Annotated in this window: 45 protein-coding genes and 1 pseudogene (2 of these 46 only partly in view); 13 read left to right on the forward strand and 33 right to left on the reverse strand. The window is 63.7% G+C overall.

Annotated features, from left to right (window positions below):
• The 7 genes from ASF84_RS23455 to ASF84_RS23490 form a co-directional block, all read left to right on the forward strand.
• Positions 1–797: the 3' portion of an ABC transporter permease gene (locus ASF84_RS23455; protein WP_056841262.1), read on the forward strand. Its footprint begins 70 nt before the window's first position; the window shows 797 of its 867 coding nt (coding positions 71–867); its start codon lies off the left edge, out of view; the stop codon is at positions 795–797.
• A gap of 39 nt (positions 798–836) precedes the next feature.
• On the forward strand, positions 837–1,853 hold the full coding sequence (locus ASF84_RS23460; protein WP_056841263.1) for an ABC transporter substrate-binding protein: 1,017 nt from the start codon (positions 837–839) through the stop codon (positions 1,851–1,853).
• 276 nt (positions 1,854–2,129) lie between these two features.
• On the forward strand, positions 2,130–2,948 hold the full coding sequence (locus tag ASF84_RS29830; protein ID WP_056841264.1) for an RHS repeat-associated core domain-containing protein: 819 nt from the start codon (positions 2,130–2,132) through the stop codon (positions 2,946–2,948).
• A gap of 721 nt (positions 2,949–3,669) precedes the next feature.
• Positions 3,670–4,506: an RHS repeat-associated core domain-containing protein gene (locus tag ASF84_RS23475; RefSeq protein WP_082481820.1), complete on the forward strand. Its 837-nt coding sequence runs from the start codon at positions 3,670–3,672 to the stop codon at positions 4,504–4,506.
• Positions 4,507–4,619: 113 nt separating this feature from the next.
• On the forward strand, positions 4,620–5,732 hold the full coding sequence (locus ASF84_RS23480; RefSeq protein ID WP_056841267.1) for an efflux RND transporter periplasmic adaptor subunit: 1,113 nt from the start codon (positions 4,620–4,622) through the stop codon (positions 5,730–5,732).
• Entirely contained in the window at positions 5,729–6,799 is a 1,071-nt protein-coding gene (locus tag ASF84_RS23485) for an efflux RND transporter periplasmic adaptor subunit (RefSeq protein WP_056841268.1), read from the forward strand. Before ASF84_RS23480 ends, ASF84_RS23485 begins: the two co-directional genes overlap by 4 nt.
• A complete protein-coding gene (locus tag ASF84_RS23490; protein WP_056841269.1) occupies positions 6,796–9,873 on the forward strand; it encodes an efflux RND transporter permease subunit in 3,078 nt (1,025 codons plus the stop codon). Before ASF84_RS23485 ends, ASF84_RS23490 begins: the two co-directional genes overlap by 4 nt.
• Here ASF84_RS23490 and ASF84_RS23495 read toward each other — a convergent pair.
• From ASF84_RS23495 to cadR, 6 genes are all read right to left on the reverse strand, one after another.
• Positions 9,821–10,351, reverse strand: a complete 531-nt coding sequence (locus ASF84_RS23495) for a hypothetical protein (RefSeq protein WP_056841270.1) — start codon at positions 10,349–10,351, stop codon at positions 9,821–9,823. The two genes, ASF84_RS23490 and ASF84_RS23495, sit on opposite strands and share 53 nt — an antisense overlap.
• A gap of 179 nt (positions 10,352–10,530) precedes the next feature.
• Positions 10,531–11,163, reverse strand: coding sequence for a class I SAM-dependent DNA methyltransferase (locus ASF84_RS23500; RefSeq protein ID WP_056841271.1), 633 nt, complete (start codon positions 11,161–11,163; stop codon positions 10,531–10,533).
• Between the two features lie 228 nt (positions 11,164–11,391).
• The gene (locus ASF84_RS23505; RefSeq protein ID WP_056841272.1) at positions 11,392–12,552 is read right to left on the reverse strand and encodes an L-talarate/galactarate dehydratase; all 1,161 of its coding nucleotides are present in this window, start codon (positions 12,550–12,552) and stop codon (positions 11,392–11,394) included.
• A gap of 27 nt (positions 12,553–12,579) precedes the next feature.
• Positions 12,580–13,872, reverse strand: coding sequence for an MFS transporter (locus ASF84_RS23510; RefSeq protein WP_056841514.1), 1,293 nt, complete (start codon positions 13,870–13,872; stop codon positions 12,580–12,582).
• Positions 13,873–14,081: 209 nt separating this feature from the next.
• Positions 14,082–15,125, reverse strand: coding sequence for a LacI family DNA-binding transcriptional regulator (locus ASF84_RS23515; protein ID WP_056841273.1), 1,044 nt, complete (start codon positions 15,123–15,125; stop codon positions 14,082–14,084).
• Positions 15,126–15,188: 63 nt separating this feature from the next.
• Positions 15,189–15,635 carry a Cd(II)/Pb(II)-responsive transcriptional regulator gene (gene cadR / locus ASF84_RS23520; protein WP_056841274.1) on the reverse strand — a complete coding sequence of 149 codons (447 nt, stop codon included), beginning with the start codon at positions 15,633–15,635 and terminating at the stop codon, positions 15,189–15,191.
• An 83-nt stretch (positions 15,636–15,718) separates the two neighbouring features.
• On the opposite strand from cadR, the gene ASF84_RS23525 reads away from it, so the two are divergent.
• Entirely contained in the window at positions 15,719–17,971 is a 2,253-nt protein-coding gene (locus ASF84_RS23525; RefSeq protein ID WP_056841275.1) for a heavy metal translocating P-type ATPase, read from the forward strand.
• Between the two features lie 116 nt (positions 17,972–18,087).
• Here ASF84_RS23525 and hutG read toward each other — a convergent pair whose 3' ends face one another.
• The 14 genes from hutG to hutC form a co-directional block, all read right to left on the reverse strand.
• Positions 18,088–18,894 carry an N-formylglutamate deformylase gene (gene hutG, locus ASF84_RS23530; RefSeq protein ID WP_056841276.1) on the reverse strand — a complete coding sequence of 269 codons (807 nt, stop codon included), beginning with the start codon at positions 18,892–18,894 and terminating at the stop codon, positions 18,088–18,090.
• A 15-nt stretch (positions 18,895–18,909) separates the two neighbouring features.
• The gene (hutI, locus tag ASF84_RS23535; RefSeq protein WP_056841277.1) at positions 18,910–20,115 is read right to left on the reverse strand and encodes an imidazolonepropionase; all 1,206 of its coding nucleotides are present in this window, start codon (positions 20,113–20,115) and stop codon (positions 18,910–18,912) included.
• 12 nt (positions 20,116–20,127) lie between these two features.
• Positions 20,128–21,504: an amino acid permease gene (locus ASF84_RS23540; protein WP_056841278.1), complete on the reverse strand. Its 1,377-nt coding sequence runs from the start codon at positions 21,502–21,504 to the stop codon at positions 20,128–20,130.
• A gap of 95 nt (positions 21,505–21,599) precedes the next feature.
• A complete protein-coding gene (hutH, locus tag ASF84_RS23545; protein ID WP_056841279.1) occupies positions 21,600–23,147 on the reverse strand; it encodes a histidine ammonia-lyase in 1,548 nt (515 codons plus the stop codon).
• Entirely contained in the window at positions 23,144–24,721 is a 1,578-nt protein-coding gene (locus ASF84_RS23550; RefSeq protein WP_056841280.1) for an HAL/PAL/TAL family ammonia-lyase, read from the reverse strand. Before ASF84_RS23550 ends, hutH begins: the two co-directional genes overlap by 4 nt.
• Positions 24,722–24,733: 12 nt before the next feature.
• Positions 24,734–25,564: a quaternary amine ABC transporter ATP-binding protein gene (locus ASF84_RS23555; RefSeq protein WP_056841281.1), complete on the reverse strand. Its 831-nt coding sequence runs from the start codon at positions 25,562–25,564 to the stop codon at positions 24,734–24,736.
• A complete protein-coding gene (locus tag ASF84_RS23560) occupies positions 25,561–26,412 on the reverse strand; it encodes an ABC transporter permease (protein WP_056841282.1) in 852 nt (283 codons plus the stop codon). The genes ASF84_RS23555 and ASF84_RS23560 overlap by 4 nt, the downstream gene beginning before the upstream one ends.
• A 61-nt stretch (positions 26,413–26,473) precedes the next feature.
• On the reverse strand, positions 26,474–27,442 hold the full coding sequence (locus tag ASF84_RS23565) for an ABC transporter substrate-binding protein (RefSeq protein WP_056841283.1): 969 nt from the start codon (positions 27,440–27,442) through the stop codon (positions 26,474–26,476).
• Between the two features lie 96 nt (positions 27,443–27,538).
• Positions 27,539–29,230 (reverse strand): urocanate hydratase, encoded by a 1,692-nt coding sequence (gene hutU, locus ASF84_RS23570; protein ID WP_056841515.1) that lies wholly within the window; start codon positions 29,228–29,230, stop codon positions 27,539–27,541.
• A gap of 770 nt (positions 29,231–30,000) precedes the next feature.
• A complete protein-coding gene (locus ASF84_RS23575; RefSeq protein WP_056841284.1) occupies positions 30,001–30,699 on the reverse strand; it encodes an anti-sigma factor in 699 nt (232 codons plus the stop codon).
• Complete coding sequence (locus ASF84_RS23580; RefSeq protein WP_056841285.1) at positions 30,696–31,253, reverse strand: sigma-70 family RNA polymerase sigma factor; 558 nt, start codon at positions 31,251–31,253, stop codon at positions 30,696–30,698. The genes ASF84_RS23575 and ASF84_RS23580 overlap by 4 nt, the downstream gene beginning before the upstream one ends.
• A 95-nt stretch (positions 31,254–31,348) precedes the next feature.
• Entirely contained in the window at positions 31,349–31,876 is a 528-nt protein-coding gene (locus ASF84_RS23585; RefSeq protein ID WP_056841286.1) for a DUF3455 domain-containing protein, read from the reverse strand.
• A 103-nt stretch (positions 31,877–31,979) separates the two neighbouring features.
• Positions 31,980–32,585, reverse strand: a complete 606-nt coding sequence (locus tag ASF84_RS23590; protein WP_056841287.1) for a HutD/Ves family protein — start codon at positions 32,583–32,585, stop codon at positions 31,980–31,982.
• A complete protein-coding gene (gene hutC, locus ASF84_RS23595) occupies positions 32,582–33,331 on the reverse strand; it encodes a histidine utilization repressor (RefSeq protein WP_056841288.1) in 750 nt (249 codons plus the stop codon). The genes ASF84_RS23590 and hutC overlap by 4 nt, the downstream gene beginning before the upstream one ends.
• A gap of 140 nt (positions 33,332–33,471) precedes the next feature.
• Between hutC and ASF84_RS23600 the strand changes: the two genes are divergently transcribed.
• A complete protein-coding gene (locus ASF84_RS23600) occupies positions 33,472–34,833 on the forward strand; it encodes a formimidoylglutamate deiminase (protein WP_056841289.1) in 1,362 nt (453 codons plus the stop codon).
• A 188-nt stretch (positions 34,834–35,021) separates the two neighbouring features.
• Here ASF84_RS23600 and ASF84_RS23605 read toward each other — a convergent pair whose 3' ends face one another.
• From ASF84_RS23605 to ASF84_RS23635, 7 genes are all read right to left on the reverse strand, one after another.
• Positions 35,022–35,606, reverse strand: a complete 585-nt coding sequence (locus ASF84_RS23605) for a lipocalin family protein (protein ID WP_056841290.1) — start codon at positions 35,604–35,606, stop codon at positions 35,022–35,024.
• A 2-nt stretch (positions 35,607–35,608) separates the two neighbouring features.
• A complete protein-coding gene (bamE, locus tag ASF84_RS23610) occupies positions 35,609–35,863 on the reverse strand; it encodes an outer membrane protein assembly factor BamE domain-containing protein (RefSeq protein ID WP_056841291.1) in 255 nt (84 codons plus the stop codon).
• 108 nt (positions 35,864–35,971) lie between these two features.
• Positions 35,972–36,574, reverse strand: coding sequence for a DUF924 family protein (locus tag ASF84_RS23615; RefSeq protein WP_056841292.1), 603 nt, complete (start codon positions 36,572–36,574; stop codon positions 35,972–35,974).
• Positions 36,575–36,577: 3 nt separating this feature from the next.
• Positions 36,578–37,588: a class 1 fructose-bisphosphatase gene (locus ASF84_RS23620; protein ID WP_056841293.1), complete on the reverse strand. Its 1,011-nt coding sequence runs from the start codon at positions 37,586–37,588 to the stop codon at positions 36,578–36,580.
• A 147-nt stretch (positions 37,589–37,735) separates the two neighbouring features.
• Positions 37,736–39,091: a DUF3999 domain-containing protein gene (locus tag ASF84_RS23625; protein WP_056841516.1), complete on the reverse strand. Its 1,356-nt coding sequence runs from the start codon at positions 39,089–39,091 to the stop codon at positions 37,736–37,738.
• A 28-nt stretch (positions 39,092–39,119) separates the two neighbouring features.
• The gene (locus tag ASF84_RS23630) at positions 39,120–41,984 is read right to left on the reverse strand and encodes a DUF2339 domain-containing protein (RefSeq protein ID WP_056841294.1); all 2,865 of its coding nucleotides are present in this window, start codon (positions 41,982–41,984) and stop codon (positions 39,120–39,122) included.
• Positions 41,985–42,389: 405 nt separating this feature from the next.
• Positions 42,390–44,840, reverse strand: coding sequence for a glycogen/starch/alpha-glucan phosphorylase (locus ASF84_RS23635; protein WP_056841295.1), 2,451 nt, complete (start codon positions 44,838–44,840; stop codon positions 42,390–42,392).
• A gap of 263 nt (positions 44,841–45,103) precedes the next feature.
• Here ASF84_RS23635 and pip point away from each other — a divergent pair, with 263 nt between their 5' ends.
• The 4 genes from pip (at position 45,104) to mdoH (ending at position 51,583) form a co-directional block, all read left to right on the forward strand.
• A complete protein-coding gene (gene pip, locus ASF84_RS23640) occupies positions 45,104–46,075 on the forward strand; it encodes a prolyl aminopeptidase (protein WP_056841296.1) in 972 nt (323 codons plus the stop codon).
• A gap of 284 nt (positions 46,076–46,359) precedes the next feature.
• Positions 46,360–46,797 (forward strand): D-aminoacyl-tRNA deacylase, encoded by a 438-nt coding sequence (gene dtd, locus ASF84_RS23645; RefSeq protein WP_056841297.1) that lies wholly within the window; start codon positions 46,360–46,362, stop codon positions 46,795–46,797.
• 261 nt (positions 46,798–47,058) lie between these two features.
• Positions 47,059–49,011, forward strand: coding sequence for a glucan biosynthesis protein G (locus ASF84_RS23650; protein WP_056841517.1), 1,953 nt, complete (start codon positions 47,059–47,061; stop codon positions 49,009–49,011).
• Positions 49,004–51,583: a glucans biosynthesis glucosyltransferase MdoH gene (gene mdoH / locus ASF84_RS23655; RefSeq protein WP_056841298.1), complete on the forward strand. Its 2,580-nt coding sequence runs from the start codon at positions 49,004–49,006 to the stop codon at positions 51,581–51,583. Before ASF84_RS23650 ends, mdoH begins: the two co-directional genes overlap by 8 nt.
• A 146-nt stretch (positions 51,584–51,729) precedes the next feature.
• On the opposite strand, the gene ASF84_RS30340 is transcribed toward mdoH, so the two are convergent.
• The 6 genes and pseudogenes from ASF84_RS30340 to tatB form a co-directional block, all read right to left on the reverse strand.
• The gene (locus ASF84_RS30340; RefSeq protein ID WP_421957954.1) at positions 51,730–52,593 is read right to left on the reverse strand and encodes a methyl-accepting chemotaxis protein; all 864 of its coding nucleotides are present in this window, start codon (positions 52,591–52,593) and stop codon (positions 51,730–51,732) included.
• Positions 52,588–53,700: pseudogene (locus ASF84_RS30345) on the reverse strand (methyl-accepting chemotaxis protein); the annotation flags it as partial. The gene ASF84_RS30340 and the pseudogene ASF84_RS30345, both read right to left, overlap by 6 nt.
• Positions 53,701–54,119: 419 nt before the next feature.
• A complete protein-coding gene (locus ASF84_RS23665) occupies positions 54,120–55,955 on the reverse strand; it encodes a methyl-accepting chemotaxis protein (RefSeq protein WP_082481822.1) in 1,836 nt (611 codons plus the stop codon).
• Between the two features lie 164 nt (positions 55,956–56,119).
• A complete protein-coding gene (locus tag ASF84_RS23670; RefSeq protein WP_056841301.1) occupies positions 56,120–56,827 on the reverse strand; it encodes a 16S rRNA (uracil(1498)-N(3))-methyltransferase in 708 nt (235 codons plus the stop codon).
• Positions 56,824–57,609: a twin-arginine translocase subunit TatC gene (gene tatC / locus ASF84_RS23675; protein WP_056841302.1), complete on the reverse strand. Its 786-nt coding sequence runs from the start codon at positions 57,607–57,609 to the stop codon at positions 56,824–56,826. The genes ASF84_RS23670 and tatC overlap by 4 nt, the downstream gene beginning before the upstream one ends.
• Positions 57,606–57,671 carry the final stretch of a Sec-independent protein translocase protein TatB gene (gene tatB, locus ASF84_RS23680; RefSeq protein ID WP_056841303.1) on the reverse strand. It continues 393 nt past the right edge of the window, so 66 of the gene's 459 nt are visible here — the last part of the coding sequence; its start codon lies beyond the right edge, outside the window; its stop codon occupies positions 57,606–57,608. The genes tatC and tatB overlap by 4 nt, the downstream gene beginning before the upstream one ends.

Genomic DNA, 57,671 nt, shown 5'->3' on the forward strand with positions numbered 1-57,671 from the left:
CCCGCGACCTGCCGCTGGCCCAACGCATCTGGCAACAGGGCTGGGTGCGCAAGACGGTGATCATGATCGCGCTGGCCGTGATCTGGGAAATCGTCGCGCGTATCCAGGACAACGACCTGCTGCTGCCAAGCTTCTTGCAGACGGCTGCAGCGTTCTATGACGGCCTGCTCAGTGGCGAGTTGCTGAGCAAGGTGTGGATTTCCCTCACCGTGCTGATCCAGGGCTATGTGATCGGCATCGTTTTGGCGTTCGGCCTGACCACGTTGGCGGTGTCGACCCAACTGGGCCGTGACCTGCTCGGCACCCTGACCGCCATGTTCAACCCGCTGCCGGCCATTGCCCTGCTGCCGCTGGCCCTGCTGTGGTTCGGCCTGGGCCAGAACAGCCTGATTTTCGTGCTGGTGCACTCGGTGCTGTGGGCCCTGGCACTGAACACTTACGCCGGGTTTCTCGGGGTCTCGGAAACCCAGCGCATGGCCGGACGCAACTATGGCCTCAAGGGCCTGCGCTTTGTCTGGCACATCCTGATTCCGGCCGCGCTGCCGTCGATCCTGGCGGGCCTGAAGATCGGCTGGGCCTTTGCCTGGCGCACCCTGATCGCCGCCGAGCTGGTGTTCGGCGCCTCGTCGGGCAAGGGCGGCTTGGGCTGGTACATCTTCCAGAACCGTAACGAGCTGTACACCGACAAGGTGTTCGCCGGCCTGGCCGCCGTCATCCTGATCGGCCTGCTGGTGGAAAACCTGCTGTTCGCCAATATCGAGCGCCTGACCGTCAAGCGCTGGGGCATGCAGCGTTAAGCGTTTTTTGATCCTGACCTCCTTTTTGAGAGCATTCCCATGAGCCTTTCTTTCAACCGCCCGGCGCTTACCGCGCTGGCGGCCACCTTCGCGCTGGGCAGCCTGTTCAGCGGCGCCGCCCACGCCGAAGGCAAGATCAGCATCGCCCAGCAGTTCGGCATCGGTTACCTGATCCTGGACGTGGTGCGCGACCAGAAACTGATCGAAAAACACGGCCAGCAACAAGGCCTGGCCATCGAGGTCAACTGGAACAGCGTCTCTGGCGCCACGGCCATGAACGAGGCGCTGCTGGCCGGCGCCCTGGACGTGGTCTCGGCCGGCGTGCCGCCGATGCTCACCGTCTGGGACCGCACCAAGGGCAAGCAGAACGTCAAGGCCATCGCCGCGCTGGGCTCGATGCCTAACTATCTGCTGACCAACAACCCCCGGATCAAGACCCTCAAGGACTTCACCGACAAGGACCGCATCGCCGTGCCGGCCGCCGGCGTGGGCTTCCAGTCGCGCACCTTGCAGATCGAGACCGCCAAACAGTTCGGGAATGACCAGTTCAAGAAATTCGACACGATTTCCGTCAGCCTGGCCCACCCGGACGCCACCGCCGCGCTGCTGGCCGGCGGCTCGGAAATCAACTCGCACTTTTCCAGCCCGCCGTTCCAGTACCAGGCGCTGGAGAACCCCAGCGTGCACAAGGTGCTCAGCTCCTACGACGTGCTGGGCGGGCAGGCCACGTTCAACGTGCTCTACACCACGCAGAAATTCCACGACAACAACCCCAAGACCTACAAGGCGTTCTACGACGCCCTGGCCGAGGCCGAGCAGATCATCAAGGCCGACAAACCGGCCGCCGCACAGACCTACATTCGCGTGGAACAGTCGAAACTGCCGCTGGCGCTGGTCGAGAAAATCGTCGCCGACCCGGAAATCGACTTTACCGTCACCCCGCAACGCACCTTCATCTATGCCGAGAAACTGCATGAACTGGGCGTGCTCAAGAACAAGGCGGCGAGCTGGAAGGATTACTTCTTCGAAGAGGCGCACGGCACGCCGGGGAGTTGAGCCGCGATTGAAAATGGCCCCATGCTGGCAGAGCACCTTCCCACCGGATTTGCAGCCAGTCTCAAATCTGACAGACCCCACCGCCCCTGTGGGAGGCGGCTTGCCGGCGATGGCGGTGGCGGTGGCGGTGGCGCAGTCTACGCATCTGTTGCGCCAGGCCCAGGCCGCTTCACTCCCGCCGCCAGGCCAAAACCTCGCAGTTCTGCCAGTATCGCGCCGCCCACCCCCGGTTCAGACTGAGCGCATCTTTGCCCAGCGCCTGACCGGAGCCTGTCCATGAAGCATTCTCAACAACGCCGCACAACCCTGTACGCCACCGATCGCCCAGGCAGCCTGCTGGCGCAGTTACAGGCCGGGCAGCCTGACCGGTTCGCCTACACCCCCTTCGGTCATCGCTCGCCGGCCGCAGGCATTGGCTTCAATGGCGAACTGCCCGACCCGCTGACCGGCCACTACCTGCTGGGCAACGGCCACCGCGCCTACAACCCGGTGCTGATGCGCTTCAACAGCCCTGACAGGTTGAGTCCGTTTGGAAAAGGCGGCGTGAATGCCTATGCATACTGCGGCAACGACCCGGTCAACCGGAGCGACCCGAGCGGGCAGTTTGCGGCGTTCAATGCAATCACCCGTAGTTTGATGAAGATGGGTAAAAGTGCGGCTGTCCCGGTAATGGTCGGCTCAGTTGCCGCGAGCGGCGGCGGCCTCGCGATGTTGCTCTCTAGCGATGTGCCTGAAGGCGAACGTAATGTCCTGGTTGCAATGACGGTGGTAACAGCAGTCATTGCCTTGGGGGTAGCTATGAAATATACCCACAGCATTCGTGCCTCCAAGCGCCGTAAATATGCTGAGGGCTTTGGAAGAGGTCATGATGTTGGCATTGAAAATGGTCGTCTTTATGAGCGTTGGTTAGCGGATAACCCGAACGGTCTTCGATCGCTCAGGGAGATCGAGCCCCCTAGTGTTGGCCTGGATAGTGGTCGTCTTCTTGAGCGTCGGTTAGCGGATAACCCGCACGGTTTTCGATTGCTCAGGGAGATCAGGCCCCTTGACAGAGTGCCCCTCGGCACTTCCAGCATCCGCAGATCAAGTGCCTGACTCGCTATAGGGCGTGTTACGCGCCCTTCCTCTGACGCAGGACCTGCAGCGGGTATCAAGTCAGTGCACAGGGGCGTAAGCGCTGCGACAGATTCAAAGCCCATGCCAGACGAAAAATCTCATGGCGCTACCTGTTTGGCTCAATTCTTTACCGGGGCAGATCAAGCATGACGTTGCCCGGCGCCTGACCGGAGCCTGCCCATGAAGCGCATCGCCCCCAGCCTCAACCAGGCCGCACAATCCTGTGCGCCACCGACCACCAGGGTAGCCTGCTGACACAGTTGCAGACGGGACAGCTTGATCGCATCGCTTATATCGCCTTCGGTCATCGTTCGCCGGCTGCAGGCATCGGCTTCAACAGCCCGGACAGTTTGAGTCCGTTTGGCAAGGGTGGGATCAATGCGTATGCCTACTGCGCAGGTGACCCGATCAATCGTCATGACTGCCAGCCTCCGATCTGACAGGCACAGCCGGACCTGTGGGAGGCGGCCCCCTCCCACCGAATTGGCGGCCAGCCTCCGGTCCGACAGGCACCAGCGGACCCTGTGGGAGGCGGCTCTGCCGGCGATAGCGATGGCGCAGCCGATACCGCTGTTGCGCCAGGCCCAGGCAGCGTCCATCGGTCGACGCCAGGCGAAACCTCACACTTCTGCCAGTGTTGCGCAGCCTGCCCCCGGTTCAGACTGAGCGCACCTTTGCCCAGCGCCTGTGGAGCCTGTCCATGAAGCGTCCTCAACAACGCCAAACAACCCTGTACGCCACCGACCGCCAGGGCAGCCTGCTGGCACAGTTGCAGGCCCGTCGATCTCAGCGCTTCGCCTACACCCCCTTCGGTCATCGCCCGCAGGCTGAGGGCATCGGCTTCAACGGCGAGTTGCCAGACCCGCTGACCGGCCACTACCTGCTGGGCAACGGCTACCGCGCCTACAACCCGGTATTGATGCGTTTCAACAGCCCGGACAGTCTGAGTCCGTTTGGTGAGGCAGGACCCAATACCTATACGTACTGCCGGAACGACCCGGTCAATCGTCACGACCCTACAGGGCATCTGGATCTGAATTGGGACGTCGCTCTAGGGTATGCATGGAGCATGCTGGCATTTTCGCGAGGCATTTACGCATTCCACAAAGCCTGGCCAAAGACCAGGAACGTGTTGCAAGGAAAATGGCCAAAGGCGACAGCAATCGATCTTCCTGCTGTCGCCGCGAAGCAAAAAGCCGAAGCGGCGCTGGATGTCACTTCTACGGTGGTGGCCATGACACAACTGGCCAGCGCTACGCTGGCCTTTGCCGGCTCAACGGCAAGGTTGCTCGGTGCAGACGCTCGTGTCTATCAAGGATTTATGGGGGCCGCTTTGCTGACAGGCATTCCGGCTTTTGCAGTACAGGCATTGACGCCCCGAATCGGCACCCGTTTGCACGCTGTTTTTACCCGGCAATATGAAAAGAAACGCATGCCTGTATCGATCCAGACCTTGAGTGGATGTGTCACGTCTCAAGAGATGGCAACAAGAACATTAAGGCTGAGCGCTCAGCAAATCCGGGAAAGTACAGTCTGATCATCCTCGGATATCAGATCGCTCTCAAGGAACCCTCCCGCCCGCCAACAGTCGCATATTCACATCACCACCCCGCGACCCTCGTTCGCCTCGGCAGCCGTCAAGGAGTCTGCATGCCTTTTTCCCCTGTGCGACTGCTTGCCCTTGGCCTGGCAGGTGCCTTGCTGTTGGCCGGTTGCAGCGACAAACAGCCTGAAGCCCCCGAACTGCCGAGGGTCTATGTGCAGGATGTGCAGCCGGCCGGTTTTGCCGCCAGCGTGGCCTTGACCGGTGACATCCAGGCGCGGGTGCAGACGCCGTTGTCGTTTCGCGTCAATGGCAAGATCACCCAGCGCCTGGTCGAGGTCGGTGACCGGGTCACGGCCCGGCAGGTACTGGCCCGCCTCGATCCCAAGGACCTGCAGATCAATGTCGACTCGGCGCAGGCGGCCGTGACTGCCGAGCAGGCGCGGGTGGCGCAAGCGAAAACCGCATTCTGGCGCCAGGAACAACTGCTGCCCAAGGGCTACACCAGCCGCAGCGAGTACGATTCGGCCCAGGCCGCCTTGCGCGGCAGCCAGAGCGCCCTGGCAGCCGCCCAGGCGCAACTGGCCAATGCCCGCGAGCAGTTGAGCTACACCGCGTTGATGGCCGACGCACCGGGCGTGATCACCGCCCGCCAGGCCGAAGTAGGGCAGGTGGTGCAGGCCACCCAGCCGATCTTCGACCTGGCCCGCGACGGCGAGCGCGATGCAGTGTTCGATGTGTACGAATCGTTGTTCGTCGAACCGCCGCTGGACGAGCCGGTGCAGGTCAGCCTGCTGGATAATCCGACCATCAAGGTGACCGGCAAGGTGCGCGAAGTCACGCCTGCGGTGTCGGCGCAAACCGGCACCCTGCAGGTCAAGGTCGCCCTCGGCCCGTTGCCGGCCGGCATGGACCTGGGCTCGGTGGTCAGCGTGGCGCTCAGCGGCCCGGCCCGGCCACGGGTCGAATTGCCCTGGGCGGCCCTGACCAAGAACATCGGCCAGGACCTCGGCCAGCCGGCGGTGTGGGTGGTCGACGCGCAGGGCAAGGCGCAATTGCGCACCGTCAAGGTGGCCCGTTACCTCACCGGCAAGGTGATCATCGACCAGGGCCTGGCGTCAGGCGAGCGGGTGGTCACCGCCGGCGGGCAACTGCTGCACCCCGACATGCAGGTCGAAATCGCCCAGCCCCAACCTGCCACCGCCGAGGCCCGCCCATGAAGCACCGTGCATGCATCGTATTGACGGCCGCCTTGCTGGCGGCCTGTGGCCAGGACGAGCCGGCCCCGGAGCCGGTGCGCCCGGTGCTGTCGGTGGTGGCCCAGACCGAATCGATGGCCGATCTTGGCCGCTTTGCCGGCAACATCCAGGCGCGCTACCAGAGCGTGCTGGGCTTTCGCGTGCCGGGGCGTATTGCCCGGCGCGCGGTGGATGTCGGCGATGAAGTGAGCCAGGGCCAGTTGCTGGCGACCCTGGACCCCACCGACCAGCAGAACACCTTGCGCAGCCGTGAAGGCGACCAGGCGCAGGTCGAGGCCCAGTGGATCAACGCCCAGGCCAATGCCCGCCGCCAGCAGACCCTGTTTGACCGGGGCGTCGGCGCCCAGGCGCAACTGGACATCGCCCTGACCGACCTCAAGACTACCCGTTCGTCGCTGGACCAGGCGCGCGCCGCCGTTGCCCAGGCCCGCGACCAACTGACCTACAGTCAGTTGCGCAGCGACCACGACGGGGTGATCACTGAATGGAAGGTCGAGGCTGGGCAGGTGGTCACCGCCGGGCAAGAGGTGGTGACCCTGGCGCAGCCCGACATCAAGGAGGCGGTGATCGACCTGCCGGCCGCCTTGCTCGACCAGTTGCCTGAAGATGTACAGTTCACTGTCGCCAGCCAACTGGACCCCAGCGTCAGCACCGTCGCCACCTTGCGTGAGGTCGAGCCCCAGCCGGACCGCTCGACCCGCACCCGCCGCGCGCGCCTGACCCTGGCCGAACAACCGCCGGCGCTGCGCCTGGGCACGGCGATCAGCGTCAGCCTGACCTCGACCATTGCCCCGCGCCTGCGCCTGCCCATCAGTGCACTGCAAGAGGTCGATGGCCGCACGCAAGTCTGGGTAGTCGACCCGGCCGGCCAGACCGTCAACCCAAGAGCCGTACAACCGCTCAGCCGCTCGGCCGACAGCTTCTGGCTGACCGGGGGCGTGCAGCCCGGCGAGCGCGTAGTGACTGCCGGGGTCAACAGCCTCAAGCCCGGACAGAATGTCAAAATCGATAAGGAAGGCCCGCGATGAAAGGTGGCTTCAATCTGTCCGAGTGGGCCATCAAGCACCAGTCGTTCGTCTGGTACCTGATGTTCGTCGCGCTGCTGATGGGCGTGTTCTCCTACATGAACCTGGGGCGTGAGGAAGACCCCTCGTTCACCATCAAGACCATGGTCATCCAGACCCGCTGGCCGGGCGCGACGGTGGACGAGACGATCGAGCAGGTCACTGACCGCATTGAGAAAAAGCTCGAAGAGCTCGACTCGCTGGACTACGTCAAGAGCTACACCCTGCCGGGCGAGTCGACCATCATGGTGTTCCTGCGTGACACCACCGATGCGGCGGCGATTCCGGAAATCTGGTACCAGGTGCGCAAGAAGATCGACGACATCCGTGGCCAGTTCCCGCAGGGCTTGCAGGGGCCGGCATTCAACGATGAATTCGGTGATGTCTACGGCTCGATCTACGCCTTTACCGCCGACGGCTTTTCGATGCGCCAGTTGCGCGACCATGTCGAGCAGGTGCGCGCCGAGATCCGCAGTGTCGAAGGGCTGGGCAAGGTCGAGATGATCGGCCAGCAGGACGAAGTGATCTACCTGAACTTCTCGACCCGCAAACTGGCGGCCCTGGGCCTGGACCAGCGCCAGGTGCTGCAAAGCCTGCAGGCGCAGAATTCGGTGACCCCCGCCGGGGTGATCGAGGCGGGGCCTGAGCGTATCTCGGTGCGCACCTCCGGTTCGTTCGCTTCGGAAAAAGACCTGGCGGCGGTCAACCTGCGGCTCAATGACCGCTTCTATCGACTGAGCGACATCGCCGAGATCGAACGCGGCTACACCGACCCGCCGGCGCCGCTGTTTCGCTACAACGGCCAGCCGGCCATCGGCCTGGCCATCGCCATGAAGGATGGCGGCAATATCCAGAGTTTCGGCAAGGCCCTGCATGCGCGCATGGACCAGGCCACCGCCAACCTGCCGGTGGGCGTGGGCGTGCACAAGGTCTCGGACCAGGCTGAGGTGGTCGACAAGGCCGTGGGCGGCTTTACCGGCGCGCTGTTCGAGGCGGTGATCATCGTCATGGTGGTCAGCTTTGTCAGCCTCGGCATCCGCGCCGGGCTGGTGGTCGCCTGTTCGATCCCGCTGGTGCTGGCCATGGTCTTTGTGTTCATGGAGTACAGCGGCATCACCATGCAGCGTATTTCCCTTGGCGCATTGATCATCGCCCTGGGGCTGCTGGTGGACGATGCGATGATCACCGTCGAAATGATGGTCACGCGCCTGGAGCAGGGCAAGAGCAAGGAGGAGGCGGCCACCTATGCCTACACGTCCACGGCTTTCCCGATGCTCACCGGCACGCTGGTGACGGTGGCCGGCTTTGTGCCCATCGGCCTGAACAACAGCTCGGCGGGCGAGTACACCTTTACCCTGTTTGCGGTGATTGCCGTGGCCATGCTGGTGTCCTGGGTGGTCGCGGTGCTGTTTGCGCCGGTGATCGGCGTGCATATCCTCAGCAGCAAGATCAAGAAAAAGTCCGAAGAGCCCGGACGCATCGGCCGTGCCTTCAATGGCAGCATGCTCTGGGCCATGCGCAATCGCTGGTGGGCCATCGGCATCACCCTGCTGCTGTTTGCCGGGGCGCTGTTCTCGATGCGCTACGTGCAGAACCAGTTCTTCCCGGCCTCGGACCGCCCCGAGATTCTGGTGGACCTCAAGCTGCCGCAAAGTGCCTCGATCAACGAGACCCGTAAGGTGGTCGACCGCCTGGAGGCAACCCTCAAGGACGACCCGGACATCGTGCGCTGGAGCACCTACATCGGCCAGGGCGCGCTGCGCTTCTACCTGCCGCTGGACCAGCAACTGCAGAACCCGTTCTATGCCCAGCTGGTGATCGTCAGCAAGGACCTGGAGGCCCGCGGCGCCCTGACCACGCGCCTGCAGGAGCGCTTGCGGCAAGACTTCGTCGGTGTCGGCTCCTTCGTGCAGGCGCTGGAAATGGGCCCGCCGGTGGGCCGGCCGCTGCAATACCGCATCAGTGGGCCGGACATCGACAAGGTGCGCCAGCACGCCATCGAACTGGCCGCCTTGCTGGATAAAAACACCCATGTCGGCGAAGTGGTCTACGACTGGAACGAGCCGGGCAAGGTGCTGCGCATCGACATCAATCAGGACAAGGCGCGGCAGCTGGGGCTGTCATCCGAGGATGTGGCGTCGGTCATGAATAGCGTGGTCAGCGGCTCGACCGTGACCCAGGTGCGCGATGACATTTATCTGGTGAACGTGGTGGGGCGCGCCGTGGATTCAGAGCGCGGCAGCCCGGAAACCCTGCAGAACCTGCAGATCGTCACCCCGTCGGGCAGCTCGATCCCGCTGCTGGCCTTTGCCACCGTGGGTTATGAACTGGAGCAGCCGCTGGTCTGGCGCCGCGACCGGCAGCCGACCATCACCGTGAAAAGCTCGGTGCGCGACCAGATGCAACCGACCGATCTGGTGGCCGAGCTCAAGCCGGAAATCGACACCTTCACTCAGGGCCTGCCCAGCGGCTACAAAGTGGCCACGGGCGGTACGGTAGAAGAAAGCGGCAAGGCTCAAGGCCCGATTGCCCAAGTGCTGCCGCTGATGCTGTTTCTGATGGCGACCTTCCTGATGATCCAGCTGCACAGCGTGCAGAAGATGTTCCTGGTGGTCAGCGTCGCGCCGCTGGGCCTGATCGGTGTGGTATTGGCGCTGGTACCCACCGGTACGCCGCTGGGCTTCGTGGCCATCCTCGGGGTGCTGGCGCTGATTGGCATCATCATCCGCAACTCGGTGATCCTGGTGACCCAGATCGACGCCTATGAACGTGACGGTTACCTGCCTTGGGATGCGGTGGTCGAAGCCACAGAGCATCGCCGCCGGCCCATCTTGCTGACGGCGGCGGCGGCGAGCCTGGGCATGATCCCCATTGCCCGTGAGGTGTTCTGGGGGCCGATGGCCTACGCCATGATCGGCGGCATCGTGGTGGCCACCTTGCTGACGCTGTTGTTCCTGCCAGCGCTGTATGTGGCCTGGTACCGGATCAAGGAGCCTTCCGACGTTCAGCGAAAGCAGGACCGGAACGCTGAGGCTTAGCGTCGGTGCCCTTTTGCTGAGCCTCATCGGTCAGCCGTAGGTTACTTACCCTGACCGGGCTGAACGGAATCGGCCTTGGTTCTTGTTCGGTGCCTTGTGGATAGGCGGGGCTTGGCGTCGAAATATTCAGGAAGCAGTAGGTGAGCGGTTCGACAAAGTACAGGCGTACTGAAAAACGCTGCCATTCGCCGGTCGCATAGATTGCGACCGGTGAGACCTGAGCAAAACCTTCACTGTTGAAGCCACCTACGCTCACCGTCAACATGCCTGGGTGTGTCTCGCTCTCCTTGGAGCGTGCATCAAATGCCAGGCGCAGGGTGTGGCCAGGCAGGTCTGGCAGGCTCTGTGAGACAAAGCTGGAAATGGGCATCAGCAGGCTTTGACCGTGTGCTTCGAAATGGGGTTCGAAGCCGGGATTGCCTTTCCAGTATTTGAAGTCATCGCTGAAGTTGCCGTTTTTGATGTAGTCGCTGCTCATGATCGTTTCCTTGATCGTCAATAAGTCCAGTGAGCAAGCATGAACGCTGTACTCAACGCCTATCGTGATCAAAGGTTAATTCCGACGGTACTGTCAGAAGTGACAGCTTGCGCATCGCGCAATCGAAGCCTGTGCTGTCAGCCAGCGCAGGCAGCCGTCATCATGCGCCGGCTAAAGCATCAGTTCTGATTGCGCCGCCACACACTCGCCAGCCACGGCTGCTGCTCTCGCGGCAGGCCGGCGGGGCGGTAGTAATGTTCCAGCTCGGTAAAGCCGGCCGCCGCAAGGCGTTCGCGCCAGGCTTCAAGGTCGTGGTAGGCGCCGTAGCGCGGGCCGTTCCAGCCTTCCTGGTTCTCGCCCCTGGGGTTGGAGCTGAACAGCACGCCACCGGGCTTGAGGCTGGCGTGCAGTTTGCGCAGTACGTCGGGCAGCGCCTGGGTCGGCACATGAAACAGCACGGCGTTGGCGAAGATGCCGTCGAAGCGACCGGCCGGCAGGTCCAGCTCGAGAAAGTTCTGGTGCAGCACCTCGCAGCCACTGTCGGCGCGGGCCATCTCGGCAAAGCGCTCTGAGCCATCCAGGCCCGTGGCCATGTGGCCCATGGCCGTGAACACCTTCAGGTCGCGCCCCGGCCCGCAGCCAAAATCCAGGATGTGCCAGGGCTTGGGGCCTTCGATATGCCGCAGCAGGGCCTCGATGTTCTGGCTGACATCGTGGTCGCGGGTGCCGTCGCGAAACTGCTCGGCCACCTCGTTGTAGTGGGAAAGGGTGGTTTCGGTGATCCGGGCAAGGGCAGGCGGGTCGAGTTTCACAGGCGGTGGTCCGTCGGGGGCGAGGTGCCAATATACGCCTTACTGGCCTTGTCGTCGGCTCGTCGCCGGCAGCAGAGCGCACGCCCACAAGATTGTTCAGGCACTGCACATGGCCCAGGTGCTGCACGAACCTGTGGGAGGGGCGCTGCCCGCGACGGCGGTGTAACAGGCGCAATGGACATCAGGTCCCGTCGCGGCAATCGGGGCGCTGACCGGCGTCAGCCAGCCTCAGGGACGTTTGCCGACCTCGACCGTCTGCGCGGTCCAGGCCTTGACCTGCTCGCTCAGCGACAGGCCCAGTCCCGGACGGGTCGGCACCAGCATGCGCCCGTCGCGGGTTTCCAGGCGTTCATTGAACAGCGGCTCCAGCCACTCGAAATGCTCCACCCAAGGTTCGGTCGGGTAGGTGGCCGCCAAATGCACATGCAGCTCCATAGCAAAGTGCGGCGCCATCATCACGCCGGCCTGTTCAGCCATGGCCGCGACTTTCAGGAATGGCGTGATGCCGCCGACCCGTGGCGCATCCGGCATCAGGTAATCGGCCCCGCGCAGGCGGATGAACTCGGCGTGCTCGGCCACGCTGGTGAGCATTTCGCCGGTGGCGATCGGCGTGTCGAACTGCCGGGCCAGGTCGGCGTGGCCTTCGGCGTCATAGCAGTCCAGCGGTTCTTCGATCCACACCAGGTTGTAGGCCTCGAACTGCCGGCACATGCGCTGGGCGGTAGGGCGGTCCCATTGCTGGTTGGCGTCGACCATCAACGGGAAGTCATCGCCCAGGTGTTTGCGCACGGTGCTGACCCGCTGGATGTCCACCGCGCAATCGGGCTGGCCGACCTTGAGCTTGATCCCGCCGATGCCCTTTTCCCGCGACAGGTCGGTGTTCTTCATCAGTTGATCCAGCGGCGTGTGCAAGAAGCCGCCCGAGGTGTTGTAGCAGCGCACCGAATCACGCTGCGCGCCCAGCAGGCGGGCCAGCGACAGGTTGGCGCGCTTGGCCTTGAGGTCCCACAACGCCACATCGAAGGCGCCGATGGCCTGGGTCGACAGGCCGCTGCGGCCCACCGAGGCACCGGCCCAGCACAGTTTTGTCCACAGCTTGGCAATGTCGCTGGGGTTTTCACCGAGCAGCGCCGGGGCGATTTCCTGGGCATGGGCAAACTGGCCGGGGCCGCCTGCGCGCTTGGAGTAGCTGAAGCCCAGCCCGCTGTGGCCATCGGCGGTCTGGATCTCGACGAACAGCATGGCAATTTCGGTCATCGGCTTTTGCCGGCCGGTCAGGACCTTGGCGTCGCTGATCGGATTGGCCAGGGGCAGAAACACCGACGAGACCTTGATCCAGGCAATACGGTCGTGGTCAGCGGATGGCGTGTTTTGTTGTTGTAGGGTCATGACGTTCTCCTTGAGGGGGGATGACTTTCAGTGCTTGAGGGCCGCGGATTCGGTCGACTGGCTGGCCATTCCCGTCGCTTCATCGAATTCCATGCGCTTGAGCGGGCCGACGATGAACAGGTAGGCGAAGGCGCCCAGCAGGCCCATGGCCGAGACGTAGATCAGAGCCCAATCAAACGAGCCCTGGCTGACCAGCACGCCGATGGCAATAGGGGTGACAATGCTGGCGATGTTGCCGCAGAAATTGAACATGGCGCCGCTGATGCCCATGGCCTGCCTGGGCGAGACATCGCCGACGATGCACCAGCCCAGGTTGCCGACGCCCTTGGCGAAGAAGGCGAGGGACATCACCGCAATCACCAGCACCACCGACTGCGTGTAGTTGGCCACCACAATCGAACTGGACAGCAGCAGGCCGCAGATAATCGGGGTTTTGCGTGCGGCGGTCAGGCTGAAGCCTTTCTTGAGCATCCAGTCGGACCACACGCCGCCGGCCATGCCGCCGATAAAACCGGCCAGCGGTGGAATCGCCGCGACCAGGCCAACCTTGAGCATGGTCATGCCCTTGGCCTCGACCAGATAGGTCGGGAACCAGGTGAGAAAGAACCAGGTGATCGAGGTCAGGCAGAACTGGCCCAGGTAGATACCCAGCATCATGCGGTTGCCGCCGATGGCACGGGCGCGCTGCCAACTGAACGGGGTCTTGGTGTCGCCAATGCTGGGCATGCCGCCACCGGCCTCGATGTACTCGATTTCGGCGGCATTGACGCGTTTGTCCTTGCGCGGCTCGTGGACCATCCTGAACCACAGCAGGCCGACCAGAATGCCCGCCGCACCGGTCCAGAAAAACACATGCTGCCAGCCAAAACTGTTGAGCAGCAGCACCATCAGCGGGGTGAACGCGGCCAGGGCGAAATACTGTGCCGACTGGAAAATCGCCGTGGCCAGGCCGCGCTCGTTGCGCGGAAACCACATGACCGTCAGGCGGTTGTTAGCCGGAAAGGCCGGCGACTCGGCCACGCCCATCAGGAAACGCAATACGAACAAGGCCACGAACGCCGAGCTGAACAGGTCGACGTAGCCTTGCAGGAAGGTCAACGTCGACCAGACGATCAGGCTGATGCCCAACACTGTGCGCGAGCCGTAACGGTCGAGGATGATACCGCCCGGAATCTGCATGCTGGTGTAGGCCCAGCCAAAGGCCGAGAAGGCGATGCCCATCGTCAGTGCATCGAAACCCAGGTCCGCGCGCATGGCGGGTGCCGCGATGGACAGCGTGGCGCGGTCGACATAGTTGAAGACGGTGACGATGAAAATCATGGCCAGGATAACGTAGCGCACGTTGGTCCTGGCGGCGGACGCAGTGGGTGAGGTCACGTTCTTGTTGTCCTTATTGTGGATTGATTGCGCAATCATTTCGAGCTGAAAAAAATCAGATCCCGGTATTCTGCCGATGGCTCTGATGGGCCGAGCATACTATGATTGCGCAATCATTCAAGTGGCCGTTGGTCGCTATAACAAGGCTCTACTTAAGTGGTCTGGCGGTCTATGATGCTGAAACCGCTGTCGATCCGCACTGGATCAAAGACGTTATCGACAGAATCGAAGCGATTTAGCAGGGCTTGGGCAATGTGTTCGCCAATCATCCGGCCATCCACGCGCACCGTGGAAAGTGCCGGGTACACCTGCGCCGCACTGCTCAAGTCACCAAAGCCCATCACTGCCAGATCCTGCGGCACGCGCAGGCCGCGGCTGGCCGCTTCGGCCAGGACACCTTGGGCTATGGTGTCGGAACTGCATACCACCACTTGCGGCGTGGCGCCCTGGCCGAGCAGTTGGCACAACCCGTCGCGGCCGGTCTTGAGCGTGGCCGGCGGCGTCATGATTTGCACCGGTACTTCATCGACGCCGTGATTGGCCAACTCGCCGATCAGGCTGTTGCAACGCCGCAAACCGCGTGGGTCGGCGAGGGTGATCACCGAAAAGCGTCGATAATCGCGGGCCAACAAGTGCCGGGCAACGGCCTGGCCGACCTGTTCGTGGGAAAAGCCGACCAGCATGTCCAGCGGGTCGTCGGTCAGGTCCCAGGACTCGACCACCGGAATCCCCGACTGGGCCAGGCGCAGGCGGCTGGCTTCGGTGTGCAGGGTGCCGGTCAGTACGATGCCATCGGGGCGGCGGCCGAGAATCGTCTCCAGCAGCTTTTCTTCCTGCTCGGGCGAATAGCCAGTCAGGCCCAGCAAGGTTTGATAACCGGCGTCGGTCAGGCGGTCCATTAGCGCCTGTACGGTGTCGGCAAAGATCGAGTTGGCGATGGTCGGCACAAAGATCGCCACCAGCCGGCTTTTGTTGCTCGCCAGGCTGCCGGCCATCATGTTCGACACATAACCGGTCTGGCGCACCGCTTCCATGACTCTTTGCCGGGTGCGCTCGGTCACCAGCTCCGGCCGGCTCAAGGCCCGCGACACCGTGATCGGCGAGACACCGGCGACCTTGGCGACATCGATCAGGGTCAGATGGGTGGCTTTCTGGCCAGGCTGTGACGAGTCAGCCCTGACAGGTTTTTTCGGCATGAAAGGTCCGGGGAGCATAGGCGGCGGGGCGCCAATGTAGCACGCGCCCATCGCTGGGTTCACTCAGTGCCCATGACTGCGGCCCACGTGCGAGGGTTCGCCTTCGGGGGCCGCCACCGCGCCGGTGACCTCCAGGCGCTCAAGAATGGCGCAATGTTCGGCGCCGTTGTCGCTGCAACGCCGGCGCAGGTCGCGTAACTGGCCTTGCAAGGCTTGCAGGCTGGCGACCCGGGCGTCGACGTGATCGATGTGCTCGTCGATCAGCGCGTTGACGCTTTCACACTGGTCCTGTGGGCTGTCGCGCAGGTTCAGCAGGCGACGGATTTCCTCCAGGGTCATGTCCAGGCTGCGGCAATTGCGGATGAACGTCAGGCGCTCGACATGCGCCTGGGTGTACAGCCGGTAGTTGCCGTCGCTGCGCGAAGGCGCCGGCAGCAATTTCTCGCGCTCGTAATAGCGCACGGTTTCGACTTGGGTGTCGGTCAGCCTGGCCAGTTCACCGATCTTCATGAAACGAACTCCTGTTTGAGTGCTTGACCCTATAGTGGCTACAGGGTGCTTACTTGGCAACATCTCGATCTGGAGGACTGCCCATGAGCCCGTCTACCCGGCCTGCGCCCCCGCAGGATGCTCACGACCACGACCACGACCACAATCATAATCATGACACCGCAAAGACCGGGCACTCTCACGGTTGCTGTGGCAGTCATGAGCAAGTCGCTCCGGCGGTGGTGAGCTTTGGTGGCGACGACAGCCAGGCGCGCCTGAGCGAGTTTCGTATCGAGCAGATGGATTGCCCCACCGAGCAGACCCTGATTCAGAATCGCCTGGGCAAGCTGGTCGGTGTGCAGCGCCTGGAATTCAATCTGCTGCAACGGCGCCTGGGCGTCTGGCATGACCTGCCTGACACCGCGCCGATTGTCGGGGCCATTGACTCGCTGGGCATGCAGGCGCAGCCGCTTCAGGAGGGTGACGAGGCGGCACCTGCGCCTGAGAAAAAAAGTGCCTGGAAGCTGCTGACCCTCTCCGGCCTGACCGCGCTGGGCGCGGAAGTAGTGCACTTCACGGCCGGCCCCGAATGGCTGGTGGTGGTGCTGGCGCTGGTGTCGATTCTCAGCTGTGGCCTGGGCACGTACAAAAAGGGCTGGATCGCCCTGAAGAACTTCAACCTCAATATCAATGCACTGATGAGCATCGCCGTGACCGGCGCGGTGCTGATCGGCCAGTGGCCGGAAGCGGCGATGGTGATGTTCCTGTTCACCGTGGCCGAGTTGATCGAAGCGCGCTCGCTGGACCGGGCACGCAACGCCATCAGCGGCCTGATGCAACTGACACCTGAAGTGGCCACGGTGCGTCAGGCCGACGGTAACTGGCTGGAGCAGCCGGTCAAGATGGTGGCACTGGAGGCGGTGGTGCGTGTACGGCCTGGCGAGCGGATTGCGCTGGACGGTGAAGTCATCAATGGGCAATCAAGCGTTGACCAGGCGCCGATCACTGGCGAAAGCCTGCCGGTGGAGAAGGGCATCGGCGACAAGGTGTTTGCCGGGACCATCAACCAGGCCGGGTCTTTTGAATACCGGGTCAGCGCTGCAGCCGGCCAGTCGACCCTGGCGCGCATCATTCATGCCGTAGAGCAGGCGCAAGGCGCGCGCGCGCCAACCCAGCGCTTCGTTGATCAATTTTCACGCTATTACACACCCGCCGTGTTCATCACCGCCCTGGTCGTGGCGGTGATTGCGCCGCTGTTCTTCGGCGGCGCCTGGTTCGACTGGATCTACCGGGCGCTGGTGCTGTTGGTGGTGGCGTGCCCGTGTGCACTGGTGATTTCCACGCCGGTCAGCATCGTCAGCGGCCTGGCGGCGGCGGCGCGCAAGGGCATTCTGATCAAGGGTGGCGTGTACCTGGAAATGGGTCGCCAGCTCGATTACCTCGCGCTGGACAAGACCGGCACCTTGACCCACGGCAAGCCGGTGCAGACCGATGTCGTGCTCTTGCAGGAAGGCGCCGTCAGTGCCCAGGCCATCGCTGTCAGCCTCGCGACGCGTTCCGACCATCCGGTTTCCCGGGCCATTGCCCAGGCTGCCGATCCGCAGCAGAGGGTGCTGGCGGTGGATAACTTCGAGGCGCTGGGCGGGCGTGGCGTGGCCGGCGATATCGACGGGCGTCGCTACCACCTGGGCAACCATCGGCTGGTCGAAGCGTTGGGCCTGTGTTCGGTTGAGCTTGAGGCCCGGCTCGAGGCTCTGGAAAGCCAGGGCAAGACCGTAGTGCTGTTGCTCGATGACAGCGGCCCGCTGGCGCTGTTTGCCGTGGCCGACACGGTCAAGGACAGCAGCCGCCAGGCCATCGCCGAGTTGCATGCGCTGGGCATCAAGACCGTGATGCTCACCGGTGACAACCCGCACACCGCGCGAGCGATTGCCGATCAGGTGGGCATCGATCAGGCGCAGGGCAATCTGTTGCCAACCGACAAGCTGCAGGCCATCGAGGCGTTGTATGCGCAAGGGCACCGGGTGGGCATGGTCGGCGATGGCATCAACGACGCCCCGGCGCTGGCCCGCTCGGAAATCGGCTTCGCCATGGCCGCCGCCGGCTCCGACACCGCCATCGAGACCGCCGATGTTGCCCTGATGGACGACGATCTGCGCAAGATCCCGGCCTTTATCCGCCTGTCACGCGACACCTCGGCGGTGCTGCGCCAGAACATCGCGCTGGCGCTGGTGACCAAGGTGTTCTTCCTGGGCCTGACCTTTGCGGGCATGGCGACCCTGTGGATGGCCGTGTTTGCCGACATGGGCGTCAGCCTGCTGGTGGTGTTCAACGGGCTGCGGTTATTGAAGAAGTGACACCCCCATTTGTAGGCGCGACCAACGGTCGCGATGCGATCGATCAATTATTGAAGATCGCGTGGCCTGGACAAGGGTTCGCGACCGTTGGTCGCTCCTACGGGGGCATGCAACTTTCAGCGCACGCCGTAATGTTGCTGGCCCCAGGCAATGAAGGTTTCCAGCAACTGCTTGATCACTACCTGCGTCGGCTCGGCCAGGTCCTGGCGGTAATGGAACGGCGCAAATTCTTCCATGTAGTTGCTCTGTGCCAGTTCCAGTTGCACGGCATGGATGTTGTTTGCCGGATCACCGTAGTGCCGGGTGATGTGCCCGCCCTTGAAGCGGCCGTTGAGCACATGGGTGTAGTTTTTCGCCTCGGCGCAGACCTGTTCCAGTTGCGCGGCCAGTTGCGCGTCGCAGCTGGCGTTGTCGTAGGTGCCGAGGTTGAAGTCCGGCAACTGGCCGTCGAACAGGTGCGGTACGTGGCCGCGAATCGAATGGGCGTCGAACAGCAGCGCATAGCCAAACTCATCACGCAGGCGCTGCAGTTCCTGGTGCAGGGTCTGGTGGTACGGCATCCACATCTGCTCCAGGTAGCGTGCGCGTTCGGCGGCATCCGGCGCCTGTCCGTCCTTGAACAGCGGTACGCCATCGAACAGGATCGAAGGGAACAGCCCGGTGGTGGCGCCGGCGTACAGCGGCTGGTCGTCGGACGGCCGGTTAAGGTCGATCACGAAGCGCGAATACTCGGCCGCCAGGGTGCTGGCCCCCAGATCCTGGGCAAAGGCATACAGGCGCGGCAGGTGCCAGTCGGTGTCGGGCAGGCTCAGGGCTTCGTCCACCAGCCCGGCTTCGACGGCCGGTGTCAGTTTCAGGCCCGCGTGCGGCATGCTGATCAGCAGCGGAATGCGACCTTGGCTGAATGTCAGGACCTTATCCACAATCTTGTTCTCCTTTCAGATCGACGATTCGACGCCGTGGCGAATGATGCGTTTGTCCAGGTCACCGCCCAGCCAGTAGGCCAGGTCGGCGGGGCGCTCAATGTCCCAGGCTACGAAATCCGCGACCTTGCCGACCTCCAGCGAACCATGGCTGGCGCCCAGCCCCAGCGCCCTGGCGGCGTTGAGGGTGACGCCGGCCAGGGCTTCTTCAGGGGTCATGCGAAAGATCGTGCAGGCCATGTTCAGCATCAGGCGCAGCGACAGCGCCGGCGAGGTGCCGGGGTTCAGGTCGGTGGCGATGGCGATGGGCACGCCGTGCCGGCGCAGGGCGTCCATTGGCGGCAATTGCGTTTCGCGCAGAAAGTAGTAGGCCCCCGGCAACAGCACCGCCACCGTGCCGGCCGCTGCCATGGCAATGGCGTCGTCCTCGGTCATGTATTCCAGGTGGTCGGCCGACAAGGCCTGGTAGCGCGCCGCCAGGCTGGAGCCGCCCAGTGACGACAACTGCTCGGCATGCAACTTGACCGGCAGGCCCAGTTGCTGCGCGGTGATGAACACCCGCTCGACCTGCGCCGGAGAAAACGCCAGGTATTCGCAGAAGGCATCGACCGCATCGACCAGGCCTTCACCGGCCAGGGCCGGCAGCATTTCTTGGCAGACATGGTCGATGTAGGCGTCGCTGCGGTCGGCGAATTCCGGCGGCAGGGCGTGGGCGGCCAGGCAGGTGCTGCGCACCGTGACCGGCAGGGTATTGCCCAGCCGGCGGATCACCTGCAGCAGCTTGCGCTCGGACTCAAGGTCCAGGCCGTAGCCGGACTTCATTTCCAGCGTGGTCACGCCCTCCTTGAGCAAATGCCGCACACGGCGCTCGGCGCTGGCATACAGCGACTCGAGGCTGGCGGCCCGGGTGGCGCGCACGGTGCTGGCAATGCCGCCACCGGCGGCGGCGATTTCGGCGTAGCTGACGCCTTGCAGGCGTTGCTCGAATTCGCCGCTGCGGTTGCCGCCGAATACCACGTGGGTGTGGCAGTCGATCAGCCCCGGCGTGACCCAGGCGCCGCCCAGGTCGACCACGCTGTCGAGGCCGGCCTGATCCAGTTGCGCCTGCGGCCCGATCCAGTGAATCCGCTCGCCAGAGGTCACGATGGCCGCATCTTCGATGATCGAGTAGGTGCCGTGTGCCATGGTTGCAATGTGACAGTTCTGCCAGAGCGTTTTCATTGGATCTCCAGGTTATTTGTGCGGGCTCGGGATCTTGGGTCTGACCCAGATGGAGTAGGCAATCACCAGCAGCACCACCCAGGCGGCGCCGACCAGCAAGGCGGTGCGGCTGGCCGGGAACCAGCCCAGCACACCGAAAATGAACAGCATGAAAACGATAGCCAGCGCCGGGCCCCACGGCCAGAACGGTACCGGAAATTGCAGCTGGCTGACCTCTTCAGCGCTCATCGAGCGGCGCATGGCCACTTGCGTGAGCAGGATCATCAGCCAGACCCAGACCGTGGCGAAGGTCGCCACCGAGGCGATCAGCAGGAACAGGTTGTCCGGGATCGCGTAGTTGAGCACCACGCCCACCAGCAGGGTCAGGCCCATGACCACGGCGGTCATCCACGGCACGCCCTGTTTCGACAGTGCGGCGAAGCCGGCCGGCGCCTGGCCGTCTTTTGCCATGCCGTACATGATGCGTCCGGCACCGAAGACGTCGCTGTTGATGGCCGACACGGCCGCCGAGATCACCACGATATTGAGAATGGTCGCCGCCTGCGACAGGCCCAGGTTGCTGAAAATCTGCACGAACGGGCTGCCCTGCGTACCGATCTGCGTCCAGGGGAACAGGCACATCACCACGAACAGGGTCAGCACATAGAACAGCAGGATGCGCAGCGGCACGGCGTTGATCGCCTGCGGCAGGCTGCGCTTGGGGTCCTTGGCTTCACCGGCGGTGATGCCGATGATTTCGATGCCGCCGAAGGCGAACATCACCACGGCCAGCGACGCGATCAGCCCGCCGATGCCGTTGGGCATGAAGCCGCCATGCGCCCACAGGTTGCTGATGCCGATCGGCGTGTCGCTGCTGACGCTGCCCAGGCCGAACAGCATGATCCCGGCACCGCCGAGGATCATCGCCACGATCGCGCTGACCTTGAGCAATGACAGCCAGAACTCGGCCTCGCCGAACACCTTGACGTTGCACAGGTTCAGCGCGGCGATGAAGAACACGATGCTCAGCACCCAGATCCAGCGCGGCACCTCGGGAAACCAGAAGCCCATGTACATGCCGAAGGCGGTGATGTCGGCCAGGCAGACGATGATCATCTCGAAGGCGTAGGTCCAGCCCAGCACAAAGCCCGACAACGGCCCCAGGTAACGGGTGGCGTAATGGCTGAACGAGCCGGACACCGGGTCGTGCACGGCCATCTCGCCCAGGGCGCGCATGACCATGAACACCGCCGCCCCACCGATCAGGTAGGCCAGCAGCACGGCGGGGCCGGCCTGCTGGATGGCGGCGGCCGAGCCGTAGAACAGCCCCGTGCCGATGGCCGAGCCCAAGGCCATGAAGCGGATGTGACGGGCGGACAGCCCACGTTTCAAACCATCTTGTGACGTCATTTCAGGTCCATTCATTACGGGTATGGCAAATGGCTGCAAGAACACCTTCCTGCAACCATCGACCATGACGGGCACTGTCAGACGCGTGAAAGGCGTTACAGGCTCGGCAACAGATGGGCAGGAACCAGCGGGTTCAGGCATGTCGAGGACAACAGCGCGATTGCAGCTTCGATGTCCGGTGCGAAAAAGCGGTCCTTCTCATAGGACGGCACCTTGCTGCGCAGGGTGGCGCGGGCTTGCTCCAGCACAGGCGAGGTTTTCAACCCGTTGCGCAAGTCCAGGCCCTGGCAGGCAGCCAGCCATTCTACGGCAAGAACGCCACGAACGTTTTCTGCCATTTCCCACAGCCGCTTGCCGGCTGCTGGCGCCATCGACACGTGGTCTTCCTGGTTGGCCGAGGTCGGCAGGCTGTCGACGCTGTGCGGGTGCGCCAGCGCCTTGTTTTCGCTGGCCAGCGCGGCGGCGGTGACCTGGGCGATCATGAAGCCGGAGTTGACCCCGCCGTTGGCCACCAGGAACGGCGGCAACTGCGACATGTGCTTGTCCATCATCAGCGAAATGCGCCGCTCGCTCAGCGAGCCGATCTCGGCAATCGCCAGGGCCAGGTTGTCGGCAGCCATGGCCACCGGCTCCGCATGGAAGTTGCCGCCGGAGATCACTTCGTTTTCGGCAGCGAATACCAGCGGGTTGTCGGACACCGCGTTGGCTTCGATCTGCAGCACTTCGGCGGCCTGGCGCATCTGCGTCAGGCAGGCGCCCATGACCTGCGGCTGGCAGCGCAGCGAGTAAGGGTCCTGGACCTTGTCGCAGTTGCGGTGCGACTCGGACACTTCACTGCTGGCGCCCAGCAGGGCACGGTAGCCGGCGGCTACGTCGATTTGCCCGCGCTGGCCGCGGGCGGCGTGGATGCGCGTGTCGAACGGCGAGCGTGAGCCCAGCACTGCCTCGACCGTCAGCGCGCCGCAGACCATGGCGCCGGCAAACAGGTCCTCGGCTTCGAACAGCCCGCGCAAGGCATAGGCGGTCGACACCTGGGTGCCGTTGAGCAGCGCCAGGCCTTCCTTGGCCGCCAGGGTCAGCGGTTGCAGGCCGGCCACAGCCAGGGCTTCGCGGGCTTCGAGCCACTGGCCCTTGTGCCGCGCCTTGCCTTCGCCCAGCAGCACCAGTGACATGTGCGCCAGCGGTGCGAGGTCGCCGGAGGCACCGACTGAACCCTTGAGCGGAATGTGCGGGTAGACCTCGGCGTTGATCAGCGCAATCAGCGCATCGATCACCACCCGGCGAATGCCGGAAAAGCCGCGCGCCAGGCTGTTGACCTTGAGCACCATGATCAGGCGCACCAGCGCGTCGTCCAGCGGCTGGCCGACGCCGGCGGCATGCGACAGCACCAGCGAACGCTGCAGGTTTTCCAGGTCTTCGCTGGCAATGCGGGTCGAGGCCAGCAGGCCGAAACCGGTGTTGATGCCGTAGGCGGTGCGGTTCTCGGCCAGGATCTTCTCGACGCAGGCCACGCTTTGCTCGATCGGCTGGTCGGCGCTGCTGTCCAGGGCCAGCCGCACCGGCTCGCGCAGGATATTGCGCAGGTGCACCAGCGAGAGTTGGCCGGGAATCAGCTCCAGGGTTTGGGCAGTGGGGGTGTTCACGATGCGGTTACTCCTGTTCGATCTTGTATTTTTGATATTTGATCGGATGTCGATTGGCAGTAGCGATAAATGCGTTGCAGCGCTTCAGGCTGCTTCAGCAAAGCGGCGCTGCTGGCGATATCCGGTGCCAGCCACCGGTCCTGATCATAAGGCTCGACCTGTTCGCGCAGCAGGCGCCAGGCAATGGCAGTGCCTGCGCCGAAACGTTGGGGTTTGAGAAATTCGAACGCCTGGGCGGCAAGCAGGTACTCGATCGCCAGGATCTGGGTCACGTTGGCCACTGCCTGGTGCAGCTTCAGGGCGGCGCTGGTGCCCAGGCTCAGGTGATCTTCCTGCAGGCCCGAGGTGACGTAGTTATCCACAACGGCCGGTTGCGCCAACCGACGGTTTTCGGCACACAGCGAGGCCGCCACGTACTGCACGATCATCATGCCGGAGTTGACGCCGGGGGCACTGACCAGGAACGCGGGCAGGCCGCTGACCAATGGGTTGATCAGTCGATCCAGACGGCGCTCTGCAATCGAGCCCAGTTCGGCAACAGCGATACTCAGCAGGTCAGCAGCCATCGCCACTGATTGTCCATGGGGATTGGCCTGGGACACCACCCGATAAGCCTGCGGCGTGCCCAGCACCAACGGGTTGTCGGTGGCCGAGTTGAGTTCGGTCTCTACCTGTACGATGGCATGAGCCAGTTGGTCGCGGCTGGCACCATGCACCTGGGGCATCGAGCGTATGCTCAAGGCATCCTGAGTGCGGGCTCCCTGGCTGTTTTGCAGGACTTCACTGCCGGCCAGCAAGGCGCGCAGATTATGACCCACGCGCTGCATTCCAGGGTGTGGCTTGAGGCTCAAGACAGTTTCATCGAAGGCGTCGAGCTGACCGCCCAGCGCTTCAAAGGTCATGGCTCCGATTACATCAGCCCATTGAGCCAGCTGCCCGGCGTCGGCAATCGCCAGGCAAGCCAGACCTGTCATGCACGGCGTGCCGTTGACCAGGCAGAGTCCGTCCTTGGCGCCCAGCGTCACAGGACTCAGGCCTTCGGTTTCCAGCGCCTGGCTGGCCGGGACTATCTGCCCGCGATGGCTGACCTGGCCTATACCCAGCAGAGCGATGCCGACATGGGCCATATGGGTCAGGTAGCCCACCGAACCCTGGGAGGGTACTTGCGGGGTAATGCCATGGTTAAGCAGCGCCAGCAGTCCTTCGACCACCTGGCGATGCACGCCTGAGCAGCCCTGGCTGTAGTTGATGATCGCGGCACAGATGATTGCCCGGGTCTGTTCGTCGGCCAGCGCCGGGCCCACCCCGCAGGCATGGCTGAGCAGGGTATTGCGTGAAAGCTGGCTCAGTTGTGCGCCTTGCAGCGACACATTGCACAGCGCGCCCAGCCCGGTGTTCACACCATAGGCTCGTTCGCCGCTGGCCACGATGCTCTGCACGATTGCCTGGGCATTGTCGATCCGCGCCCAGGCTGCGGCAGACAAGGCCAGTGGCGCAGCCTCACGGGCCACGGCCACCACCTCTTGCCAGGTGACAGCCGAGTCACCGATCAGAATCTGTTGTGCTCGCGACATCGACGCTCGTCCTTACAGGGTTGCCACGCGCCGCTGCACGAAACGATTAACGTAATCGTCGGCGGGCGTATGGAGGATTTCTTTCGGGGTGCCGACCTGGATCAACCGGCCGTCCTTGAGAATTGCAATGCGGTTACCAATGCGCACGGCTTCATCGAGGTCGTGGGTAATGAAAACGATGGTTTTGTGCAGGCTCGCTTGCAGCTCCAGCAGTTGATCCTGCATTTCGGTGCGGATCAGCGGGTCGAGGGCACTGAACGCCTCATCCATCAGAATGATGTCGGTGTCGGCCGCCAGTGCCCGTGCCAGGCCCACCCGTTGGCGCATGCCGCCAGAAAGTTGATGCGGGTACTTGCCCTCGTAGCCCTTCAGGCCGACGGTGGTGATCCAGTGCAAGGCACGCTCTTTGCTGAACGCCTTGTCTTCGCCCCGCACCTTCAAGCCGTAGGCAACGTTATCGAGTACGGTCTTGTGGGGCAGCAGGCCGAAGCTCTGGAACACCATGCTGATCTTGTTTCGCCGAAACTGGCGCAGCGCTTCGACGTCGTAGCGCAGGATGTCTTCGCCATCGACCAGGATCTCACCGCTGGTAGGGTCGATCAGTCGATTGAAATGACGCACCAGTGTCGACTTGCCCGAGCCGGACAAGCCCATGATGACAAAGATCTCGCCGCTGCCGATGCTCAGGGATAGATCGTTGACCCCCACGACGCAGCCGGTGTCGGCCAGCACCTGTTCCTTGGTACGGCCCTGGCGGATCATCGCCAGGGCGGTGTCCGGACGGTTACCGAACACCTTGAACACGTTCTTGATGACGATCTTGTTGGCAGGCTCGCTGATCATTTGTATGCCTCATGCCGTGGCCGGCCGTAAGCCTGCGTGATGCGGTCAATCACGACCGCGAGAATGACAATCGCCAGGCCTGCTTCCAGGCCGCGCCCCACATTGAGGGTCTGGATCCCGACCAGTACATCTTCACCCAGGCCACGGGCACCGATCATGGAGGCGATGACCACCATCGACAGGGCCATCATGGTGGTCTGGTTGATCCCGGCCATGATGCTTGGCAACGCCAAGGGCAATTGCACGCCGAACAGTTGCTGCCAACGGTTGGCACCAAAGGCGTTGATCGCTTCCATGACTTCGCCGTCAACCTGGCGGATACCCAGGTCGGTCAGGCGTATCAAGGGCGGTGCGGCGTAGATCACCGTGGCGAAAATGGCCGGCACCTTGCCCAGGCCGAACAGCATCAGCACCGGGATCAGGTACACGAAGCTGGGCATGGTCTGCATGATGTCCAGCAATGGCATCAGCACTGAGCGCAGACGATTACTGCGTGCCGACAGGATGCCCAGCGGAATGCCGATCAGCACGGCGATGAGCGTCGACACCAGCATCAGTGCCAGGGTCTGCATCAGCTTGTCCCATAGCCCGACGGCCCCGACCAAAAACAGCAGGCCGATGATCACGGCGGTGGTGATGACTTTGCGCGTGGCGTGCCAGGTGATCGCACCGACGATCAGCAGCATCAGCCACCATGGCGCCATGCGCAGCAGGCTTTCCAGGTTGACGATGGCCCACAGCAGGGTGTCGGAAATATGCCTGAACACATCGCCATATTCGGTTACCAGGGAATCGACCCCGGCATTGACCCAGTCGGCGATGGAGAACGTAAAGCTTTCAGGAAACATAAGCGGCTCTCAACGTAAGAGTGACCAGCCGCCCCGGCACAATGGCCGGGGCGGTCCGGAATTACAGCGAAGCGTCGATCTTCTTCGCCGCGTCTTCGCTGACCCATGAGTGCCAGACTTGCGGATGTTCCTTGAGGAATATCTTGGCCAGCTTCGGCGCTTCGATCCTCTCCTTGGCCATGCGACCCAGGTTTTCATTGAGCAGGTCGATCGGCAGGTTGACCTTCTCGAGTACTGCGATCAGTTCGGGTGCCTGTTCATGGAACGCCTTGGACACGCCGACCTTGATCTCGATGGTCTTGTTCACGCCGGCTTTTTCTTCCAGGCGTACCAGGTCCACTTGACCCATCAGCGGCGTCGGTGACCAGTAGTAGGTCAGGATCGGTTCCCCGCGCTTGTAGCTGGACAGAATGGCGGCATCCAGCGCAGGCCCCGTGCCAGGCCGGAAGTTGGTATAGCTGCTTTCCAGGCCGTAGCTCTTGAGCATTTCGCTGTTGTCCAGCTCGCAGGTCCATCCCGCCGGGCAATTATAAAAACGACCCTTGCCCGGTTCTTCCTGATCCTTGAACACACTGGCATAGCGTGGCAGGTCGCTAATGGCCTTGAGGTCGGGGGCCTTGGCTTGCAGTTTGCGTTTGGCATCACCCTCGATCACATAGCGAGGCACATACCAGCCTTCGATTGCATCGATCACCGGTGCACCGATACCGACGACCTTGCCGGCTGCCGCCGCCTTGTTCCAGACCTCGCTGCGGCCTACCCATTCTTCGGCGAACACCTGGATATCGTTGGTGCCCAACGCGTTTTCCATGGCAATCGAATTGCCGGGCAGGGTATCGACCTTGCAGTCGTAGCCCTTGTCCAGCACTACCTGCATGATTTCAGTCAGCAGCATGCCGCTTTCCCAGTTCAGCCCGGCAAATTTCACAGGCTTGCCCGACTCACACCAGCCTGCCGCCTGAGTTGCGCCTGCGCTGGCGAGCAAACCCGCCACAAACAGCGTGCACAATGCGTTTTTCTTGATCTTCATTGTCGATGCTCCTAAGCCTCAAAAGGAATGGCGGCAGTGCAAACAGGCATCCGGCCTGGGAACCTGGGGCGCCTTTCCCTGGCACCGGTGCTACCTTCAGATCATCGGCAGGTTCAGGCCCTGCTCTTTGGCGCAATCAATGGCAATCTGGTAGCCGGCATCGGCATGGCGCATGACGCCGGTGGCCGGGTCGTTATGCAGTACGCGGGCGATGCGTGCAGCGGCTTCGTCGGTGCCGTCGCAGACGATGACCATGCCCGAGTGCTGCGAAAAGCCCATGCCCACGCCGCCGCCGTGGTGCAGCGAGACCCAGGTCGCGCCGCTGGCAGTGTTGAGCAGGGCGTTGAGCAGCGGCCAGTCGGAGACGGCGTCGGAGCCGTCGCGCATGGCTTCGGTCTCGCGGTTGGGGCTGGACACCGAGCCCGAGTCCAGGTGGTCGCGGCCGATGACGACCGGGGCCGACAGCTCGCCGCTGCGCACCATTTCATTGAATGCCAGGCCCAGCCTGGCGCGCTGGCCCAAGCCGACCCAGCAGATGCGGGCCGGCAGGCCCTGGAAGCTGATGCGCTCGCGGGCCATGTCGAGCCAGTTGTGCAGGTGGGCGTCGTCGGGAATCAGTTCCTTGACCTTGGCGTCGGTCTTGTAGATGTCCTGCGGGTCACCGGACAGCGCCGCCCAGCGGAACGGGCCGATGCCGCGGCAGAACAGCGGACGGATATAAGCCGGTACGAAACCGGGGAAGTCGAAGGCGTCCTGGACGCCGACTTCCTTGGCCATCTGGCGAATGTTGTTGCCGTAGTCGAAGGTCGGGATGCCCTGCTTCTGGAACGCCAGCATCGCCTCGACGTGCACGGCCATCGACTGCTTGGCCGCCTTGATCACTTCGGCCGGCTCGGTCTTGGCCCGTGCGCGGTACTCGTCCCAGCTCCAGCCGGCCGGCAGGTAGCCGTTGAGCGGGTCGTGGGCGCTGGTCTGGTCGGTGACCATGTCCGGGCGCACGCCGCGACGGACCAGTTCCGGCAGGATTTCAGCGGCGTTGCCCAGCAGGGCGATGGAGATGGCCTTGCCTTCGGCGGTGTAGCGGGCGATACGGGCCAGGGCGTCGTCCAGGTCAGTGGCCTGCTCGTCAACGTAGCGGCTGTTGAGGCGGAAATCGATGCTGACCTGCTGGCATTCGATGTTCAGCGAGCAGGCGCCGGCCAGGGTGGCGGCCAGGGGTTGCGCGCCGCCCATGCCGCCCAGGCCTGCGGTCAGGACCCAGCGCCCCTTGAGGTCGTTGTTGTAATGCTGGCGACCGGCTTCGACGAAGGTTTCGTAGGTGCCCTGGACGATGCCCTGGCTGCCGATGTAGATCCAGCTGCCGGCGGTCATCTGGCCGTACATGGCCAGGCCCTTGGCGTCCAGCTCGTTGAAGTGCTCCCAACTGGCCCAGTGCGGCACCAGGTTGGAGTTGGCGATCAGTACGCGCGGTGCGTTACTGTGGGTCTTGAACACGCCCACCGGCTTTCCGGACTGCACCAGCAGGGTTTCATCGTCTTCGAGGTTTTGCAGGCTTTCGACGATCTTGTCGTAGCACTCCCAGTTGCGCGCGGCCCGGCCGATGCCACCGTAAACCACCAGTTCCTTGGGGTTTTCGGCCACTTCCGGGTCGAGGTTGTTCATCAGCATGCGCAGCGGGGCTTCGGTCAGCCAGCTTTTGGCGGTCAGTTGCGTGCCACGGGCGGCGCGCACTTCGACGTTGCGGTGGCGGGTCCAGTCTTGCTTGAGGTCTTGTTTGTCGGTGCTCACGAAAAAATCCTCGATGTTCAATCCAAACCAGCCTGCCGTGCAGACGGGGCCAGCGGCGCATGGGTGATGAGCGCTAGTTGAACATGTCTCTACTTGTACATACAAGTAGTCTCAGGCAAAAAAATCCACGTCCACAGATGCTGTCTTGGAGGTACTGGCCCTTTTCGCGAGTGCCACAGAACCCGGAGCGACCAACGGTCGCGAATGCAGATTGCCAGGCGCCGGCGATATTGAATGTACCGGCCCTTTCGCGACCGGTGGTCGCTCCCACAGGATCCATGTCAGACCTTGAATAGGGGCCACACGCAGACCCCGTAGGAGCGACCAACGGTCGCGAATACAGATTGCCAGGCGCCGGCGATATTGAATGTACCGGCCCTTTCGCGACCGGTGGTCGCTCCCACAGGATTCATGTCAGACCTTGAATAGGGGCCACACGCAAACCCCGTAGAGCGAACGGTCGCGAATGCAGATTGCCAGGCACCGGCGATATTGAATGCACCGACCCTTTCGCGACCGGTGGTCGCTCCCACAGGATCCGTGTCAGACCTTGAATAGGGTTCACACGCAAACCCCGTGGAGCGAACGGTCGCGAATGCAGATTGCCAGGCGCCGGCGATATTGAATGCACCGGTCCTTTCGCGACCAGTGGTCGCTCCCACAGGATCCATGTCAGACCTTGAATAGGGGCCACACGCAAACCCCGTAGGAGCGACCAACGGTCGCGAACGCGGCGGCACGGGCGCCGCGGGCCTGTCGATAGAGCCCCGTCAGATAACCTTCACCGCCCGGCCAATGAACTGGATCGGGCCGGTGGGCTTGCCGATCGGCGAGCCGGTGGCGTTTTCCAGGGTCAGCTCGAACAGCTGGTTGGGTTGCAGCGGCGGCAGTTTGTCCAGCGGCACTTGCAGGGTCTGGCCAGGCTTGACCAGGCCCAGCGAAACCGGGCCTTGCCAATCGTCGCCCTTGGTCCAGAACTCCAGCGCCTTGTCGCCCGGCACCTCGGTGGTGCCCAGCGGAATCAGCTGGATCTGGCGGGTGTCGCTGGTCTGGATGACCCAGCCCGGTGCCTTGTCCTGCGGTGCAACCAGTACCACCAGGTAGGACGGCGGCTGGACGGCCGGACGCATCAGCAGCAGGCTGCCCAGTACCAGCGAGGCGGCCAGCCCGGCCCCGGCCAGTCCGCGCCACAGGCCCAGGCTGTTGCGCCAGCGGCGGGTGTCTGCAATCGGGCGTACGGTAGCGGGCAGGCTGCGCTCGATACGCGGCCACAGGTTATCGGAGGGTTGCACCGGTTCGGCCAGGTCGGTCAGCGGCAGCAGGCGCGCTTCCCAGGCCTCTACGGCAGCTTGCAGCGCAGGCTCAAGCGGCAGGCGTCGCTCGACCTCGGCGCGCCCAGCGGCCGACAAGGTGCCCAGCACGTATTCGCCGGCCAGTTCATCGAGTTCGCGATCAGGTGTCGTATTCACCCCATGCACTCCCGCAAGGCCGTCAGGCTGCGTTTGATCCAGGCTTTGACCGTGCCCAGTGGCGCGCTCAATTGTTGTGCGATCTGCTGGTGCGTGTAGCCGTCGACATAAGCCTGGCAGACGCAGTGGCGGCGTACCGGTTCCAGCTGTTCCAGGCAATGCTGCAGGCGTCCGGGGTTCACTTGCCAGTCAAAGGCATCGGCCGCGTCCTGCCAGCCTTCCAGCGTCGCGGTGGCCGCAGGCTCGTCGTCTTCGGCCTGCACTTCGCGGGCCCCGTTGCGCACCTGGTTGAGCGCCAGGTGGCGGGTCAGGGTAAAGATCCAGCCGCGCGCCGAGCCGCGTTGCGCGTCAAAGCGGTGGGCCTGGGTCCAGACCTTGATAAAGGCGTCGTGCACGATGTCTTCGGCCCGTGCGCGGTCACGCACGATGCGCAGCACCACGCCCAGCAAGCGAGGACTTTCCTGCTGGTAGAGACGCTGCAGGGCCTGGCGCTCGCCGCGAGCGCAGGCGTGCAGCGCGGCTTCATAGTCAAAATGCGCTTCGTACGAGGTCAAGTCGATCCGCCATCCAGTGGATTACTGCGACCTCGAACGAGGCTGCCGGGCAGAGCATAGCCTACCGGCAGCGCGCCATCATCGCGTATGAATGATCAGTTGCTCGACCAGAACAGGTAGTCAGCCTGGTACTTGACCATTTCCTTGGCGCCCTTGTTGCTCTCGCCACAGGCGGTGGTCGGGGCGACGCCGCCCTTGAGCGCGGTGCGCTGGATATAGGTGACGCCCGTCATGGCGCCCTTGCCTTCGGCCGGGTTGGCCTTGACCAATTGGTAAGGCAGGTTGCCGGCGCTCGACGGGGCCACGGCGACCTGGGTGCCGGTCAGCTTCGAGCCGTCCTTGCTTTCCCAAGTGGCGGGTGGACCGTAGTAGCTGCCGACGGCCTTGCCGCTGCGGTCATTGAGCACGGCCTTGGGGCCGGCGAAGGTCCATTCCAGCTTGCCAGCAGCACTGGCCTTGCATTCGTAGGTGATTTCACCCACGCCGGTAGTTTCCATGCTGAGCTTGTGGCCAGCCGGCACCCGCACGCTTTCGGGCAGGTCGGCCTGGGCGAAGGCCGCAGGGGTCAGGCAGGTGAGTGCCAGGGTGGTTCCAGCCAGGCAGAGCAAGCGTTTTGCGTTCATGCAGGTATCTCCAGAAGTTGAACCGCGCTTAGCAACTCGGTAGCTGCTGTGAGGTACTACACGCGGCGCGACGATCTGGATGCAGTGAATCGAAAATTATTTTTCAGGCCGGGTTCACCGACACGGCGGTCAGTTCGATCAGGCAGCAGCGGCTGGCGGTGGGGGCCTGCAATTCAAGCGCCAGCAGGCGTCCTGGGTTGTCGATGCGCAGGCAGTCATGCAGGCCCAGGATGTCCCAGGCGCCGTCATCGAGGCTGCAGGCCATTTGCCGGGCCGCGCTGAACAGCAGCACGGTGGTGGCCGAGCTGAACACCCGCTGCGGTGCGCGCACATCCAGCCAGTGCAGGCGGGCGGCGAAGCGTCGCGGGTGGTAGATCAGGTTGAAGTCGCGGATCGGCCCGTCAAGCAGGGTGCAGGCAACCTGGCTATCGCCGCTGAAGGCAAACGGATCGGATACCTGCAGCGCCCGGCTGGTGTGGCCGTCGATGTCCAGAGTCATGCCGGCGCCTTGCAGCACGGTGATGATGCGCTGGTAGCCGGCAAACACCGAAAAGCCGCCGCTGGCCTCGATGTCGGCAATCGACACGCGCCAGCCGAACCCGTCCAGTGCGTCGCCGCCGTCACGGGTGATTTCTTCGGTGCTGCCACCGCCGTTTTTCCAGGGCATGCGCGGGTAGTCGTTGGCACGCAGTAGGGTGGTCTGGGTCATTTGCTGAACCGTCCTTCCAGGCGATGGCGGGAACCGGGGTGGATCAGCCGCGCGGCGGTGACCGGCTGGCGCCCGGACCAGGTGCGGCGGCGGATCAGCAGGCACGGCTCGCCGGCGTCGATCTGCAACAGCCGGCATTCTTCAGGGTTGGCCAGGATCGCCTCGACCACGTGCTCGCCTTCGGTCAATGGCGCAACCTGTGACAGGTAGGCATAAGGCGTCTGGCGGGTGAAGTCCTGGTGCAGGTAGTCAGGCGCGACCTGCGCGTTGACGAAGCGGTCTTCGATCTGCACCGCGATGTCGTTCTCGTAATGCACGATCAGCGAATGGAACACCTTCTGGCCTTCACGCATGTCCAGCGCCACGGCGCGGTCGGCACCGGCGGTTTCTTCCTGCAGCAGGACCACCCGGCAGCTATGGCGGTGGCCACGGGCGGCGATCTCGTCGGCGATGTTGTTGACCTCGAACAAGGCCGACTGGGTCTTGGGCTCGGCCACGAAGGTGCCCACGCCCTGCATGCGCACCAGCAGGCCCTCGGCGGTCAGCTCGCGCAGGGCGCGGTTGATGGTCATGCGGCTGAAGCCCAGCTCGGTGACCAGTTCGCTCTCGGACGGCACCCGGTGGTGCGGCGGCCAGGTGCCGCGCTGGATCTGCTGGACGATCATCTGTTTGACCCGGGCGTACAGCGGGGCCGGGCTCTCGTCCAGATGGGCGGCCAGAGATGAGGTGGCAGGCGGGGTCGGCAACGTGGAAGTCCTTGTATGAGGATCGAAACAGCCACCACGCTAACCATTAACCCGAAGCGCGGCAAGTACGCCGGAGTTTACCGTCTGATCGAACACCTGTATATGTATATACAAGTGATCCCCGATGAGGAGTTGAGTCGATGGCTGCCTATTTTGCCGAGCGTGTGCTGCTGCCTGAAGGCTGGGCCTGTGATGTCCGGCTGGAGGTCGATGCGCAGGGCCGGCTGGCGTCGGTGCAGGCCGGTGCGTCCCACGAAGGTGCCGAGCGCCTGGCAGGTCCTGTGCTGCCGGGCATGCCCAACCTGCACTCGCATGCGTTCCAGCGCGCAATGGCGGGGCTGGCCGAAGTGGCGGGGCGCCCGGACGACAGCTTCTGGACCTGGCGCGACCTGATGTACCGGCTGGTCGGCCAGGTCAGCCCCGAGCAACTGGAAGTCATTGCCCGTCAGCTGTACATCGAGATGCTCAAGGCCGGCTACACCTCGGTGGCCGAATTCCATTACGTGCACCACGACACGGACGGACGGCCCTATGCGGATCCGGCCGAACTGGCCCTGTGCATCAGCCGGGCAGCGCGCAGTGCCGGCATCGGCCTGACCCTGTTGCCGGTGCTGTACAGCCATTCAGGCTTTGGCGGCCAGGCACCCAACGCCGGCCAGCGGCGGTTTATCCACAGCACCGACAGCTACCTTGAGCTGCAATCGCGTTTGCACACGGCCCTGGCGCAGCAGCCGGCCCAGCGCCTGGGCCTGTGTTTTCACTCGTTGCGTGCGGTCACGCCCTGGCAGATCGACGAAGTGCTGGTGGCCGGTGATCGCCGGGCGCCGGTGCATATCCACATTGCCGAGCAGCAGAAGGAAGTCGATGACTGCCTGGCCTGGAGCGGCCGGCGGCCCTTGCAATGGCTGTTCGAGCATGCGCCCGTGGATGAGCGCTGGTGCCTGGTGCACGCCACCCATGCCCAGCCTGATGAAGTGCAGTTGATGGCGCAAAGCGGGGCAGTGGCCGGCCTGTGCCTGACCACCGAAGCCAACCTGGGCGACGGCCTGTTTCCGGCGGTGGACTATATGGCCCAGGGCGGACGCTGGGGCATTGGCTCGGACAGCCATGTGTCGTTGAGCGTGGTCGAGGAGTTGCGCTGGCTGGAGTATGGCCAACGCCTGCGCGACCAGCGCCGCAATCGCTTGTACCGGCAGGACCAGCCGATGGTCGGCCGTACGCTGTACGACGCTGCCCTGGCCGGCGGCGCCCAGGCCCTGGGCCAGTCGGTGGGCCGCCTGGCCGTGGGGCAGCGCGCCGACTGGCTGGTGCTGGACGGCGAAGACCCGTACCTGGCCACGGCCACGCAGGACGCCATTCTCAATCGCTGGCTGTTTGCCGGCTCCGACCGCCAGGTGCGCGATGTGATGGTCAATGGTCAATGGGTCGTGCGCGAAGGGCACCACGAGCAAGAGCGCAAAAGCGCCGAAGCGTTCGGGCGCGTATTGAAGGCGCTGCTGTAAGGCGCAGGTGCAAAACCTGAATGTGCCGGCCTTGTATAAGGGGTCGATACAAGCCCGTAGGAGCGACCAACGGTCGCGAATGCCGTGCGTCAGGCACGAGCGAGGGTGGCTGTGCTGGCCCTTTCGCGACCGTTGGTCGCTCCCTCAGGACTGTGCCAGGTACTGGCTACAGGGTTCGACCCAAGCCCCTACTGGCCAGCTGGCCTGGCAGTGATTTTCGAGTCGGCCACGCGCCAGATCAGGCGGCTGGTGTCGTAGCCCTGCTGGCGAGCGTTGGCGAGCATTTCCTGCTTGAGCCACTCCGGCACGGTCGGGGTGCGTGCCAGCAGCCACAGGTACTTGCGGTTCGGATTGCCGACCACTGCCGTCTTGTAGTGCTCGTCCACATAAAGCACCCAGTAGTCGCCCTTGGCGACCCAAGGCAGCAGGCGTGAGAACCAGTTGTCGAACACCACCCACAGCTTGTCGGTCTTGCCCGGCACTTGCGCGGTGGCCGTGCCCTTGGCCTCTTGCCACTCGCCATCGAGGGTGCGGCAGCGATTGGTCACCGCGACAGTGCCATCGTCCTTGAGTGCATAGTGGGCCTCTGACTGGGCGCAGTCGCGCTGGAAATACAGCGGCATGCGCGCCAGCTCGTACCAGGTGCCCTGGTAGCGCGCCAGGTCAACGTCGCCGGCGGTCTTGGGATCGAGATTCTCGGCCGAATAAGCGAAGCCGATGACCAGAAAGCCGGCCAGCACGGCCAGGGCAAAGCGCAGCAACGGTATCGCCATGCTTATTTAAGGCCCTGCCCGGAGAACATCACCACCTTGTCACCGGCGTACTGCACGCTGATGAAGGTTTGTTCATTGCCCCATGTGCAACTGGAAATGCCCAGTGCGCCAGAGCATTCGGTCGGGCTGCCGAGCATTGCATCGACTTGCGCCTTGGGCATGCCGGCCGAGAGTTTCGAATAGTTTTCCTGATTGATCTTGTTGCACGCGCTCAACAGCACAAGCGATGCCAGCAACGCTACGTAACGCAGATACATGAGGTCAAGCTCCTGAAAGGGAGGCACGCAGGCGGACGCTGTGCCGAGAGCTTGGAGGCGAAAAAGTCGATCTGGTTCCCGAGGCGGGAAAGGATTTATCGGGCCGGATCAGAAGCCTGAGCCCGGCGTCTTTAGGAACTCGACTTCCTCAGGCGTAGACGCGCGGCCCAGCAAGGCATTGCGGTGCGGGAAGCGCCCGAAGCGGGCAATGATGCGCTGGTGGCGTTCGGCATAGTCCAGGCTACGCCTGAAGTACCCACGCTCGTGCTCGGGCAGTTGTTGCACAAGCCCGGTAAAACAGGCCACGGCCTGGTTCTGGTCGTCCAGGTTTTCGCTGTGCTCGAGTACCAGGTAAACGAATGTGCATTGCAGGGGAGGCAGTTGCAGGTGGTGGCCGGCATGCAGCCCCTCGCGCAGCAGCGCCTGGGCGCGGGCATCGCCCGCATAGGCCTGGGCACTGTCGCGGTGGATCATGCGTGGCAACTGGTCGAGCAACACGATCAGCGCCAGCCAGCCTTCAGGATGAGTCGCCCAGTCCTGCAGGCCGCCGGCCAGCGCCTGTTGCACCTGATCACCGAAACGCTCGCGGGCTTCGGTGTCATTGGCCTTGCGCTTGCCGAACCACAGCGCGTTCCGGGTCGCCACCGCCTCGGTCGGCGAGTCGGCAGGGCCGAACCACCAGTCGAGCAGGTCACGCCAGGGCGCGCCCATGGCTTACTCCTTGTGGTAGCCGGTGACGCGCTCGACTTCCTGCCTGGAGCCCAGGAAGACCGCGACGCGCTCGTGCAGGCCCTGGGGCTTGAGGTCCAGGATGCGCTCGCGACCGTTGGTCGATGCACCGCCGGCCTGCTCGACCAGGAAGGACATCGGGTTGGCCTCGTACATCAGGCGCAGTTTGCCCGGCTTCGATGGCTCGCGGGCGTCGCGCGGGTACATGAACAGGCCGCCACGGGTCAGGATGCGGTGCACGTCGGCCACCATCGAGGCGATCCAGCGCATGTTGTAGTTCTTTTTCAGCGGGCCTTCTTCACCGGCCAGCAGCTCGCCCACATAGCGTTGTACCGGGGCTTCCCAGTGACGCTGGTTGGACATGTTGATGGCGAATTCCTGGGTGGTCTCCGGAATGCTGATGTTTTCGTGGGTCAGCACGAAACTGCCCATCTCACGGTCCAGGGTGAAGCCCTTGACGCCGTCGCCCAGGGTCAGGATCAGCATGGTCTGCGGGCCATAGATGGCGTAGCCGGCGGCGACCTGCTGGGTGCCTGGCTGCAGGAAGGCGTTTTCGTTGAGGCTTTCGTTCTGGCTCAGGTACTCGTTGGGGCAACGCAGGACCGAGAAGATGGTGCCGACCGAGACGTTGACGTCGATGTTCGACGAACCGTCCAGTGGGTCGAATACCAGCAGGTAGGCACCTTTAGGGTATTTGCCCGGGATCTGGTAGGCATTGTCCATTTCTTCGGACGCCATGCCGGCCAGGTGACCGCCCCATTCGTTGGCTTCGAGCAGGATTTCGTTGGAAATCACGTCGAGTTTCTTCTGCACTTCGCCTTGCACGTTTTCGGTGCCTTCGCTACCCAGCACGCCGCCCAGGGCGCCTTTGGATACCGCGTGGCTGATCTCCTTGCATGCACGCGCCACCACTTCGATCAGGAAACGCAGATCGGCAGGGGTGTTGTTGCTGCGGGTCTGCTCAATCAAATAGCGACTCAGGGTAACGCGGGACATGGATAGCTCCGAAAAGGGGGAAGGATAAACCCGCGCAGTTTAGCGCGAGTCGAACCTGAATACTGCCTGTCAGACCGGACCGGGTCTGTTTGAGTTCAGATACCGGCACAGCGTAGCTGCAAAAGCGCCAGGTCATGGCGCCATCTATCAGGGTTTGGGACGCGAGGCGCGCAGGGTGCTCCAGGCCATCCAGGCCAGCAGTGCGGCGCCCAGCACCAGCACCGCCCACAGGCCCAGGCGCTTGTAGTCGAAGGGCGCTTCGGCGATCGGCACCGGCGTGGCCAGGTTCGCCGTTGGCGGCGCCATCGGCTGGGCCTTGCTCAAGGTGGCCAGGGTCTGGGCATTGAGGTCGGGAATCAGCGTGCCCAGCGGCAGGTTGGCGGCCCGGGCCTGGGCATTGCCCACCGCCAGGACGAAAGGCCCTTTGTCACGCGCCAGAAACACCACCTGGGTGGCCTGCACGGCAAAGCGCAGTTTGGGTGCCTGCTCTCCCAGGCCGCCGCCACGCTCGTCGATTTCCAGCTTCAACTGCCGCACGACCTGGCCGCCCAGCTGGATCTGGTCCTGGATCACTTCTTCGCCATTCTGCGGCAAGCGATACAGCAGGCTGCTGCCGATGACCTGCCACGGCTGGGTGGCATCGGCGCGACCATACAGGGTGCCGGGTGCCAGGGTGTTGGGCTCGGTCATGTCAATGACCACCCGCTGCAAGGGCAGGCTGACCGGTAACTGCCAGACATACTCGCCCGGCTTGTCGACCGTGCCGCCGACCTGGCCCGACCAGGTCAGCGGCAGTGCCGGGCTGTCGGGGCGGGCGCTGAATACATGGGCCGCAGTGAGGGTCGGCGCGCCTTGCGGCGAGTGCCACAGCAGGCGCAGGTAGCGGGCATTCAGGCCGGGCAGGCCGATTTCGCGCTGCTCGACCACCTCGTCGGCGAACGACAGACGTGCGACATGCCCTTCACCCCAGGACTGCCAGCTCTGCAGATCGTCGCTGGCCTCGATACTGAACTGCTGAAAACCCTCGCGCTCGGTGCTCCAGTCGATCAGCAGTTGCTCCAGCGGTGCCTTGACCGCGCTGGTGTCGAGCAGCCAGCCGCGCAGCACTTCTTCGCCGGCCTCGATGGCCACTTGCGGTTGTACCTCGATCACCGTGCCGTTGCTGGAACGCTGGATACGGATACCCGGGGCGCTTTCATCACTGTCCGAGGCGCTGTACAGCGGGAACCACTTGACCGGGATCGGCTCGGGCTCATCCTCGGCCACGGCCGGTTCGCGGGCAAAGGCATAGGCCATGGCCTGGCCCTGGGCATTGAACACTCGCAGGTCGGCCAGGTCTGGCTGGCGGGCGTTCAACTGCACCGCCAGGGGCAGTTCGAGTCGGAACCACGGGCCTTCGCCGCTGAGGGTCAGCGGTGTCTGGCTGGCGAAATCGGCCGGCTTGTCCTGGGCATGGGTGATCGTCGCGCTGCACAAGGCCAGGCCCAGTACAGCGATTTTCATGATCAGCGGATGACTCAAGAACGATTCCTCACGGTTGGGTCGGGCCGGGCGCTTCGCCGATAGGTATGACAGAAGGTTTCGGTGGTAGTGGTGCGAAATATCCCACTACAAGTAGCAATATGCCAACACCTATAAACGAAACAATGCGCGCCATCGAACCGCGGTCGCTCAGTTCGACAAAGAACAACTTGACCACCACTACGCCAATCAGCACGGCGCCCGCCAGCCAGACTTCGCGCCGGACCTTGAGATGGCCGCCGATCATCAGCGCCAGGGCCATCAGGCTCCAGGTGATCGACAGGCTGGCCTGGACCGTCATCGAGCCCAGCAGGGCCTCGGTGTCCCATGGCACGCCGCTCCAGTGATGCACGCTGCGCATGACCATGGCGGTCAGCAGCGCGAACAGCGAGGCGCCGCCCACCAGCCACACGGCCTGGCGGGCCTGCACCGGGTTGACGCCCAGTTGCGGCAGGTAGCGTTGCAGCCACAGCAGCACGCCCCCCAGGGCCAGCAGCAGGCCCAGTTCCAGCGGGTTGAGCAATGCGATGTAGGGCAAAGGGTCGGCGCTGCCGTCGCTCAAGGTGTTGGCCAGCCAGAACCAGGCCAGCATCAGCGCCGCCAGCGGTGCGGCCACCCAGACCCGATAGGCGCGCGGGTGTGCCGCTACCGGCCATGGCCATGGGCGCTGTGAGGCCATGGCCCACAGGTACAGGCTTGGCAGCAGCGCCCAGCCCAGCCAGCGCCACGCGTTGCGCTGTTCGGCCAGTTGCAGCAGGACAAAACGCAGCTCCGCCGCCACGACCCCCAGCAGCACCCAGCCGCCCAGTGCATGCGCGCCTTCCAGAAGGTGGGCCGGCAGCAATGGCGCCAGGCGGCGCAGGCTCAGCAGGTGCACGCCAGCCACCAGCAGCCAGGCCAGCCAGCCGCCCAGGGCGAACGGGTGGTAATAAGTGTCCAGCGCGCCAAGCAGCAACAGGGCGCTGACCGGCATCAGCATGCAGCACAGCAGGGCCAGCCCCGGCCAGCGCAGGCGCAAGGCCAGGACCGTCCAGAGCGCGACGCTGGCAGAGGCCGCCAACAGCAGCCAGGTCAGCTCCCAGTCCGGCGTGGCAAAGCGCAGCACCGCCAGGCTCATCGATACGGCCCACCAGAAGCCGCCCACGGCCACCAGCAGGTTACCCAGCCATTGGCCGTTGCTGCGCAGTGCGTCCGGCATGCGATGACAGCACAGGGCGCTGGCAAAGGCGGCCAGGGCCAGGATCATCGGGGTCCAGAAGTCGCCGTTGACCTGCCAGGGCGAATAGCTGTCGTTCAACATGTCCAGGCATACCACGCCCGCCGCCAGTTGCAGCAACAGACCAAAGCCGCGGGCCAGCAGGCGCTGCTGACGCAGGCCGAGCCAGAAGATCGCCGCCCCTTCGATGGCCCAGGCGCAGGTGGTCCAGCGCGCGTCCAGGCCCAGCGGAATGGCCAGCGAAGCGAACACCACGCCCAGCGACAGGCAGGCCTCGACCAGCAGCGTGGCACGCTCGCTGACCCGGCTGACCAGCAGACGGGCGATGCCCATGTAGACAAGCCCCAGCACCAGCGCACTGAAGGCCGGACCGAATTCCAGGTGTTCGACAATGGCGTATTGCAGGCCAAAGCCTACCAGTGGCGTGCCGAACAGCAGGCTGCCATCGACGTAATCGCCTTGCCTGGCGGTCCAGCGCAGCAGGGCCGCATGGCTGTCATCGGCCGGGCCCGTGGCCGCTTCCTGCAACTTGCGCCGGGCAAACAGCAGGCCGATGGCCAGGTACATGAGGAAAAACAGCACCAGAAAGGGCTCGGTGCTCCAGAACAGGGCAGGGGTATAGCTCTTGACGCCCCAGGCAAAGCCGATGCCGAAGGTGCCGACAAAGCCGATCAGGTTCAGCAGGCGCCAGGCCTTGAACCAGGCGATGGCGAAAATGCCGACATTGAGCAGGGTGAAATAACTGAACAGCGCCACATGGCTGCCTTGCCCGGTCGAAGCCAGGATCGGCGCGGCGAAACCGCCCAGGGTGGCGGCACAGGCCAACGCCAGCGAGTTCTGGTTGATTGCCAGGACGGCCGAGCACGCCATGATGACGACCAGCAGGCCAAAGCCCAGGGTCGGATCGAGCAGCGGGTGCAGCTTCATCGCCGCGAATACGGTCAGGTACAGCGTGCCGATGCCGGCGCCCTGCACCATCAGGGCAAAGCCCGGGTTGCGCGCGCGCAGCCACCAGCCCAGGCCGACCAGGGCCATGGCCACTGCGGCGACGCCGGCATAGCGGACTTCGAGCGGCACCACCATGCCTTCGGTGGCATAGCGCAGCAAAAAGGCCAGACCCAGAAACAGCAGCACCAGGCCGACCCGCAATACGGTGTTGCCGCCCAGCAACCAGTTGCGCGCCGCCTCGATGGCCTGGTCGACCGGGTTGGGCTGCCGGGGGGCGGGAGGCGGTGTCGGGGTCTGCGCAACGGTGGGCGCTTCTTTGACCGAGGGTTTCGGGGGCGCGGGTGGCGCTACGGGTGTCGTCGGTGTCGATGCGGCCGGCAGGCTCCAGGTCAGCTCAGGCTCGGTCGGCGGCTGGTAGAAAGTGACTTTTGCCGGTGCCTTGGCCGGCTCCGACGCTGGTGCGGTCGTTGCTTCTGCCGTGCTGCGCCGCGTTGACTCCAGCTGCGCCAGGCGCTTTTGCAGGGCGTCAAGGGCCTCCTGCGCGGCACTCAACTGGATGGCCTGCTTGTCCGCCTTCTTGCTCAGGGCGGTGAGGCGTCCTGCTTGCCAGGCCAGCCAGACGACCAGAAACGCCATGATCAGCGTGAAGTCGTAGCCGATCACGGCATAGCCAAGCAACAGGAGTGCGGGTACCAGCATCAGCCAAGGCACGTGACGACATCCTTTTCGGTCAGGGAGGCAAGAGATTTGGAGTATACCGGCGAGTCAGACCGCATGACGAAGGGATCGTCACACGGGCTGGCCAGAGAATTTATGGCGGTTTGCCATTTGCGACAGGCGTTGTCTTTATGAGAACCCACCCTGGGTTACTGACACAACGCCAAGACGGCACGCTGTCGCGCAGTGTAGGAGCGCGCTTGCCGGAATGCCGGACCACCGCGACCGGCTGCGTTAGCAGTCGTAAATTTGCCGCGTTTCGCAGATTTCAGATCGTAAATTTGCAGCGTTTCGCAGATTTTGCGAGCGCTACGCACTCGGTCGCGGGCAAGCGCGCTCCTACAAGGGGTGAATTCATCAGTGGGTGACGCCTTGATCAAGGCGTCACGGTCAAGGCCTCTAGTCCAGCGCTTTCCAGATCTCGCCGGCGTACTCGCGAATGGTCCGGTCGGACGAGAACCAGCCCATGCGTGCGGTGTTGAGCACCGCCGAGCGCCACCATTTCTTGGAATCGTGCCAGGTGTCCTCGACCTGTGCCTGGGCCGCCCAGTACGAGTCGAAGTCGGCGCATACCAGGAAGCGGTCATAAGCCAGCAACTGGTCGATCAGGCCGACATAGCGGTTCGGATCATCCGGCGAGAACACCCCACCACGAATGGCTTGCAGCACATCGTTCAGGCGCCCGGAAGCGGCCACGTCGGAATGTGCGCTGAAGTCGCCGCTGCGCTTGCGCGCCTCGACCTGCTGGGCACTCATGCCGAAGATGAACATGTGCTCCAGGCCGATCTGCTCGCTCATCTCGACGTTGGCGCCGTCCAGCGTGCCGATGGTCAGTGCACCGTTGAGGCCGAACTTCATGTTGCTGGTGCCCGAGGCCTCAAGACCTGCGGTGGAAATCTGCTCGGACAGGTCGGCTGCCGGGATGATGCTTTCGGCCAGGCTGACGTTGTAGTTGGGCAGGAACACCACCTTGAGCAAGCCGCGCACGGTCGGGTCGTTGTTGACCGTACGGGCGATGTCGTTGGTGAGCTTGATGATCAGCTTGGCCGAGTGATAGCTGGCGGCGGCCTTGCCGGCAAAGATCTTCACCCGTGGCACCCAGTCGGTGCCCGGCTCGGCCCGAATGGCCTGGTACAGCGCCACGGTGTGGAACAGGTTGAGCAACTGGCGCTTGTACTCGTGGATGCGCTTGACCTGCACATCGAACATTGCCGCCGGGTTGACGGTAATGCCCAGCCGCTCATGGATGATCGCGGCCAGGGCCCGCTTGCTGTGCAGGCGCTGGTCGGCGAACTGCTTGCGGAACGAGCTCTTTTCGGCGAACGGTTCCAGCTCGATCAGGCGGGTTTCGTGATTGTCCAGAATGTCCTCGCCCAGGCTCTCGACCAGCATCTTGGTCAGTTTGGGGTTGGACTGGAACAGCCAGCGGCGGAAGGTGATGCCGTTGGTCTTGTTGTTGATTCGCTCCGGGTACAGCTTGTGCAGGTCGGCGAACACGGTCTTGCGCATCAGCTGGGTGTGCAGGGCCGACACGCCATTGACGCTGTGCGAGCCCAGGAACGCCAGGTTGCCCATGCGCACGCGGCGGCCGTTGTCTTCCTCGATCAGCGACACGGCGCGCAGCACGTCGAAGTCGTGGATGCCCTTGGCGCGCAGGGTATCGATGTGCTGGGCGTTGATCAGGTAGATGATCTGCATGTGGCGCGGCAGCATGCGCTCCATCAGGCCCACCGACCAGGTTTCCAGCGCCTCGGGCAACAGGGTGTGGTTGGTGTAGGCCAGGGTGGCGACAGTGATCTTCCAGGCCTGGTCCCAGGCAATGCCGTGGGTGTCGATCAGCAGGCGCATCAGCTCGGCCACGGCGATCGAGGGGTGCGTGTCGTTCATCTGGATGGCCGCGTGCTCGGCCAGGTCGGTCAGCGTGGCATGCATGTTCAGGTGCCGACGCAGCAGGTCCTGCAGCGAGGCCGAAACGAAGAAGTACTCCTGGCGCAGGCGCAGTTCCTGGCCGGCTTCCGTGGCATCGTTGGGGTACAGGACGCGCGAGATACTCTCGGCGCGCACCACCTCGGCGACGGCCCCGAAGTGGTCGCCGGCGTTGAAGCGCTCCAGGTGCAGGTCGCCCACCGCCCGGGCACGCCACAGGCGCAGGGTGTTGACGCTTGCCCCGCGCCAGCCAACGACAGGGGTGTCGTAGGCAATGGCCCGTACCGTTTCGCCCGGCCGCCAGATCTGGCTGGTCTCGCCGGCGTCGTTCTGCACGGTCTCGACGTAGCCGCCAAAGCCGATCGGGTACACCACTTCGGGGCGTTCGAATTCCCACGGGTTGCCGAAGTCCAGCCAGTTCTCGGTCTGCTCCTGCTGCCAGCCATCGACCACCGCCTGACGAAACAGGCCGTGTTCGTAGCGGATGCCGTAGCCGTGACCGGCAATCCCCAGGGTCGACATGCTTTCCATGAAGCAGGCGGCCAGGCGGCCCAGGCCGCCGTTGCCCAGTGCGGCGTCGGGTTCGAGCAGGCGAATGCGCTCGATGTCGACGCCCAGTTCGGTCAACGCCTCACGGGCGATTTCCAGCAGCCCCAGGTTGCTCAGGCTGTCATACAGCAGGCGGCCGATCAGAAATTCGAGCGACAGGTAATAGACGCGCTTCTTGACCTCGCGATAGATCTGCCGGGTATGGTCCATCCAGTGTTCGACCATATGGTCGCGGGCGGCCAGGGCTACGGCTTCGAACCAGTCATGCTCGAATGCATGGTCAGGGTCCTTGCCCACTGCATAAGTGAGTTTGGCAAGGACAGCGGCGCGGAATGCGGCCACTTCAGCGTCACGAACAAGGGGTTCCTGAGACATCGGTACGACCTCAAGTAGTCAGGCAAATGGAAAGGAGTACTTAGACTGTAGGCGTGTCGCCGGTTATTTCCTGAAAAAAATCGCAATGAGCCATGACACGCCCCACGCTCTGACCCGGGCGGACCTTGCAGGTTCGCCGTCAGCGCCTGGCAGATTGCTTGCATCTATCGTTCCATACCGATCAGCATGCTCATTAACCATTTCGGGTTTATGATGGCAACCGCTTTACCGAACACGCCCACGAAACGGACCATGGAGCACTTATGCAGACTTTGTACCCGCAGATCAAACCTTATGCCCGGCACGATCTGGCCGTGGAAGCTCCGCATGTGCTCTATGTCGATGAAAGCGGCTCGCCTGACGGCCTGCCCGTGGTGTTCATTCATGGCGGCCCGGGCTCGGGCTGCGATGCGCAGAGCCGCTGCTACTTCGACCCCAACCTGTACCGCATCGTAACGTTTGACCAGCGCGGCTGTGGTCGCTCCACGCCGCACGCCAGCCTGGAAAACAACACCACCTGGCACCTGGTCGAGGACCTGGAGCGCATTCGCGAGCACCTGGGCATCGACAAGTGGGTGCTGTTCGGGGGGTCGTGGGGGTCGACCCTGGCCCTGGCCTACGCGCAGACCCACCCGGACCGTGTGCATGCCCTGATTCTGCGTGGCATCTTTCTGTGCCGGCCGCAGGAAATCCAGTGGTTCTACCAGTGCGGCGCCAGCCGCCTGTTCCCTGATTTCTGGCAGGACTTCCTCGCCCCGATCCCGGTCGAGGAGCGCGACAACCTGCTGGCCGCCTATCACCGGCGCCTGACCGGCCCCGACCAGATCGCCCAGATGCACGCTGCCAAGGCCTGGTCGGGCTGGGAAGGGCGCACCGCGACCCTGCGCCCGAACCCGCAGGTGGTCGACCGTTTCTGCGAGCCGCAACGGGCGCTGTCGATTGCCTGCATCGAGACCCATTACTTCGTCAACAATGCCTTCCTGGAAGACAACCAGCTGATCCGCGACATGCACAAGATCGCGCACCTGCCGGGCATCATCGTGCATGGCCGCTATGATGTGATCTGCCCGCTGGACAACGCCTGGGAACTGCACCAGGCCTGGCCGGGCAGCGAGCTGCAGATTATCCGCGATGCCGGGCACTCGGCCGCCGAGACCGGCATCGCCGATGCCCTGGTACGCGCCGCCGCCCAGATCGCCGACAACCTGCTGGACCTCTCGCCTGAAGAAGCCTGAGGCTTGCCGTCCTGACACATGGGTTCAGTAGGAGCGCGCTTGCCCGCGACCGGCTGCGTTAGCAGTCGTAAATTTGCAGCGTTTCGCAGATTTCCAGCCGTAAATTTTCAGCGTTTCGCAGATTTCCAGCCGTAAATTTGCAGCGTTTCGCAGATTTCCAGCCGTAAATTTKCAGCGTTTCCGAGATTTTGCGAGCGCTTCGCACTCGGTCGCGGGCAAGCGCGCTCCTACGGGGCAGGTACAGTGGTAAGTGTGCAGAACCAGGGGTCATTCAAGGAGCATTCATGAAAGGGTTGTTGCAACGCGTGCGCGGGGCACGGGTCGAGGTCGGGGGCGACGTGGTCGGTGCCATCGAGCAGGGGTTATTGGTGTTGGTCGGGGTCGAGCCTCAAGACACGCCCGCCAGTGCCGACAAGTTATTGCACAAGTTGCTCAACTACCGGGTATTCAGCGATGCCGATGGCAAGATGAACCTGTCGTTGCGTGATGTAGAGGGCGGTTTGTTGCTGGTTTCGCAGTTCACCCTGGCGGCCGACACCCGCAGCGGCCTGCGCCCCGGTTTTTCAAAAGCGGCGCCTCCGGCCCTTGGGGCCGAAATGTTCGACTATCTTCTCAGGCAGGCCCAGGACGCTCACCCGCAGGTTGCTGCGGGCCGTTTTGGTGCGGACATGCAAGTGCATCTGGTCAACGACGGGCCGGTCACCTTCCTGTTCGAGACCTGAAAACCGTACGTTTGCGCAGGTCTGTAGGCATCAGGTATCGAAGTAATAAAAACTTTGTCACAGCTGATGCGTTGTCACGCGCGCTACAGGATAATCGCGCGCTAATTGGCCATTACCGATGGCCCGCCGGATGGAAGTGCGAAGACAGTTCGGCAGCCGACAGGGAATCATTAAGCCCTTTTGGAGTCCGAACAGTGCTCGCCAACCGGCACTGGATAGCTGGCCGTTGGTTCTTTAATCGTTTTTCGGCGAGGGTTGCTCGTGATTGTTAGTCCCTGTGATGCTCCAAAGACACCTGTCGCCCGGCTGCGTAATGCGCTGATGGCAAGCACTGCATTGGTCTGCCTGTTCGGCTCGGGCCAGTTGTGGGCATTCAATCTTGATGATGTGGCTGCAAGGGCAAAAGACCTGGCCGGGCAGAAGTTCGAAGCCCCCAGAAGCAACCTGCCGGGTGAGTTCCGCGACATGAAGTTCGCGGACTACCAGAAAATCCGTTTCCGCGACGACAAGGCCGAGTGGGCGGGCGAAAAGACCCCGTTCAAGCTGTCGTTCTATCACCAGGGCATGCATTTCGACACGCCGGTGAAAATCAACGAAGTGACCGCGACCACCGTCGACGAGATCAAGTACGACCCGGCCCGTTTCGACTTCGGCGAACTGAAGTTCGACCCCAAGGCCACTGAAAAGCTCGGTTATGCCGGTTTCAAGGTCACCTATCCGATCAACAAGGATGACAAGCAGGACGAGATCATGACCATGCTGGGCGCGAGTTATTTCCGCGTCATCGGCAAGGGTCAGGTTTATGGCTTGTCTGCCCGTGGCATGGCCATCGACACCGCCGTGCCGTCCGGTGAGGAATTCCCGCGCTTCAAGGAATTCTGGATCGAAAAACCCAACGGCGAAGATGGCCACCTGGTCATTTACGCCTTGCTCGACTCGCCACGGGCCACCGGTGCCTACCAGTTCATCCTGCGCCCGGGTTCCGACACCCGCGTGGACGTGAAGTCGCGCATGTACCTGCGTGACAAGGTCACCAAGCTGGGCGTGGCGCCTTTGACCAGCATGTTCCTGTTCGGCACCCACCAGCCGCCGCGCACGCAGAACTTCCGTCGCGAGCTGCATGACTCCAGCGGCCTGTCGATCCAGGCCGCCAACGGCGAGTGGCTGTGGCGTCCGCTGAACAACCCGCGTCACCTGTCGGTCAGCAGCTTCTCGGTCGAGAACCCGCGCGGTTTCGGCCTGTTGCAGCGTGGCCGCGAGTTCAGCCAGTTCGAAGACCTCGACGACCGCTACGACAAGCGCCCAAGCGCCTGGATTGAGCCGCGTGGCGACTGGGGCAAGGGTGTGGTCGAGCTGGTCGAGATTCCGACTGCCGACGAAACCAACGACAACATCGTGGCTTTCTGGAAGCCTGAAACCCTGCCGGCCCCCGGGGAGCCGGTGGATTTCAACTACCGCATCCACTGGACCATGGACGAAAACGCCATTCACTCGCCGGACCTGGGCTGGGTCAAGCAGACCCTGCGCTCGCTGGGTGATGTGCGTCAGGCCAACCTGATTCGCCAGCCTGACGGCACCCTGGCCTTCCTGATCGACTTCGTCGGTCCCGTGCTCTCGGCCCTGCCGGAAGACAAGACCATTCGCAGCCAGGTGACCACCGACGAAAACACCGAACTGGTCGACAACAACCTGCGCTACAACCCGGTGACCAAGGGCTATCGCCTGAGCCTGCGCATCAAGGTCAAGGACACCAGCCGTCCGATCGAGATGCGTGCCTATCTGCTGCGGGAAATCCCGGCTGAACCCGGCAAGGAACCTGCGTTGCTGGTTTCGGATGAGAAGGCGGCCCCGAGCAAGTCAACGACGCCAGGCGTCGTGAAAGACACCCGCGCCGTGGCCAAGGCCGAAGCGGTCAAGGCCGCCGAAGCGGGCAAGCCTGATGCGACCAAGCCGGAAGCAGCCAAGCCTGATGCCGCCAAGCCTGATGCAGGCAAGGCGCAAGTGGCACAGGCTCCGGCTGACGCTGCCAAGGTCAAGACCGAAGCCGATGCCGCCAAACCTGAAGCCGGCAAGGCCGATGTGGCCAATGCCGAGGCGGGCAAGGACGCTGTTCAGCCACCTGCAACCGAAGCTGCACCCACCCTTCCGGAGCCGGCCAAGACCCTGCAAGTCCTGACCGAGACCTGGAGCTACCAGTTGCCTAGCGATGAGTAATTCACATACGGCGCCAGAGTCTCTGAACGAGTACCTGGCACACCTGCCCATGAGCGACGAGCAGCGGGCCGAACTGGCCGGCTGCACCTCGTTCTCCGAATTGCACCAGCGCCTGGCGGCCCAGCCGGGCGCCGCACCTGCCGAGGCCGCCCAGGCATCGGTGGGCACGCGCCTGACCCTGGCCACGGCCGATGAACTGCGTGACGCCGAAATGCTCGGCGTCGACGCCAGTGGGCGGCTGTGCCTGAAAATCGCACCGCCCATTCGCCGCACCCGCGTGGTGCCCGAGCCATGGCGCACCAATATCCTGGTGCGCGGCTGGCGGCGCCTGACCGGCAAGGGCAACCCGCCCAAGCCGGTCGATGATCTGCCGCGCGACCTGCCCAAGGCGCGCTGGCGCACGGTCGGTTCGATTCGCCGCTACATTCTGCTGGTGCTGATGCTCGGCCAGACGATCGTGGCGGGCTGGTACATGAAGGGCATCCTGCCCTATCAGGGCTGGTCGCTGGTGTCGCTGGACGAAATCACCCGCCAGACCTTCGTGCAGACTGCCATGCAGGTGCTGCCGTATGCCTTGCAGACCAGCATCCTGCTGCTGTTCGGCATTCTGTTCTGCTGGGTGTCGGCCGGTTTCTGGACCGCCCTGATGGGCTTTCTGGAGCTGATCACCGGACGCGACAAATACCGCATCTCAGGCGCCAGTGCCGGCAACGAGCCCATCGAAGCCGGTGCACGCACCGCGCTGGTGATGCCGATCTGCAACGAAGACGTGCCGCGGGTGTTCGCCGGCCTGCGCGCCACCTTCGAGTCCGTGGCCGCCACCGGTGACCTGGACCGTTTCGACTTCTTTGTGCTCAGCGACACCAACGAAACCGACATCGCCGTGGCCGAGCAACAGGCCTGGCTGGACGTGTGCCGTGAAACCAGCGGCTTCGGCAAGATTTTCTACCGCCGTCGCCGTCGTCGCGTCAAACGCAAGAGCGGCAACCTCGACGACTTCTGCCGTCGCTGGGGCAGTGACTACCGCTACATGGTCGTGCTCGATGCCGACAGCGTCATGAGCGGTGAGTGCCTGACCAGCCTGGTGCGCCTGATGGAAGCCACGCCAGACGCCGGCATCATCCAGACCGCGCCACGGGCGTCGGGCATGGACACCCTGTATGCGCGCCTGCAACAGTTCGCCACTCGTGTCTACGGGCCGCTGTTCACCGCCGGCCTGCACTTCTGGCAGCTGGGCGAATCGCACTATTGGGGGCACAACGCGATCATTCGCATGAAGCCGTTCATCGAGCACTGCGCCCTGGCGCCGCTGCCCGGTAAAGGCGCGTTCGCCGGCTCCATCCTCTCGCACGACTTCGTCGAAGCGGCGCTGATGCGTCGGGCCGGCTGGGGCGTGTGGATTGCCTACGACCTGCCGGGCAGTTATGAAGAGTTACCGCCCAACCTGCTGGACGAGCTCAAGCGCGACCGCCGCTGGTGCCACGGTAACCTGATGAACTTCCGCCTGTTCCTGGTCAAGGGCATGCACCCGGTGCACCGTGCGGTGTTCCTGACCGGCGTGATGTCCTACCTGTCGGCGCCGTTGTGGTTCTTCTTTCTGGTGCTGTCCACCGCGCTGCTGGCGGTCAACACCCTGATGGAGCCAACCTACTTCCTGGAACCACGGCAGTTGTACCCGTTGTGGCCGCAGTGGCACCCGGAAAAAGCCGTCGCGCTGTTCTCGACCACTATCGTGCTGTTGTTCCTGCCCAAGCTGCTCAGTGTGATCCTGATCTGGGCCAAGGGCGCGACCGGCTTCGGTGGCAAGTTCAAGGTCACCGTGTCGATGATCAGCGAAATGCTGTTCTCGATGCTGCTGGCGCCGGTGCGCATGCTGTTCCACACCCGTTTCGTGCTCGCCGCGTTCCTGGGCTGGGCCGCCACCTGGAACTCGCCGCAGCGTGACGACGACTCCACGCCGTGGTCCGAGGCAGTCAAGCGCCATGGTCCGCAGACCTTGCTGGGCGTGGCCTGGACCCTGTTGGTGGCCTGGCTGAACCCGAGCTTTTTGTGGTGGCTGGCGCCGATCGTGGTGTCGCTGATGCTGTCGATCCCGGTGTCGGTGATCTCCAGCCGCACCAATCTTGGCCTGAAGGCCCGTGACGAGAAGCTGTTCCTGATTCCTGAGGAATACGACACGCCCAAGGAGCTGCAGTCCACCGACCAGTACACCCACGAGAACCGCTGGCATGCGCTCAAGCAGGGCTTCGTGCGCGCTGTGGTCGACCCGCAGCAGAACGCCCTGGCCTGTGCCATGGCGACCTCGCGCCATCGCCTGGCCGCCCCGATCGAGTCGTTGCGTGCCGAGCGCATCGAGCAGGCGCTCAAGGTGGGTCCTGAAAAGCTCAGCAACCACGAACGCCTGATGCTGCTCAGTGACCCGGTGGCGCTGTCGCGCCTGCATGAGCAGGTCTGGAGTGTGCAACATCCGGAGTGGCTGGCCGCCTGGCGCGCCTCCATCGAGGCTGATCCGCATGCACCGCTGCTGCCGTTGCAGCCGGCCGGTGCATTGCCGGTGCCATTGCCGGCCTGATACAACCTTGCAAAAACGCCCCTGATTCAGGGGCGTTTTTGTTTGTGGCAGACACAGCGCCAAGGCTTCAGTGAATCATGGGGTCTTTTCGCGATCGTTGGTCGCTCCAGATCGGGTGTTTTCAGCGCCTAAGGTAGCGGGTTCGCCTACACCTTGAATCGCCCCACCAGTTCTTTCAGGTGCGTGCCCAGGCGCGCCAGTTCGATGCTGGAGGCGGCGGTTTCCTCGCTGGCGGTGGCGGTCTGTTCGGAGATGTTGCGCACATTCACCACGTTGCGGTTGATCTGCTCGGCCACCGCACTCTGCTGTTCGCTGGCCGTGGCGATCTGCAGGTTCATGCCCTGAATGCTGGCCACCGTGCGGGTGATCTGCTCCAGGGCGCTGCCGGCACGGCGGCTCAGTTCCACGCTCTGGTCGGTCAGGCTGCGACTGTTGTCCAGGGTCGTGGCCACCTGCTGGGTGCCGTTTTGCAGGGCCGCAATCAGCTCTTCGATTTCCTCGGTCGACTGTTGGGTGCGTTGTGCCAGGCTGCGAACCTCATCGGCCACCACCGCAAAGCCGCGTCCGGCTTCTCCGGCCCGCGCCGCCTCGATGGCGGCATTGAGCGCCAGCAGGTTGGTCTGTTGCGAGACGGACTTGATCACGTCCAGCACCCCGACGATCTTGCCGCTTTCCTGCTTGAGGCGGCCCATGGCCTGGGTCGAGTGGCGCATTTCATCGGCCAGTTGTTCGATCTGGCCAATCGCCTGGCCCACCACCTGATCGCCATCGCGCGCCTGCTGGTCCGCTTGCGCGGCGGCCTGGGAGGCCTCCTGGGCATTGCTGGCCACCTGCAGCACGGTGGCGGCCATCTGGTTGATGGCCGTGGCAACCTGATCGGTTTCTTCTTTCTGGTTATTGACCCCCGCGCTGGTCTGCTCGGTGACCGCCGACAGTTGCTCGGCGGCGCTGGCAATCTGCGTGACGCCATCACCAATGCCGTTGATCAGGCCACGCAGGTTCAGGGTCATGGTCTGGATGCTGCCTTGCAGCTGGCCCATCTCGTCGCGACGCAGGCTCGGCAGGTCACGGCTCAGGTCGCCCTGGGCAATGCGTGCGGCGGCTGCCAGGGCCTGGCGCAAGGGCACGAGAATCTGCCGGGTCATGAACCAGGCCGCCAGCAGGGCGGCCAGCAGGGCCAGCGAGGCAACCCCGGTCAGGGCCGTGCGGGCATTCCCAGCCTCACTGTCGCGCAGCACCCCTTGGACGCCGATCAGCCCGGCCACCGAGTCGAGCATCGAGTCCCCCAGCGTCTCCATGGTCTGTTGGCCCTGCTCAACCTTGACCTGTACGTCATGGAACAGGCCCAGTGCCCGCTTGTAGGCTTGCAAGGCCTGTTCGGCCGGCTTGAGCGCCTGCAGGTTGTCACCGGCCTGGTCCCGGGCGATCTGGCGGATTTCTTCCAGGGCCTCGTCGAGGGCGACGATGGCGGCGCTTTCATCGGTCTGCCTGCCGGTGAGGGTGTAGGCCTGCACTTGCGCGCTGGCCTGCTGGATATGCTGCTTGAGCTGCGACAGATTGGTGAACTCCTCCAGCCGCTCGCCGTTGTCCTGCTCCTGACTCACAGCCTTGAGCACCTCGGTTTCGACATCGACGATGGCCTTGACCGTCTGGGCCGCCTGTTGCTTGAGGGTGTCTGCGGCGCTGTCGCGTGCCTTGCGCTGTTCGCTCAGTTCGGCAAAGGTCTTTTCCATGGCCGCCACAATACGGCTCTGGGCATTCAACAGGTCCAGGCTGCGCGCGTCCTCGATGGCCTTGTGCAGCAGGCTGAGCTGGGTTTCCAGCTCGTTGAGGCGGTCTTCGACCCGCGTGGCGTTTTGCGGGGTGTTTTCCTGGCGAAACAGAATGCGCTCGGCGCGCAGGTCCTTGGTCAGGCTGCTGAGGTGCGCGATGGATGAGATGGCTTCGGCGCGCTCGATCATGGTGTTCAAGCCGTGCCAGCCGGTGAAGGTGATGGTCAGGGTCAGGCACAGCACCAGGCCGAAGCCCAGTGCCAGCTTGAGCCTGACGCTGAGGTTTTCCAGCGATTGATTGATCCTGCGGAACATGGGATTTCTCCTGCTTGGGGATGGCGTCATGAGCGCATCGGCAGGAGGAGGTAACGCGCGACCTGAGTTGGTCGTAGGAAAATTCCGAGCGATTACAGAAGGTGAGGCCGGTCACAGAAGCCGAGCCTGGCCTTTTGTATCAAGCTCAGGTCCAAGGCTCGGTGATATGGCACGGCATCTGGTTTGTAGGAGCGCGCTTGCCCGCGACCGGCTGCGTTAGCAGTCGTAAAATTGTGGCGTTTTCGAGATTTTACGAGCGCTAACGCACTCGGTCGCGGGCAGAGCGCGCTCCTACAGAACAGGCTATTCGGGCAGGCATCGACCGGTAGGAGCCCGCTTGCCGGCGACCGAGTGCGGAGCGCTCGCAGAAATTGATTAAACGCCACAAATTTACGACTGCTGCGCAGCCGGTCGCGGGCAAGCGCGCTCCTTGGACAGAGCGCGGGGCGTCAGATCACGAAGCGCCCCACCAGGGTTTGCAGGTGGTTGCCCAGGCGCGCCAGCTCGACGCTGGAGGCGGCGGTTTCTTCGCTGGCGGCGGCGGTCTGTTGCGACACGTCACGCACATTGAGCACGCTGCGGTTGATCTCGTCGGCCGTGGCGCTTTGCTGCTCGGCGGCGGCGGCAATCTGCTGGTTCATCGCCTGGATGGCCGAGACCGTGCGGGTGATGCTTTCCAGCGAGCCCCCGGCGCGGCGGGTCAGCTCGACGCTGCTGTCGGTCAGCGCCAGGCTGTCGTCCATGATGCTCGACACCTGCTGGGTGCCGCTTTGCAGGCCGGCAATCAGCGCTTCGATCTCTTCGGTGGACTTCTGGGTACGCTGCGCCAGGCTGCGCACCTCATCGGCCACCACGGCAAAGCCGCGTCCGGCTTCACCGGCGCGCGCCGCTTCAATGGCGGCGTTCAGCGCCAGCAGGTTGGTCTGTTCGGCCACCGACTTGATCACATCCAGCACGCTACCGATCTTGTCGCTTTCGCGCTTGAGTTCGTCCATGGCGGCAGTGGAATTACCCATGGCCTTGGCCAGGCGTTCGATCTGGCCAATGGCCTCGTTGACCACCCGGTCACCCTCACGGGCCTGCTGGTCGGCGGCCAGTGCCGCTTCCGAGGCTTCTTCGGCGTTGCGCGCCACTTCCTGCACGGTGGCGGTCATTTCATGCATGGCGGTGGCCACCTGATCGGTCTCGACCCGCTGGCTGTTGACCCCGGCGCTGGTCTGCTCGGTAACGGCCGAGAGTTCTTCGGCCGCGCTGGCAATCTGCGTCACGCCATCGCGAATGCCGCCCACCAGCTCGCGCAGGCTGACGGTCATGCGCTGCAGGGTGCCTTGCAGCACACCCAGTTCGTCCCGGCGATTGACGTTGAGGTTGTGGCTGAGGTCGCCGGCGGCCACGCGCTCGACGGCCTTGAGCGTATCTTGCAGGGGCAGGGTGATCTGCCGCGTGATGATCCAGCCGGCGAGCACACTGAACAGCAGCGCCAGGGCCGTGCCCAGGACAATGGTCAGCACCGCCTGCTCGCTCTCCTTGTCGCGGCTGGCATTCTGGTCGGCAATCAGTTCACGACTCAGTCTGACCATTGTTTCGCCAAGCGGTGCCATCTTTTCCAGCGCGGTGAGGCTGGCGGTCTGGGCATCATGGTACTTGCCCACCGCCTTGCGATAGCCTTGCAGGCCCGCCTGTGCCGCCTGCAGCGTCGGCAGGAAGTCGGCCGGAATATCGCCAGCCAGGGCGTTGATGCCGGTCATGGCCTCGTCGATGGCCGCGTTGGCGTTCTTCTCGAATTCGGCACGGCCGCTGTAGGTGTAGCCGCGCACCTGAAAGCGTGCTTGTTGCAGCAATTTGCTGACGCCAACGATATTGTTGAAGGCCAGAATATCGTTGCTCTTGAGCAGTTCGGCTTCGAGCTTGTTGATTTCGGCCACGGCCTTGTCGGCGCTGTCGCCCATCAGGCTGCGGGTGCCTTCACGGGTTTCGATGGCCTGGCTCATTTCCATGAACGCCTGACGATAATCACCGGCGGTCTTGATTTGCGTGTCCAGGCGTTGCTGGTTGGCGGGCGAGCGAATAAGGCTGCGTGCCGCGCGCAGATCGATGTCGAGCTGGTCGAGGGCTGCCACAACGTTCTTTGCCGCTTCGGCGCTGGACAGGGCTTCATAGCGCTGACGCTGGATACGCAGTTCCAGGGTCTGCTCATTGATCTGATTGATGGCACTGACCCGGTCGCCCCGATCGATCAGGGACTGGATGCTGCGCCAACCGGTGGTGCTGATGGCCAGGGTCATCAGCACCACGAGGCCGAAACCGAGCGCCAGTTTGCGGCTGACACTCGCGTTGGCGAGACGTTGGGTAATGGACATGAGGACTCCTTGCCGGGCAGATACAGTACGAACCCCTGTATCGGCAAGAATCCTGCAAGCTGAAGCGATTTAGATGACGGAGCAAATGCTCAGAACAAGCGCGCCAACAGTGCCGTGACCGCAGTCTCGACGCGCAGGATGCGCGCCCCGAGCTGCACCGGCTGCAACCCGGCGCCGGCCAGCAGATCGACCTCGTACGGAATCCAGCCACCTTCCGGGCCAATGGCCAGGGTCACCGGCTGTTCGACCGCCCGCGGGCAGGGCGGAAAATCACCCGGATGGCCGACCAGCCCGAGGGTGTCCTGGGCCAGGGCCGGCAGGCGGTCCTCGACGAATGGCTTGAAGCGCTTTTCGATCAGCACCTCGGGCAACACGCTGTCGCGGGCCTGCTCCAGGCCCAGGATCAGGTTCTCGCGGATGGCCTCGGGGTTGAGGAACGGGGTCTGCCAGAAGCTTTTCTCGACCCGATAGCTGTTGACCAGAATCAGCCGTGGCACGCCCATGGTGGCCACGGTCTGGAACACCCGGCGCAGCATTTTCGGGCGCGGCACGGCCAGGATCAGGGTCAGCGGGAGCTTGGCCGGCGGCGGGCTGTGCAGGGTCACGCGCAGCTCGGCTTCGCGTGGCTCCAGGCGCAGCACTTCGGCTTCCCCCAGCAGGCCGCCGATACGGCCGACCCGCAGGCGGTCACCGACCGCGACCCGCTGCACCTCCTGCATGTGGGTCAGGCGCCGGTCACGCAACACCACACGGTCGGCCGCGATGAAGTCGGCCTCTTCGAGCAGCAGCAGGTTCACGACAGCGGCGCTGGCGGCTGGTCGCGCTTCTGGTCTTCAGGGTGCTCGCCGCGCTTGCTGATCATGCTGCTGCACAGGATGCCCAGCTCGAACAGCAGCCACATCGGCACTGCCAACAGGGTCTGCGAGAAGATGTCCGGCGGGGTGAGGATCATGCCGACCACAAAGCAGCCGATGATCACGTAGGGGCGGATCTTCTTCAGGTACTTGACGTCGACCACACCGATCCACACCAGCAACACCACGGCCACCGGAATCTCGAAGGCCACGCCGAAGGCAAAGAACAGCGTCATGACGAAGTCCAGGTAGCTGGCGATGTCGGTCATCATCGACACGCCTTCGGGCGTCACGCTGGCAAAGAAGTGGAAAATCAGCGGGAACACCAGGAAGTAGGCGAACGCCATGCCGGCATAGAACAGGATGATGCTCGACACCAGCAAGGGCACGGCGATGCGCTTTTCATGCCGGTACAGGCCCGGTGCGATGAAGCCCCAGACCTGATGCAGGATGATGGGCATCGAGGCGAACAATGCCACCATCATGGTCAGCTTGAAGGGCGTCAGGAACGGCGAGGCCACATCGGTGGCAATCATCGTCGCGCCTTCGGGCAGGTAGGCGCGCAGCGGGGCAGACACCAGGGTGTAGATCTTCTGCGCAAAGTAGAACAGGCAGGCAAAGACCACAAATACCGCAGCCACGCAACGCAGCAGGCGTGTACGCAGCTCGGTCAGGTGCGAGACCAGCGGCATGGGCTGGTCGTTTTCCGGGATATCAGCGCTCATGGGGCTCGCGATGGCAATGACGGGTCAGTGAGGGCAGCCGGCTGACCGACAGGCGTGGCCAC

Origin of the sequence: Pseudomonas sp. Leaf127 (assembly GCF_001423155.1) — a bacterium.
GTDB classification, from domain to species: Bacteria; Pseudomonadota; Gammaproteobacteria; order Pseudomonadales; family Pseudomonadaceae; genus Aquipseudomonas; species Aquipseudomonas ovata.

Excerpts from the sequence above, each read along its gene's own strand:
- ASF84_RS23460 (WP_056841263.1), top strand. The coding sequence starts at position 837 with ATGAGCCTTTCTTTCAACCGCCCGGCGCTTACCGCGCTGGCGGCCACC.
- ASF84_RS29830 (WP_056841264.1), top strand. The coding sequence starts at position 2,130 with ATGAAGCATTCTCAACAACGCCGCACAACCCTGTACGCCACCGATCGC.
- ASF84_RS23475 (WP_082481820.1), top strand. The coding sequence starts at position 3,670 with ATGAAGCGTCCTCAACAACGCCAAACAACCCTGTACGCCACCGACCGC.
- ASF84_RS23480 (WP_056841267.1), top strand. The coding sequence starts at position 4,620 with ATGCCTTTTTCCCCTGTGCGACTGCTTGCCCTTGGCCTGGCAGGTGCC.
- ASF84_RS23485 (WP_056841268.1), top strand. The coding sequence starts at position 5,729 with ATGAAGCACCGTGCATGCATCGTATTGACGGCCGCCTTGCTGGCGGCC.
- ASF84_RS23490 (WP_056841269.1), top strand. The coding sequence starts at position 6,796 with ATGAAAGGTGGCTTCAATCTGTCCGAGTGGGCCATCAAGCACCAGTCG.
- ASF84_RS23495 (WP_056841270.1), bottom strand. The coding sequence starts at position 10,351 with ATGAGCAGCGACTACATCAAAAACGGCAACTTCAGCGATGACTTCAAA.
- ASF84_RS23505 (WP_056841272.1), bottom strand. The coding sequence starts at position 12,552 with ATGACCCTACAACAACAAAACACGCCATCCGCTGACCACGACCGTATT.
- ASF84_RS23510 (WP_056841514.1), bottom strand. The coding sequence starts at position 13,872 with ATGATTTTCATCGTCACCGTCTTCAACTATGTCGACCGCGCCACGCTG.
- ASF84_RS23515 (WP_056841273.1), bottom strand. The coding sequence starts at position 15,125 with ATGCCGAAAAAACCTGTCAGGGCTGACTCGTCACAGCCTGGCCAGAAA.
- cadR (WP_056841274.1), bottom strand. The coding sequence starts at position 15,635 with ATGAAGATCGGTGAACTGGCCAGGCTGACCGACACCCAAGTCGAAACC.
- ASF84_RS23525 (WP_056841275.1), top strand. The coding sequence starts at position 15,719 with ATGAGCCCGTCTACCCGGCCTGCGCCCCCGCAGGATGCTCACGACCAC.
- hutI (WP_056841277.1), bottom strand. The coding sequence starts at position 20,115 with ATGAAAACGCTCTGGCAGAACTGTCACATTGCAACCATGGCACACGGC.
- ASF84_RS23540 (WP_056841278.1), bottom strand. The coding sequence starts at position 21,504 with ATGACGTCACAAGATGGTTTGAAACGTGGGCTGTCCGCCCGTCACATC.
- ASF84_RS23550 (WP_056841280.1), bottom strand. The coding sequence starts at position 24,721 with ATGTCGCGAGCACAACAGATTCTGATCGGTGACTCGGCTGTCACCTGG.
- ASF84_RS23555 (WP_056841281.1), bottom strand. The coding sequence starts at position 25,564 with ATGATCAGCGAGCCTGCCAACAAGATCGTCATCAAGAACGTGTTCAAG.
- ASF84_RS23560 (WP_056841282.1), bottom strand. The coding sequence starts at position 26,412 with ATGTTTCCTGAAAGCTTTACGTTCTCCATCGCCGACTGGGTCAATGCC.
- ASF84_RS23565 (WP_056841283.1), bottom strand. The coding sequence starts at position 27,442 with ATGAAGATCAAGAAAAACGCATTGTGCACGCTGTTTGTGGCGGGTTTG.
- ASF84_RS23585 (WP_056841286.1), bottom strand. The coding sequence starts at position 31,876 with ATGAACGCAAAACGCTTGCTCTGCCTGGCTGGAACCACCCTGGCACTC.
- ASF84_RS23590 (WP_056841287.1), bottom strand. The coding sequence starts at position 32,585 with ATGACCCAGACCACCCTACTGCGTGCCAACGACTACCCGCGCATGCCC.
- ASF84_RS23600 (WP_056841289.1), top strand. The coding sequence starts at position 33,472 with ATGGCTGCCTATTTTGCCGAGCGTGTGCTGCTGCCTGAAGGCTGGGCC.
- ASF84_RS23605 (WP_056841290.1), bottom strand. The coding sequence starts at position 35,606 with ATGGCGATACCGTTGCTGCGCTTTGCCCTGGCCGTGCTGGCCGGCTTT.
- bamE (WP_056841291.1), bottom strand. The coding sequence starts at position 35,863 with ATGTATCTGCGTTACGTAGCGTTGCTGGCATCGCTTGTGCTGTTGAGC.
- ASF84_RS23615 (WP_056841292.1), bottom strand. The coding sequence starts at position 36,574 with ATGGGCGCGCCCTGGCGTGACCTGCTCGACTGGTGGTTCGGCCCTGCC.
- ASF84_RS23620 (WP_056841293.1), bottom strand. The coding sequence starts at position 37,588 with ATGTCCCGCGTTACCCTGAGTCGCTATTTGATTGAGCAGACCCGCAGC.
- ASF84_RS23625 (WP_056841516.1), bottom strand. The coding sequence starts at position 39,091 with ATGAAAATCGCTGTACTGGGCCTGGCCTTGTGCAGCGCGACGATCACC.
- ASF84_RS23635 (WP_056841295.1), bottom strand. The coding sequence starts at position 44,840 with ATGTCTCAGGAACCCCTTGTTCGTGACGCTGAAGTGGCCGCATTCCGC.
- pip (WP_056841296.1), top strand. The coding sequence starts at position 45,104 with ATGCAGACTTTGTACCCGCAGATCAAACCTTATGCCCGGCACGATCTG.
- dtd (WP_056841297.1), top strand. The coding sequence starts at position 46,360 with ATGAAAGGGTTGTTGCAACGCGTGCGCGGGGCACGGGTCGAGGTCGGG.
- mdoH (WP_056841298.1), top strand. The coding sequence starts at position 49,004 with ATGAGTAATTCACATACGGCGCCAGAGTCTCTGAACGAGTACCTGGCA.
- ASF84_RS30340 (WP_421957954.1), bottom strand. The coding sequence starts at position 52,593 with ATGACCCTGAACCTGCGTGGCCTGATCAACGGCATTGGTGATGGCGTC.
- ASF84_RS23665 (WP_082481822.1), bottom strand. The coding sequence starts at position 55,955 with ATGACCCTGGCCATCAGCACCACCGGTTGGCGCAGCATCCAGTCCCTG.
- tatC (WP_056841302.1), bottom strand. The coding sequence starts at position 57,609 with ATGAGCGCTGATATCCCGGAAAACGACCAGCCCATGCCGCTGGTCTCG.